The sequence below is a fragment of the Gemmatimonadota bacterium genome (assembly GCA_040388535.1).
Taxonomy (GTDB): domain Bacteria; phylum Gemmatimonadota; class Gemmatimonadetes; order Gemmatimonadales; family GWC2-71-9; genus Palsa-1233.
Genome location: JAZKBR010000009.1, coordinates 123079 through 180749 on the forward strand (window position 1 = coordinate 123079; position 57671 = coordinate 180749).

Below are 57671 nucleotides of genomic sequence, written 5' to 3' on the forward strand. Positions count from 1 at the left end.
TGCTCGTGCTGGATGGCACGGTGGGTCAGAACGCCGTGCAGCAGGGGAAGCAGTTCGCCGAAGTGGTTCGCCCGACCGGATTGATCGTGACCAAGCTGGATGGCACGGCGCGGGGTGGGGCAGTGGTCGCGCTGCGTCGGGAACTGGCTATTCCGATCCGGTTCGTCGGTGTGGGCGAACGCCCCGAAGACCTGACCCCGTTCGACGGTCGGGCCTGGTCGGAGGATCTGCTGGCGGAGGGGTGAGCGTGCACCGTGTCCGGAGTGCGGCACTCGCAGCAGTGGTGGCTGGAGTCCTCCTTGTCGGAGCTGCATACCTTGCGACCTGGGCTGGTCGCGCGCCGGCATTCGCGCTCTACGCGATGATCGCCGGCATTGCGCTCCAGGTGAGTGGGATCACCATCCTCGGCGGTGCGCGACCCGGGCGAACGAATCGACCTGTCCTGATTGCTGCAGGCTTCCTGGCCGGCGTCATCATTCTCGGATTCGGCGCGGCGGCGCTGCTGCCGCCCGAGAACATTGCCACAGGACCATACTTCCTCGGACTGCCTCGTCGCGCCGCGATCATCCTCCTCGGCGTCGGCGTACTGCCTTTCCTTGTGCTGCCGTTCCTCTATGCCGCCGATTTTGACGCCGGTGGGCTCGATGAGAGTTCGCTCGAGCGCCTGCGAGACGAGTGTCGGCGACTGCGCGAGACCCACACTGGCAAGTCCTCCTCGTGATCGGGGTCGAACTGTTGCTGCAGACGCGGGCACTCTCGGTAGCCGCGGATCCTGAAATCGTGTGGGTCGCGCTCTTCTACCTCATCGTCTGCGCAGCCATCGCGATCTGGGCCGTCCGCCGAACCCGCGATGCGCGCGACTACTTCGTGGCGGGCCGGGGCGTCGGGCTCTGGGCGCTCGCGATCGCCGCCATGGCCTCGGCCCTGTCGGGTTTCGGCTTCATCGGTGGCCCGGGGCTGGTCTATACCATCGGCCTCGGCGCGGTCTTCATTGTACTGCCGGCGTCCATCACTGGGGCGATGACGGCATGGGTGTTGGCCAAGCGGATGCGATTGCTCGGCGAAGTGCGTGGATTGATCACGATTCCTGACGCGCTTGGCGCGCGCTATCGCTCGCCTGCGCTGCAGGGACTCGCGGCGGTGGCAATTCTCATCGCGATCATCGGGTATGCCGCGACGAACTTCCTCGCCCTTGGATTCATTCTCGACGCGGTCTTCCACACCGGGCTCAGTCGCGGCATCTGGATCGGCGCGGCACTGATCCTGGCGTATACCGCGCCCGGCGGAATGCTGGCGGGGATCTACACCGATGTCTTTCAGGGGAGCGTGAAGGCGGTGGCGTCGGCTGCCGTCTTCATCACCGCACTTCGGAGCGGGGGCGGGATGCAGCGGCTCGCCGAGACCATCAGCGGCAGCGACCCGGCCTGGTTCGGGCCGTGGGGAAAGCTTGCGCCGGTTGCCGCGCTTTCGTTCTTCTTCGTCTTTGGGCTGGGTGCGTTGGGGCAGCCCCACGTGCTGCACAAGTTCTATATGCTGAAGGATGCGCGGCGGCTGAAGTGGTACCCGCTGGTGATGACGGGCGCGATGCTGCTGGCGCTGCTACTCTTGGTCGGCGTCGGCTTTGCCGTCAAGGCCGCGGTCGTGCGCGGAGACCTCGCGGCACTGGGGCGGCCGGATGATGCCACTCCGACGTTTCTGCTGCACTTCGCGACACCCCTCCTCGCCGGTGTGGTCTTCAGCGGGGTAACCGCCGCGATCATGAGCACCGTGAACTCCTTCCTGAATGTCGGGGCGGCTGCGGTCATGCACGACCTCCCGATCGCGTTCGGGCGGCGGGTGACGCGCGAGCTGTTTGTGGGGCGCGCGGTCACCGTCGTGATCACCCTCGCGGGAGTGGTCCTCGCCCTCAAGAGCGGGGTGCTGATCGCGCTGCTTGGGATCTTTGGCTGGGGACTCTTCGCATCCACGCTGGTCCCTTCACTTGCCCTCGGCCTTTGCTGGCCGGGTGCGACGCGGCGCGGCGCCATCGCATCGGTCTGGGTGGGGCTGGTGGTCACGCTGCTTGGGGAGACACTGGTCTGGTCGAAACGGCTCCTCCTCCCCGCGGGCATCACGGCGTCCGGGCTCGCGCTGCTGCTGTCGCTGCTCACGTTTTTCGTGGTCTCATGGCTGACACGAGCCGATGCCGCAGGCGATCTCGATCCGGATGTTCGACTGATCATGGAGGGGTAATGCGATTCGCGGAGCTGGAGATCGGAATGGCTGCGGAGGTCTCGAAGATGATCGGGATCGAAGAGATCGACGCGTTTGGGGCCCTCACCGGCGACCGGAACCCGCTGCATTTCGATCAGGACTTCGCCGAGCAGAGTCGCTTCGGGGGGATCATCTCGCACGGGATGCTGACCGCGAGCCTCCTCTCGACCGTGCTCGGAATGAAGCTTCCGGGGACGGGGGCGGTCTATGTCAGCCAGAGCCTGAACTTTCTGGCCCCAGTGCGGCTCGACGACACGGTGACTGCGAGCGTGGTGGTGGTCGAGTTGGTGCCGGGGCGGCGCCGGGTCCGGCTGCAGGCGCGCATTGCGAACCAGCGGGGCGAAACGGTGATCGATGGGGAAGCCTGGATGTTCCTGATGGAGTAGCTGGGGGATTCGCTCCGCTTACTTTCCACTGTGCCCCAGCTTCGCCCTGACACCCCCGTGCAGTTCCTCAAAGGAATCGGCGAGAAACGCGCCGAGGCGCTCGCGCGTCTGGGTGTGCTCAGCGCGCAGGACCTGCTGCTCCACCTGCCACATCGCTATCTCGATGCCTCTACCGTGACGCCACTCGCCAAAGCAAAGGTAGGCGAGGACGTTGCGTGTATCGGAACGGTGGTGAGCAAGGGGATTCTGCCGACCCGGAAGGGGCTACGGATTTTTCACGCGGTGCTCAAGGACGCCAGTGGGGTTCTCGAGTGCGCCTGGCCCGGTCAGAGCTTCCTCGACCGCACGATCAAGGAGGGGCAGCTTTTGTTGGTGGCCGGGCCTGTACGGTTCTACCACGGCCGACAGATGGCACCGCGCGAGATGGTCATTCTGGGCGATCCGGATGACCCGTCGGCCGCGGGCCGAGTGCTACCGGTCTATCCCGCGACCGAAGGTCTGTCGCACAAGCAGATCCGGGCGCTGATCGACACGCACCTTGAGTCGCTCATCCCGCTGGTGCCGGACATCCTCCCTGAAGAACTGCGACTCCGTTTCAAGCTGCCACCGTTGAGCGAGGCGCTGCGCGCGGTTCATCGCCCCACGACGGTGGCCGAGGCAGAGGCGGGGCGCCGGCGGCTGGCGGTGGATGAGCTCTTTGATCTGCAGCTCACGCTGGCACGAGCGAGGCACGTCGCGAAGACGGGCCAGCGGGGGACGCGGTTCACCGCGCACCGCACGCTCACGACGGCGCTGCGCGAGGCGCTGCCGTGGGAGCTCACGGGCGACCAGAAGCAGTCCATTCGCGAGATCTTTGATGACATGACCAGCGAAGAGCGGATGCACCGGTTGCTGATGGGTGATGTCGGCACCGGCAAGACCGTCGTGGCGCTCTTCGCGATGCTGCTGGCGCTCGAGAACGACTATCAGGCCGCGTTGATGGCTCCGACGGAGTTGCTGGTCGAGCAGCATTTCCGGACGCTGTCCTCCTTGCTGGCACCGCTCGGGCTGGTACCTGAGCTGCTCATCGGCCGCCTCGGCGCCGCCGACAAGCGCGCAGCCCGAGCCCGGCTCGCCTCGGGCGAGACGCGACTGGTGGTAGGAACGCATGCGCTGGTGCAGGAGTCGGTGACGTTTCACAAGCTCGGCCTGGTGGTGATCGACGAGCAGCATCGCTTCGGGGTGGAGCAGCGTGCCGCGCTGATGGGGAAGGGCGAGGCACCGGATGTGCTGCTGCTGACGGCGACGCCGATTCCGCGATCGCTGGCACTCACGCGGTACGGCGACCTCGATATGTCGGTGCTGCGCGCGAAGCCGCCGGGGCGGGGCACGATCAAGACGGCGATACGCACGCCGGCGCACCGCGCCAGAGTCCTTGACTTTGTGCATAACACGGTGCGCGAGGGTGGGCAGGCGTACATCGTCCTGCCGGTGATCGAGGAGAGCGAACGGGCCGACCTGCGGGCCGCCGAGACGATGGCGGCGACGCTCACGGCACAGTGGGATGATGTGAGCATCGGGCTAGTGCACGGGCGGGTGAAGCCACCGGCTCGCGAAGAGGTGATGCGCAACTTCCGCGATGGCAAGGTCGGCGTACTGGTGGCGACCACGGTGATTGAAGTGGGGATCGATGTCCCGAACGCCACCGTGATGGTGATCGAGCATCCCGAGCGCTTCGGCCTGGCCCAGTTGCATCAGCTGCGCGGACGAGTGGGGCGGGGGAGCAAGGAATCGCACTGCATCCTGCTCACGAATTCCGATTTCGTTCCGGAGCGGCTCCGTGCCTTTGCGCTCACCGATGATGGCTTCAAGATCGCGGAACTCGATCTGGAAGAGCGGAGCCACGGTGACCTGCTCGGCGCGCGACAGAGCGGGGGCGTCGATTTCAAGATCGCGCGCTTTCCCGATGATACGGATCTCCTCGGTGAAGCGCGGGCGCTCGCGCGCGCGGTGCTCGATGCCGACCCTGTGCTCGAAAAGCGGGAAAACCGGCCACTGCGCGAACGGGCGCTTGCCCGCTACCCCAGAGCCGAAGCGCTTTTCCGGGTGGGCTGATGTATTCCACCTGCCTCTTCTGCACCAAAGCTCTCGGCCGGAACGAGGTCATCGAGACGCTGCCGATTGGTCGACGGATCGCCTTTGACGCGGCTCAGGGACGGCTGTGGGTGGTGTGCCGACACTGCGCCAAGTGGAACCTGGTGCCGTTCGACACTCGGCTCGAGAGTATCGAGACGGCGGAGGGACTCTTCCGCAGTACCCGGGTGCGTTTTTCGACCGACAACATCGGCATTGCGCGTGTCCGGGAAGGTCTGGAACTGGTGCGCGTAGGGCCAGCGCTGCGACCCGAGTTTGCCGCGTGGCGTTACGGAGATCAGTTCGGGCGCCGGCGGAAGCAGAATCTCCTCATCGGCGCGGGGCTGGCGGCTGTGGGTGTCGGCCTGATCGCTGGTGGAGCAGCGGTTGGGATCGGTGCAGGCCTCGGACCACAGCTGGCACGCGCGGTGATCAAGTCGATTCGTGGCCGTCGCATCATCGTGCGTGTGCCACGCGAAGGGGCCGATCCGATCCAGCTGACGGCGGCCTCAGCCGACCGCGCTCGATTTCAGGCGTTGACTAGTGGCGGATGGGGGATCCGCACGCGGCTCGATGCGAACCGGATCTTTGGTGTGCGGACCTCCCGTAGTGGCGAGGATGATCAGGTGATCACCGGCCCCGACGCCGAGCGGGTGCTTGCCGGAATCCTGGGGCACACCAATCGGTGGATGGGGAAGAAGGCGGAGGTGCAGGAGGCCGTGGAACTGGTGGAATCGAAGGGCGACCTGCACGAACTGGTGACCGGGATCGACGAGTACTCCCGGTACTCGCGGCTCCGGCTGGTCAAGGATCTTCCCAAGACCTGGCGACTCGCCACCGAGATGGCGCTGCACGAGCAATCGGAGCGCGACGCGCTGTCCGGTGAACTCGCCCTGCTCGAGTGGCAGTGGAAGGAAGCTGAGCGGCTGGCGCACATCAGCGACTCGCTGGCCATCCAGGACTCGGTCAACGCGGATCTCGCCGAGCTCCAGAACGCTCGACGATCCTCGATCGACGATCAACGCGGCGTCTAAGTCGTGTACGCCACCTGTCTCTTCTGTAACGCCTCACTCGGCCAGAATGAAGTGCTCGAGTCGCTCCCCGTGGGGCGACGCCTCGCGTTCGACGGCGCCAATGGCCGGCTCTGGATCATCTGCCGGAGTTGTGCCCGCTGGAACCTGGTCCCATTCGAGTCGCGACTCGAAAGCATCGACGAGGCGGAGCGACTCTTTCACGACACGCGTACGCGTTACTCCACTGGCAACATCGGACTCGCGCGACTGCGCGAAGGGCTCGAGCTGGTGCGCATCGGCCCGGCGTTGCGACCGGAGTTTGCGGCGTGGCGGTATGGGGCGCGGTTCGCGTCGCGGCGGAGGCGGAACCTGCTGGTGAGCGGCAGCCTCGCAGTGGGCGTTCTCGCAGCGTATTTCGGAGCTCGTGCGGCACTAGGGGGAGGAACGGTATGGGTTCAGGGATTGATCCACGTTCCGAAACTCTGGCAGAAGCGGCGAATCCGGGTCCGGCACCGACTCGAGACTGGCCAGCAGCTCACACTGACGCACGCCGATATCAGCGGAGCCTGGCTGCGCCATTGTGACCGAGCCGGATTCACGCTTGAGGTGCCTTCGCGGCTCGATGTACCAGGGGCGTGGACGAAAGGAAGCCGGGTCCATGATAGTGTCGAATTCAAGGAGCAGGACGCCGAGGTGCTCCTGACCAGGATGCTCCCTGTCATCGCTGGTACTGCGGGCTCGGTCGCCGAGGTACAGGGTGCGACGGAACTCCTCGCTACTCATCGTTCGATCATTGCCCTGGCAAATGCCAACCATCACTCTGCTTGGGAATCCCACACGCTCGGTGGCACCAATTCTGTATCCCGCCTCGCAATGGAGATGGCGTCCAACGAAACCACGGAGCGAAGAATTCTCGAGGGCGAGCTCTCCCTGCTCGAGCGCCAGTGGGAAGAAGCCGATCGCCTCGCGAAGATCAGCGACGACCTCGCGCTTCCCGAGTCGATTGATGAGCAGCTGGTCATCCGACAGAACGCCCATCGCCCATCGCCCATCGATCAGCCATGATCCACCATCCATCATCCCGAATCCATCCCGGCCGACCCCGGGCGTCGTCGTAGATGTACTCCACCTGCCTCTACTGCACTCGCAGCCTTGGCACGAACGAGGTGATCGAGACGCTGCCCGTCGGGCGGCGCATTGCGTTCGACGCGGCGCAAGGTCGGCTTTGGGTCGTGTGCCGCCACTGTGCCAAGTGGAACCTGGTGCCGTTCGATACCCGACTCGAGAGCATCGACGCGGGTGAGCGTCTCTTCCGCGATACCCGAGTACGCTTCTCCACCGACAACATCGGGATCGCGCGGCTAAAGGAAGGGCTGGAACTTGTGCGCATTGGTCCCGCACTCCGACCCGAGTTCGCGGCGTGGCGGTACGGGGACCAATTCGGGAGGCGCCGGAAACGTGCGTTGGCCGTCGGCGCAGGTGCGGCTGTGTTGAGTGGCGGAATCTTCGCGGGCGGATTGGTTGCCGGCGCGTCGCTTGCCCTCGTGCCGATGCTCCTGTATGCCTCCAACAGTCTCGTGCGCGGGCGCCGGGTGGTACTCAGGGTGCCTCGCTCGGAAGGGGCGCCGATCGAGTTGACGCGGAATCAGGTGGATCAACTACGAATTCAGTGGCGTCCAGATCGGACCTGGGGGGTACGCACCCACTGGGGCGGGCGAGACGAGTTCGGTTATGCAAGCGCTCGTACTCCCTCTCCCAACCGGCTGATGACGGGGCGCGATGCCGAGGTACTCCTTGCAAGCGCCCTGGCCCACGCCAATCGATGGGTCGGTGATCGAAACGAGGTGAGAGGCGCGGTTGATCTTCTCGATGATCGTGGGACCTCTCGGCGGATCATCGAATTGCTGCCGGCCGAGTTCCGCTTCGCACATATTGTCGAACTGCGCCGAATTCCCGGTGAAATGAGGCTCGCGATGGAGATGGGGTTTCACGAGGAATCGGAACGCGAGGCGCTCGCGGGGGAACTGACGATGCTCGAATGGCAGTGGAAGGAAGCAGATCGGCTTGCGAAGATCAGTGACGGGCTGGCGATGCAGACAGAAGGGTGATGGGTGATGGGCGATGGGTGATGGGTGGAGGAGAGGCGCGGAGGGTCGCTCCTTCGACTGCGCTCGCCCGCGGCTCGCTTCGCTCAGGATGACAGTGGGAATCCATCACCCATCACCCTTCTCCCATCACCCTTCTCCCTTCTCCCTTCTCCCTTGACCCTTCTCCCTCACCCATCCGCTGCGCCCACCAGTTCCGCCGGCCCCGTGTGCATCGCGCGCCATGCACCAGGCAGCGCCGCCAGCAGCGCGACCGCGATCAGGATCCCGCCGTAGCGAATGATCAGTGTTGGTTCCCACGCCGGTAGCCCCGGTATCACTGTGGTGAAGATCTGCCAGGCACCCGGCCCGAACCAGAGGGCGCAGGCAACGCCACCGACACCGGCGAGCGCGGCGCGACCTGCTACCGTGATGAAGATGTGCCGCCGACGCGCACCCACGGCGCGACGAACGCCGAGTTCGGGGATCAGGGCGCCGATCCAGAGTCGCACCAGGACCAGCGTCCCGAGCGCCGCGATGAGCCACCCGGCCCAGCCCTCGATCGTGATCCATCGCGCAAACCAGCGGAGTGGAGCCAACTGCGCCGCGCGCATGGCCGCCTCGCTCATCGTGAGCGGCATCCCGGCGATGGAATGCAGTGTCGCCGCGATCACACCGCCGGCGTCGGAAAGTGTTGTCCCCGGGTTGGCGCGGACCATCACTTCGAGCTGCGGCGTGCGATGCTGCAAGACGCTGAGGTAGACCGCGTACCGGGGCAGCAACGACGCGCCGAAGCCGGCCGCGACCGGTTCATCGACGACGCCCACCACCGTGTACCATCCGTCGACTCCGTCGAGCTGCAGGCGCCGGCCGATTGGCTCGCCGTACTGGAAGTGCCGGCGCGCGAGGGCGCGATTCACAACGGCGACGCGTTGACTGCCGGCGACATCCGCGCTGGTGATACCGCGGCCGGCAACGACACTGGCACCGATCGAACGGAAGGAGTCGGCGCTTACCAGATGACGAACGGCAGTGGTGAGCCTAAACGGGAGGTGCATGTTCGCCTCCGAGCAATCGCCGCAGTCGGTGGTGAGTCCGCCGACCTCGCCGAGCCCGAGGGCGACGCCGGGCGTCGCAATGCTCGCAGACAGGACTCCGGGGGTCGCGCCGAGCGCGCCGAGGAGCGACTGATAGTCGGGCAGCTCCGCATGGCTGGCATCGACCCGATAAATCGCTGCCGAGCTGGTCGATATTGCCGGAGCCGTGAGCATCGCCTCAACATGCCGCGAGAGCAGTGCGCTCGCCGTGACGACCAGCAGGCCGATCGAGAGAAGTGCTGCCGCGAGGTAGAGTTCGAGCGGCGGCCCGCTGGCAACGCGCACGTAACTGCCCCGCGCCGGAACCATCACGAAGAGCGCGCCGAGGAGAAAAGTTGCGAGAAAGGCTGCGACCACCAGTGCGGCGGGGAGCCCCGGCAGCGCTGATGCACCAGGCCACTCCGCCCGCGCGAGCCGGAACGCCACCGTGGCGAAACCGCCACTCGCAAAGCAGGTCGCGCCGGCGAGCAGCGCGGCCTCGACCATCGCCATCAGGGTGAGCGCCCCGCGTGACGCACCAACCGCACGGCGCACGGCGATCTCGCCGGAGCGCTGACCGGCGCGTGCCGCACTGCCGACAAGAATCGTGATGGCAGCAAGCGCCAGGGCACCGGCAGCGGCCCCCAGGAGTGGAGCGAGAAGCGCAGCGAGGGCACGTTGCTGGAAGACCGCAATCGGTGTTGCCTGCGGCGACCAGGTTCCGTTCAACCCCCGGACCATCCCGCCGAGCTCGAGGCCGCCGGCCAGCGCCACGACCGGAGCCGCCGCGATGAGCGCCACAATCCCCGCGACCACGGCGAGGAGTGCACCGCGCCAGTACATCCGGAGCCCGTCGCCGGCGGTCGTATGCGCCACCCTGATTGCCGCTCTCGCTGTCGCTAGGGACATCGTCGCTCCGCTGATTGTCATCCGGCTGTTACGCCCGTGTAACCTCACTGCCAGCCCGCTGCCATCCCCCGGACGGAACTTCCTGAGGGAACGTGTCACTCCCGTTCGGGGGGCGCCGATGTACCGCACCTGTCTCTACTGTACCCACGATCTCGAAGAAAATACCGTACTCGGCAGCCAGGCGGTGGGTCGGCGCTTTGCCTTCGACGCCGCCCTCGGCCGCCTGTGGGTCGTCTGCCCCCATTGCGCCAAATGGAATCTGGTCCCGTTCGAAACGCGGCTTGAATCCATCGATGCCTGCGAACGGCTCTTCCGCGATACCCGTGCGCGCTACTCGACAGACAACATCGGACTCGCACGTCTCCCTGCCGGCCTCGACCTGATCCGCATTGGCACCGCACTCAAGCCCGAAATCGCGGCGTGGCGTTACGGGCGGGTCCTCGCCCGAAGGCAACGCAGTACTTCATCGCTGCCACTCGTCGAAATGTTTCGTGGCATCCGGCGGGCCTTCCACAATCAGCATGTGCTGCGTGATCCGTGGACCGATCAGCTGGTGCAGGTTCCCCTCGCGGCGCTCCTGCACGCCACCCTTGCCGCTGACGACAACGGTACCTGGCGCCTCGAGGTGCCGTACCGGACTGGTCTGGAACGGCTCTTCGGGCCGCGTGAGCCGGTCCTGCCGTCGATTCGGGACGTGCCCTCCCTCGGACTCTTCGACGGCCGGGAGCTCTTCCCGACCCTCGGTCGGCTGCTGCCGGCGCTCGATCCGGGGGCACAGGGGAGCGAACAGGTGGATGAGGCGCTGCGGCTGGTGGAATCGGCCCGCGACGGCAGTCACCTGCTGGAGTACGTCGTGGGGAAGCCACTCCGATTTGCCACGCAGCGGCGATACGTCGTGCGAGAAGTTCCGACCGAGATCCGGCTGGCGCTCGAAATGACGGCCCACGAGGAGACCGAGCGTCGGGCGCTGGAAGGGGAGCTAAAGCTGCTGGAGCGCGAGTGGAAGGCGGCCGAGCAGCTGGCGCGGATCGCGGACCGACTGGCGGTAGGGGAGGAGCCGGCCTAAAATGCGCGGATGACGCCAGACACTCGCTCCGCCACGCCCTTCGCCTCGATCAGCGATCTCCGCCAGCACGTTGGGCAGCAGGTCATTGTACGGGGGTGGGTCACCACCACGCGCTCCTCCGGCAAGATCGCTTTCCTCGTGATGCGCGATGGCTCCGGCTACCTGCAGACGGTCTTCCCCAAAAATGAAATCGTCGAAGGCGCCTGGGAGCGCTTTGCAACCCTGACTCAGGAAGCGACCGTGTCAGTCACGGGCACGGTGCGCGAAGACGCTCGTGCGCCTGGCGGCTATGAACTCACCGCAAGCGATGTGACGGTGCTGGCGCCGAGCGTCGATTTCCCGATCACGCCAAAGGAACACGGCACCGCCTTTCTCTTCGAGCACCGCCATCTCTGGCTCCGCTCGAAGAAGCAGGTGGCGATCGCGCGCGTGCGGAACGAGATCGAGCACGCGATCAGCGACTTCTTCTACGAGCGCGAATTCATTCGGGTCGACACGCCGATCCTGACCGGCTCGATCGGCGAGCAGGCCGGCGAGCTCTTCGCCACGGAATATTTCGACCTCGGTCAGGCCTATCTCGCTCAGACGGGACAGCTCTACGGTGAAGCCGCCGCTGCCGCGCACGGAAAGATCTACACCTTCGGTCCGACCTTCCGCGCCGAGAAGTCGAAGACGCGCCGCCACCTGACGGAGTTCTGGATGATTGAACCGGAAGTGGCGTTCGCCGATTCCAACGACAACATGAAGCTGCAGGAAGACTTCGTGTCGTACCTCGTGGCGCGCGTGCTGGAGAATCGTCAGGAAGAACTGAAGGAACTCGAGCGCGATACCTCCAAGCTCGCAAACATCACGGCGCCCTTCCCACGTATCAGCTACACCGACGCGATCGCCGCGCTGCAGGCCCAGGGGAGCGATATCCAGTGGGGCACCGACCTCGGTGCCGATGACGAGACCGCGCTCGCCAAGGCGTACGACAAGCCGCTCTTCGTGATGAACTATCCGAAGGCGTTCAAGGCGTTCTACATGAAGGAGAATCCCGACGATCCGCGCACGGTGCTCAGCAACGACTGCCTCGCGCCCGAAGGCTACGGCGAGATCATCGGCGGCTCACAGCGTGAGGACGATTACGACAAGCTCCTCGCCCGCATCGAGGCGCAAGGGCTCGATCCCAAGTCGTACGGCTGGTACCTCGACCTGCGGAAGTACGGTGGCTTTGTCCACTCCGGCTTCGGTCTCGGTCTCGAGCGCACCGTCGCCTGGATCTGCGGCATCCCGCATATTCGGGAGGCGATTGCGTTCCCGAGGCAGATCCACCGCCTTTACCCGTAACAAAGATCCCTGCAGGATGATGGATGGTGGATGATGGATGATGGAGAAGGGCTCCTCGGCGATGGCCCCTCGCCCATCTGTCATCCATCATCCATCATCCATCATCCCTTCCGTTTCACTTCATCCCAGATCAGATCCAGCTCCTCCAGCGACGCCTCGCCGAGTTTCACACTCCGTTCGGCGGCGATGCGTTCGACCTCGGCGAATCGTGCCCGGAATTTTGCGTTGCTGCGCTCGAGCGCAGCTCCGGGCGGCACGCCGGCCTTGCGTGCGACGTTAACCACCGCAAAGAGCAAGTCGCCGATCTCGTCGGTGAGCCGATCACGCGACGGGTCGCTGTGGTCGAGCTCGGCTTCGACCTCGGCGAGTTCCTCACGCACCTTGTCGAGCGGGCCGCGGACATCTGGCCAGTCGAAGCCGACACCTGCCGCGCGTTCCTGCAACCGGTAGGCAAGCAATAGCTCGGGGAGGGTGGCCGGGAGGCCGTCGAGGGTTCCGTGGCTGCGTTTCCGTTCGCGGTTCTTGAGTGCCTCCCACCCCTCCTGCTCACCGAGCTCGAAGAGATGGGGATGGCGCCGTCGCATCTTGGCGACCAGGTCGTCGGCCACCTCGTCGGGAGTGAATTCTCCCGATTCGGCGCCCAGCACCAGCTGCCAGGCGAGGTGGAGCATCAGGTCGGCCACTTCCTCGCGAATCTGGGCCTGATCGCCCGTGCCGAGGGCTGCCGCGAGCTCGTGGGCCTCCTCGATCAGGTAGGGCCGCAACGTCTCCCGGGTCTGGATCCGGTCCCAGCTGCATCGCTCGCGCAGGTCGGCGACCATTGCCACGGCCCGTCCCAGCGCTGATTCGTCTTGCATCCATCCCCCCGGGGTCCTAGTCTCCGACCGTGCGCAAACCCTTCACACCCGACACCGCCCGCGCCTGGGTCGATGTGGACCTCGACTCCCTGGTGCGGAACGCCCGCTCCTACGCCGCTCGGGTCGGCGTCCCGCTCCTGCCCATGGTCAAGGCCGATGGCTACGGCCTCGGGGCCGTGGCGGTGGCTCGCGCCCTCGCCGAGATCGAGCCCTGGGGCTACGGTGTCGCCACCGTCGACGAAGCCCGTGAACTCTACGTCAACGGCATCCTGCGGCCGATCGTGATCTTCTCACCGCTCGTCCCCGAGATGATCGAGTACGTCAACGCGGTGGCAGCACGACCGGTCATTGGTGACCTCGATTCGCTGCGCGCCTGGCTCGCACAGGGCAGCGGCCCATTCCACCTCGAGATCGATACCGGGATGGCGCGAGCGGGAATCCGCTGGGACGACGCTGCGATGCTCGGCGAAGCGCGCAATCTGCTCGCCGAGGCCTCAGGATGGGAGGGTGTCTTCACCCATTTCCATTCGGCGGAACGCAATTCGGCGGCGACCGGCCAGCAGTGGCTCCGCTTGCAGGGGTGCATTGACGCGCTCGGTCGCCGGCCCCCGCTGGTCCACGCGGCGAATTCGGCGGCAGGCGCCACGGGGAAGCCGTATAGCGGCGATCTCGCGCGCCCGGGAATCCACCTTTATGGCGGCAGAATCTCCGGCTTCGATTCGATCCGGGTGGCTGCGTTGCGTGCGCGGGTGGTGGCGGTCCGGCGGCTCGCGGCCGGGGACACCGTTTCCTACGAAGCGACCTGGGGCGTGCCGAATGCGACCACGATCGCCACACTGGCCATCGGCTATGCTGATGGGCTGAGTCGTCGACTCTCCAATGGCGGTGCCTGCGAACTCCTCGGTCACCGGCTGCGCATCGTCGGCCGGGTCACCATGGACCACGTAATGATCGATGCCGGCGACCTGCCGGTGGCGATCGGCGACGTGGCTACGATCTTTGGCGGCATCGTGACGCTTGACGAACAAGCGGCCCTTGCGGGAACAATCAGTTACGAACTCCTCACCGCGCTCGGGAGCCGTCTCCCGCGCCGCTACCTGCCCAGAGAATGAATCAGCATTTCGGATCGCTCATCCTCGGTCTCGCCGCTCAGGCGAATGCCGCTCTCGATGGTCAGCTCCCGCCGGGTGCCGAAGCCGCCGGTGCCGGAAACGCGCGGCAGCTCGCTCAGGCGCTCATCGACACCCTCAGTGCGCTGCAGGAGAAGACCAAGGGAAACCTTGATGCCGACGAGGCGCTGTTGATGGAGCAGGCCCTCACCGGGCTTCGTTTCCGCTTCGCGACGGGCAAGACGCAGTGATTCGTCGCGCCGGGCTCATCGTGCTTGATGGTCTTGGCGTCGGCACCGCGCATGACACGGCGGCCTACGGCGACCTCGGTTCGGCCACGCTCGGCAACGTGATGCGCTCGGCCGCTGGGCTGCAGCTCCCCAACCTCGAAGCGATGGGGCTCGGGCTCTGTGGCGATAGCGGACTCCCTCCCGTCACCGCGCCGACCGCAGCACATGGTGTCGCCGAGCCGGGGAGCCCGGGGAAGGACAGCACCACCGGCCACTGGGAACTCTGTGGCGTCATTCTCAAGGAACCCTTTCCCACCTACCCGAAGGGATTCCCGCAGCCTCTGCTCGACGAATTCGCCCGGCTGACCGGCCGTGGCGTCCTCGGCAACGTGGCGGCCTCCGGGACCGCGATCCTCGACCAACTCGGTGCGGAACATCTCGCGACGGGCAAGTGGATCGTCTACACGTCAGCGGATTCGGTTTTTCAGGTCGCGGCGCACGAGGATGTCGTCTCGCTGGCCGAACTCTATGCAGGCTGCCAGATCGCCCGCGATCTGCTGAAAGGCGAGCACGGAGTGTCACGAGTGATCGCGCGACCCTTCCGCGGAACTCGCGGCGCCTGGCAGCGTACGGCGAACCGGAAGGACTTCTCGTCGCAGCCGATCGGTGAGACCCTGCTCGATCGTCTCGCCGCGCAGCACATCCCCGTGGTCGGTGTCGGGAAGGTTGATGACCTTTTCGCCGGTCGAGGGGTCACCAGTATCCACACCCCGACGAATCGGGATGCCTACGAGTTGATCGAAGGAGCGATGCTGGCGATGCGGCGGGGCTTTCTCTTTGCCAACGTGATCGAGTTCGACCAGAGCTGGGGTCACCGCAACGATGTGACGGGTTTCCGGAGCGGGCTCGAGGAGCTGGATCGCTGGATGCCGCGGATCCTGCGGCAGGTTCGGGACGAGGACCTGATTATCTTCACGGCCGACCACGGCAACGATCCGACGACGCCGTCGACGGACCACGCCCGGGAACAGGTACCGATCCTGGTCGCGGGACCACGGGTCCGGCCGGTCAGCATCGGGGTCCGCCAGACCTTTGCCGATGTCGGGCAAACCATTGCGGAATTCCTCGGTCTGCCCCCGCTAGCGGCAGGAACCTCGTTTCTGAGCGAGGTCTGGACTGGATGACTGATCTGCGAACTGCGGCGGAAGCCGCTCGAGCACGCGCTTACGCCCCGTATTCCGGCTTTCACGTCGGTGCGGCGCTGGAGACTGAGGAGGGTACCATCGTCACCGGTTGCAACGTCGAAAATGCCTCATACGGGCTGACTATCTGCGCGGAGCGCAGTGCCGTGGTCGCGGCCGTGGCGGCGGGCCACCGTCGTTTCGTGCGCCTGGCACTGGTGAGTGACGCGCCTGAGCCCATCGCCCCGTGCGGGGCGTGTCGGCAGGTGCTCGCCGAGTTCGGGCTGCAGTTGCAGGTCGACTCATACGCCGGATCCGACCGGATCTCGTGGACCATGGCTGAGTTGCTCCCGGCCTCCTTCAACCGCGACGTGCTGCAGTGAAGCGATGGCCCCTGGTGGTGATGGCAGCGATGATGCTGGTGACTGCCTGTACCCAGAAGCTCACGACGCCGGCCGATTGTCCGGCGCTTTGTCCCGGCGGCCAGAGCGCCTTCCGCGACACCATTCTCGACGCCGAGATCGGGCTCGACTCGAGCTACTCGGGATACACGTCGACGCTCGACGCGACCGGGCTCCTCGCGTCCAATGGTGGCGGCTACGGTGAGTCACGCGCCATTGTGAAGTTCCTGCAGCGCGGGGACTCGATCCTCGTCCGCGATACCAATCGCACCTTCACGGTCGATTCCGCAGTCATCCAGGTGACGCTCCAGAAGCGGGATCTTGCCGTCGCTGATCTGGTGCTGGAGTTCTACCGATTGCCCCGTTCCGTGGACACACTCACGCCGTTCGAGACGGTCGATCCGTTGATGACACCGGCCAACAAGCTGGGAGAGATCGCTGTCGCGAACGCGGCAGCGTCGGGACTGCAGCAGCTGGTCCTCAAAGGTGATGATCTCGCGAAGCTTGCCTTCTCACCCGACGACACGACGCAACTGGTCATCGGCGTGAAATTCCGGTCGGCAGCACCAACGGGCCTGCGCTTCGGCTCGCTCCTCAGCGGCGCCGAATCGCCGCTGTACGCGACCTTCGTGCACGCGAACATTGCGGACACCACGGTTCAACGGCAGATCATCAACCGGAATCCGGCGCTGAATCTCACGCTGCGGCCGGTCGAGGCCCCTGCCAGTGCCGGGGTGCTGACTGTGGGTGGTTTCCCCGCATCGAGAGCGTTCCTCCGCTTCACACTGTCGCCCTACCTGCGCGACTCGGCACGGATCGTCCGGGCAACGCTCGAACTGACGACCTCAGAGCCGCTGTTCGGGATCCCGGGAGATTCGACATTTCTTGATGCCCGAGCGGTGCTCAGTGATTTCGGCCCCAAGTCGCCGGTCACTTCGAGCGCCTTCGGATTCGCAACGTTGCTCCCGGGAATGTCGGCCGTGCAGATCGAGATGGTCCCCGTGGTTCAGCTCTGGCAGGGATCGGCGCCGCTCCCCTCCATCGTGCGACTTGGGCTGGCGGCGGAAGGCGCAACCTTCCTCAAGCCACTGATCAACTCGACTCGCGCCGCGACGGGCCGACCCCGGCTGCGGCTGACGTATCGACTCCCCTTCGCGTTCGAGGGCTTCTGACAATGCGCCGCATCCTGATTGCGCTGGCGATTGTGGGAAGCGTCCCTGCACTGGCGCGAGCCCAGTCGTCGCAGTTCGGTGTTCGCGGCCTCGGCCTCCCGGGCCGGTCGGTCTCGGCCCACTCGCTGGGAATGGCCGGCGCGTTCGGTCTGTTCGATGGTGAGTCGAGTCTCAATCCAGCTGCGCTCGGTGCACTGACCCAGACCACGTCGCTCTTCACTTCGAGCGCATCGTGGCGGAACAGCAGCAATCCGGCAGGAACGGGGAAGGCGACTGACGCACGTTTCCCGCAGATCCTGATCGGAGGACCGATCCCGTCGTCAAAGTTCGCCGTCGGCGTCGGCTACTCCACCTATGCCGATCGTGACTTCACGCTGGTGTCGACCGGAGTCGCCTCGCCACGCGGCGAGCCGATCAATGTCACCGATACCCTCACATCGCTGGGCGGCATCAATGATCTCCGCCTCGGTGTCGCGTATGTGGCGTCGCCGCGGGTCCTCTTCGGCGCCGGCGTGCACTTTCTCACCGGCTCGAACCGGCTGCTGTCACGTCGCTCGTGGGCGGATACCAATTACCTGCCGATTGCCGAGAAGGCCGAACTTTCCTACAAGGGCTTCGGTTTTTCGGCCGGCGTCCTGTTGAATCCCGCCAACGGCATTGCGATCGCGGGTGCCATCCGCCAGGACGGCAATCTCGATGTCCAGCGTGACTCGTCGAGCAGCAGCGGGACGATCAAGCTGCCGCTGACGCTGAGTGGCGGCGTCCGAGTGCGCGTGCATCGGGGGGTGGAGTTCGCCGGGACCGTCATCCGTCGCAACTGGTCGAGTGCCGATGCGGGCCTCCGCGAAGAAGGGGCTATCGGCGCGGTGAATACTTTCGAAGCAAGTGGGGGGCTCGAGATCCTCAGCAACCTTCGTCGCCCGGCGCAGAAGCCGTTGCGACTCGGCGTGCGTTACGCGGAGCTGCCGTTCCTGCTGACGACCGCGGGTCGGCCGAAGGAAGTCGGGGTGTCGATCGGCTCCGGGCTGCGCTTTGCCGGTGACCGCGGTGGCATCGACCTGGCGCTCGAGCGCTTCCAGCGGAAGCAGGGCAGTGACTACCGCGAGACCGGCTGGATCTTCTCGGTAGGGATTTCGGTGCGGTCGGCCGGATTCCGGCCATAGCGCGCTGGATGGGTTGCAGATGAAGCGGATCTACATTGAGACGTATGGCTGCCAGATGAATGTGGCCGACACCGAACTGATGTTTGGTGTCCTCGGCCGGGACGGCTACGAACCCACCGAGTCGCCCGAAGGGGCCGACGTCATCCTCGTCAATACGTGTGCCGTCCGTGATAACGCCGAACAGCGGGTGATCGGTCGCGTCGGTGAATTGCAGCGTCACAAGTATCCCGGCAGTGTGCTCGGCGTCGTGGGCTGCATGGCGCAGCGCCTCGGTCCGATCCTGCTCGAGCGGGTACCGAAGGTCGATCTCGTCGTCGGCCCCGATGCCTATCGCAATCTCCCGGAACTGCTCCGCCACGCGGTCGGCGGCATTCGCGTTGCCGATGTGGAGTACCGCGGCTGGGAGCATTACGAAGATATCCCCCAATTGCGTGAACCGGGCCCTACCGCCTTCGTGACGGTGCAGCGGGGCTGCGACTATCGCTGCACCTTCTGTATCGTGCCGACGACCAGAGGTCCCGAGCGGAGTCGCGTGCTGGCCGATATCGTGCGTGAAGTCCGCGAGCTGGTCGAGACCGGAGTCAGCGAGGTCACGCTGCTCGGGCAGACAGTCAATTCATACCACGACGGGAGCGACGATTTTGCCGCGTTGCTTCGCGCCGTCGGTGCGGTGGATGGGGTGCGGCGAATTCGATTCACGTCCCCGTATCCGACCGACTTCACTCCTGGGGTGATCGAGGCGATGGCCACGACACCGGCGGTGTGCGAACACGTGCATCTCCCGGTTCAGAGCGGATCGAACGCGGTGCTGAAGCGGATGCTTCGTCGCTACACGCGCGAGCGCTATCTCGAAGTGGTGAACGACTTGCGCACGGCGATTCCGGGGATGACGATTTCGACCGACATCATCGTCGGGTTTCCCGGCGAGACCGACGCCGACTTTGCCGAGACGCTGGCGATGGTGCAGGACGCCTCCTTCGACGAGGCCTACACCTTCAAGTACTCGGTCCGCGACGGCACGCCGGCGGTCAAGATCCCGAACCACGTTCCGGATGACGTGGCGTCGGGGCGGCTGGAGCAGCTGATCGAGGCCGCCCGGGCCCAGTCGCGGCGTCGGAACGCGGATCGGGTCGGCGAGGTCCACGAGGCACTCGTGGAACGGCCGGCGAAACGGGGCGACCTGATGCTGGCCCGCACCCGCCAGAATTTTCTGGTGCTCCTTGATGTTCCTGCCGATGCTATCGGCGAGTACCGGCGCGTGCGCCTCACGGGCACGACCGGGTCCACCTTTACCGGCGTCCTGTACCAGCCAGCCCTGGCGGTCCTATGATCGTGAATGTGATGGAGCAGCACGTGAAAGACGCGTACGAACGGCTCAAGACGTCCGTCAAGGACTTCGAGGAGTCGCCGCGTCATCGCGATGATGTGGTGGTGTATGCCCTGAACCGGTTGCCGCCGAAGTACGTGGTCAGCAATGCCGGCAAGGCGGTCACCGAGGCCGCGCTCGATGCGCCGCAGCATCGGACCGCGATCGAGGTGCAGGTCTTCGAAGCACTTCGGCAGGTGGCGCGCGTGCCACGCAACGACCGCCCACCCGCAGATTGATGCGGGCGCCACCGGGCGCCATGATTCTGCTGGTGGCATATGGGGCCGGTCTCGTGACCGGCCTTTCGCGTTTCCTGGACCCAGTCATCCTGTTGCCGCTCCTGCTCGCGGCGGGGTGGGTCCTCCGTCGATCAACTTGGGCTGTAACTGCGATCGCCTGTGCGAGCGGGATCGCGGTGGGTTGCTGGAGCCGCACAACCATTACCGAGCGTTGCGTCGCCTCGCTCCGGCCGGGAGAGCAACAGCTCGTGCTCCGCACCGAGGAGCCCGGCAGTGCGACCGGCCGCGTGTCGTTGCCGACCCGGGGGTGCCGCGGCGACGTGGTCGCGCGCTGGCCGGTGAATGCGAACGTCGGGGCGGGGCACGATGTTGGCGTGGTCGCGCGGTGGATTCCGCGGCCGCCGCGCCTCGGACGACCCGACGGCCTGCTCGTGGTGACCCGGGTGTTGCGGGTTACGGGCGACCCCGGGCGCATCGATTCACTGCGCACAGTTCTGACGACAGCGAGCGTCCGACTCTATGGAGCGCAGTCCCCGCTGGTGGACGCGCTCATCACCGGCCGACGTGGCGCGATCGATCCCACGCTCAGCCGGGCCTTCGCTGCCGCTGGCCTGGTGCATCTTCTGGCCATTTCGGGTTCTCACATCGCCGTGATCGCGGGCTGGGTATTGCTGGTGTTGCGACTGCTGCGTGTGTCTCGTCATCGCGGCGAAGCGCTCGCGGTGGCGGCCGCAACCGGATACACGGCCTTCATCGGCTGGCCACCCTCCGCGGTTCGCGCAGCGGCACTGATGGCGCTGGTTGCCTGGTGTCGCTGGCGGCAGCGTCATGTGCGCGGAGTGGCCCTGCTCGGGGCCAGCGCATTGCTGGTGCTCTGGTGCGATGCCTGGGCGATCAGCGATGTGGGAGCGTGGTTGTCGGTGCTCGCACTCGCGGGTGTGAGTGCGGCGACCCGCTGGAGTGATCGCGCCATCAGTGCGTCGGTGTGGGTGCGCACCCTCAGCGGTTCGGTGGGGGCCACCCTCACCACGGCGCCACTGACGGCCTTCGCCTTCGGGCAGGTCGCCCCGATCGGAATCCTGTTGAACCTCGTGGCGGTCCCGCTCACGGCGCTGCTGGTACCGGTGCTGCTCGTCTCGCTGCTGTTGTGGCATCCCCTGCCGGTTGCCGCCTCGGCCTTCGCGACTTCGGCAGCGCTCCTGCTGCGACTCCTGGTTGGCGTGGCACGGGTCGGGGCGATGGCTCCAGGGGCGGCCACTGCAGGTGACTCGGGGTTCGCCGCCGCGTTGCCGTGGCTCGTCGCACTCGCAGCGGCAGGATGGGTGGTGTACGGGCAGACTGCGCCGCGCGAAGCAGCTCGACGACTCGGCTGGGTGGTCGCGGTCGTGCTCTGGCTCCTGCTCGCCCCACGTGGTCCCCGTGCGCCGGATCTCGGGAGCGGTGGGCTGGCGTTACTTTTCGCCGATGTTGGCCAAGGCGACGCGGCCCTGATCAGGACACCAGGGGGACACTGGTTCGCGGTGGACGCCGGGCCGATCGATCCTGGGGGTCGCGACGCCGGTCACAAGGTGCTGCTGCCGTTGCTGGCGCAGGAGCAGGTCGGGCGGCTCGAGGCGTTGATCCTGTCGCACGCGCATCGTGACCACGTGGGCGGTGCTGCCGCCCTGGTCAACGAGCTTGATATTGGCGTCGTGGTGGAGCCGGGCGAGGCGTTCAGTGATAGCGCCTACGATGACTGGCTCACCGCGGTGGCGCAGCGAGGCGTGCGTTGGCACCCGGCGCGGCGCGGGACTGAGTGGACGGTTGATGGGGTGCGGTTCGCCGTCCTGCATCCTCCCCTCGAGTGGCCACGACAGGGTGACGACCTCAATGAAGATTCGGTCGTGCTCTCTGTGTCGTACGGCAACTTTACTGCGTTGCTGATGGGCGACGCCGGCTTCGTGGCGGAGTCGTCACTCGCTGGATCGTTGCCCGAAGCTGACTTGCTCAAGGTGGGGCACCACGGCTCGCGGTGGGCCAGCGGAGTGCCCTTTCTTGCAATGACACGCCCTGTGGCAGGGATCATCAGTGTAGGCAGGAATCGGTACGGTCATCCTGCGCCCGAGACACTCGCGCGCCTGGCCGATGCCGGAACCCGGGTGTGGCGGACTGATCTGGAAGGAACCACCACGGTGCTCACCGATGGTGTCACGTTCACTGTTCACGGGGGCCGGACCTCGGCCACCTATGCTGCGAGGGCCCGTCGTGGGCCAAGGAGACGCCGTGCTGGAACGCCGCCTCGGACGGACCAAGGTGACTACGCTGGAGCGCTTCATCCTGGGTCAGGAGCGCGACCATCCCGGTGCCACGGGGGAGCTCACCAACCTCCTCTATGACGTGGCACTCGCGGCCAAGGTGATCGCCTCCCAGATCCGCCGTGCCGGCCTCGTGAACATCCTCGGCAGCGCCGGCACCAGCAACGTGCAGGATGAGGAGCAGCAGAAGCTCGATATCTTCGCCAACGAAACGATGAAGAACGCGCTCAACCACACCGGGCGCGTGTGCGCCATGGCGTCTGAGGAAGATGAGGAGCTGATCCCGATTCCCGACGGAGTGCCGGCCGGCAAGTACGCGGTGCTCTTCGATCCGCTCGATGGCTCCGCCAACATCGACGTCAATGCCGCGGTGGGCACCATCTTCTCGATCTATCATCGGGTCACCACCGAGGGCCCGGGGCAGCTCGCCGACGTGCTGCAGCCGGGCTCAGAGATCGTGGCGGCCGGCTATGTGATGTACGGCTCCAGCGTGATGATGGTCTATTCGGCGGGTCATGGGGTCCACGGCTTCACACTCGATCCGACCATCGGCGAGTTTCTCCTCTCGCACGAGGACATCACCACGCCGGGTACCGGCAAGTACTACAGCGTGAACGAATCGAACTTCGGGCGATGGTCTCGCGCGATGCAGCGTGCCGTGCGAGGATTCCACGGCGACGACCCGGCGCGGCTCAAGGGAAAGAACTCCCGCTACATCGGCTCGCTGGTGGCCGACTTCCATCGCAACCTGATCGGCGGCGGGGTCTTCCTCTATCCGGGCGACACCAAGAACACCAACGGCAAGCTGCGCCTGCTCTATGAGTGCGCGCCAATGGCGTTCCTGGCGGAGATGGCCGGCGGCGCGGCGACGGATGGCACTACACGCATCCTCGACATCGTTCCGACGGCGCTGCACCAGCGCACCCCGCTCGTGATTGGCGGCAAGGATGACGTCGCATACGTCGCAAAGGTGATTCGCGAAGTCGAGGGTGGCGCGTGACCAAGCCGCTGCGAGTGGACGGGCCGCAGGTGCCGCGCCCAGCCGACTGGGACGGCGACCCGGCACGAGACCTTGGTGAACCGGGACAGTTCCCATTCACGCGTGGCCCCTATGCCGAGATGTACACCCGGCGGCCGTGGACGATGCGCCAGTACGCCGGATTCGGCACAGCGACCGCGACGAATCTCCGTTTCCGTGCACTGCTCGCGGCGGGGCAGACGGGGCTCTCGACGGCATTCGACCTCCCCACGCAGATGGGGTATGACTCCGACCACCCGATGGCGGCCGGCGAAGTTGGTCGCGTCGGAGTGGCCATCGATACGGTCGACGACCTGCGCCTGCTCTTCGCCGAGATCCCGCTCGATCGCGTCAGTACCTCCATGACCATCAACGCGACGGCCGCAATTCTCCTGGCGATGTACATCGTCGTCGGCGAGGAGCAGGGCGTGGCGGCGAAGGCGCTCAGCGGCACCATTCAGAATGACATCCTCAAGGAATACATCGCGCGCGGGACGTATGTCTTTCCCGCGGCTCCTTCGCTGCGCCTGATCACGGACATTTTCCGCTTCGTGTCGGATGAGGAGATGAACTTCAATCCGATCTCGATCTCGGGCTACCATATGCGCGAGGCCGGGGCGACGGCGGTACAGGAGGTGGCCTTCACCCTCGCCAACGCGCTCGAATACGTCCGGCGCGGAATCGACGCCGGCGTGCCGCTCGCTTCCTTCGGCCCGCGACTTTCATTCTTCTTCGCGGCGCACAACGATCTCTTCGAGGAAGTCGCCAAGTTCCGGGCGGCCCGTCGGCTCTATGCCCGCCTGATGCGCGAGCGATTCGGGGCCGACGATTCTTCGGCGCGCCTGCGCTTCCACACGCAGACCGGCGGCGTGACCCTGCAGGCCCAGCAGCCGCTCAATAATGTGGTGCGGGTCACCGTGCAGGGTCTCGCGGCCGTGCTTGGTGGCACGCAGTCGTTGCATACCAACGGCTATGACGAGGCACTCGCGCTTCCGACCGAAGCGTCGGCGACGCTCGCGCTCCGCACCCAGCAGCTACTCGCTTTCGAGAGTGGCATGACGCGCGCCGTCGACCCGCTCGCCGGCAGCTGGTATGTCGAGGCACTCACCGATCGGATCGAGGCCGAGGCACGCGCCCTCATCGAAGAGGTCGACGCGCTCGGTGGCGCGGCCGCCGCGGTCGAACAGGAATTCTTCCAGCGGGCCATTGCCGAAAGCGCGTGGGCGATGCAGCAGGCGCAGGAGTCGGGCGAACTCACGGTGGTCGGTGTCAATCGCTTTACCGATGGCAGCACATCGCCGGTGATCCCGGCGCCTGACTTCAAGGAGCTCGAGCGCGAACAGCGGAGCCGGCTGGCCGCGACCCGGGCATCGCGAGATGCGAATGCGGTATCGGCCTCCCTCGCCGAAGTGCGTCGGGCGGCGGGAACCACCGATTCGATGATGCCGCCGATTATCGCGGCGGTACGAGTCCGGGCCTCACTCGGCGAAATCAGTGACGCGTTGCGCGGGGTCTGGGGTGTCTATCGCGGTGGGCACGCCGGGTGAACGCCTCGACCGAAGAGCTGCAGGCCGCGCTCGGCGAGGCGTACACGCTCGAGCGCGAGCTCGGTCGCGGTGGGATGGGAGCGGTCTTCCTCGCCCGCGACAATCGGCTACATCGGCCGGTGGCCATCAAACTGCTGCCGCCTGATCTCGCCACGAATGCCGATTTGCGGGAGCGCTTCCTTCGGGAAACCCGACTCGCGGCGTCGTTCTCGCACCCGAACATCGTGCCGGTTCATGACGTGATTGAGCGCGGCAACCTGCTCGCCTTCGTGATGGGGTACGTCGACGGCGAGACGCTGGGCGCCCGAGTGCGTCGCGGCGGGCCTCTGCCATTGCCCGACGCGGTGCGGGTGCTCCAGGAGGTTGCCTGGGCACTCTCGTACGCCCACGGACGCGGCATCGTGCACCGCGACATCAAGCCCGACAACATCCTGATCGAGCGCGCCACAGGTCGTGGCCTCGTCACCGATTTCGGCATCGCGCGAAGTGGTGTCGCGACGCCGGGGCAGGGACTGACACGCGTGGGTGAAGTTGTCGGAACGCCTGAGTTCATCAGCCCGGAACAGGCGTCGGGCGATGTGGTCGATGGGCGGAGTGATCTCTACTCGCTCGGCGTGGTGGCGTTCTACATTCTCGCTGGACAACTCCCGTTCGATGCACCGACACCGACCGGTTTGCTGGCGATGCATCTCACGCAGCCGCCGCCGTCACTCGCAGCGTTGCGCCCCGACCTGCCGCCCGAGATGGTGGCGGCGGTCGAGCGCTGCCTCGCGAAGAATCCGTCGGATCGATTCGCGACCGGTGAAGAACTGGCGAATGCGCTCGATGGACTTCGGCGCAGTGCGCCGGAAGTGGCGCCTGCCGTGCGCGTCTTTCTGCAGCGGATCGGGACATCGTTCTTTGCGTTGCTCTTTCTCGGTGGCTGTGCGTCGTATCTCGTGCGACGTGGCGCCAAGGCCGGCAGTGATGACTGGGTGATCGCGTTCCTGATGATCATTGCCGCGATCTGGGGGCTGATCGCGCAACTGTTCGGCCGTGTGCGACTGCTGCTGCGGCAGGGGTTCCGATATCGCGATGTTCATGCGGGCGCCGGCGCCATCCTGGCCGACGACGTCGCAGCACGTGATGCCATTCGTGCCTCGAGCGACGAGATGCGTCGTCGGCGTAAGCGGATTCGCATCGGGCTGCTCTCGTGCGTCTGGCCTTTTGGCGCATTCTGGTTCGTCAAGCACTACCTCCGCACCCCCATCCCCGGAGGAGAGCCAGGACAGTTCCACGTCGGCGCGGCGGGCGCCTTGATCGTGATCTCGGCCGCGATCTCGCTCGGCCTCGGTGTCACGCTCCTCGGATCGGATCCGCTCAAGGGGAATCCCTTTGCGTTCCTGCAGGCGAAGTTCTGGCAGGGGCCGTTCGGTCGACTGATCTTCCGGATTGGGGGCTGGCGGCTTCCCAACGTTTCCGATTCGGGGACCACGGTCACCCGTGCGATGCCGACCGCGCCGGGCGGCCCGCTCACCGTCCTGCTTGCGTTGCCGAACGAGCTCAGGCGTGATCTGCGAGGCGTCGACGTGCGGCTCACGGCGCTCGAACGCGAGATCGTGGCAGGTCGTGGTCGCGAGGCTCAGATCGCCGCGGCAATCGCAGACGCCGGACCGCCTCAGGCGGCCGCCTCGGAGCGCGCGACGGCGCTGGTGCAGGAACTCGGCGAAGCCGCGTCAGTCGCGCGCCGGGAGCGGGAAGCGAAGGAACTGCAGCTGGAGAACGTCCGACTCGAACTGATCCGGCTTCGTGCCGGCCTCGGCACGGCGGTAGCGGTTCGCCAGGCGCTCGAGGGCTAGGTGCCGCCACAGTACCGTTCCCTCGTGGTCGATCGCCACGCCCGCATCGGCATTGCCGGTGAACTCGAGACGGCCACCGAGGCGTGGCTGATTCTCCACGGCTACGGCATGCTCGCTCAGGGGATACTCCACTGGTTTCGCGCGGCCGAACGTCCCGGGCGTGTGCTCGTCGCGCCCGAGGGGCTCTCCCGGTTCTACGTCGAGGAGAAGGGCCACCGCCGCGTGGGCGCGTCCTGGCTCACCCGGGAAGACCGCGAACACGACCTCACCGACCAGCAAGCCTATCTCGACCGCGTGGTTGCCGACCTGGTCGGCGCCATCCCGCGGCTGGAAGTGCACGGCTTCTCCCAGGGAGTCGCGGCGGGGTCGCGCTGGGTGGTTCGTGGCGTTCGGCCTGTGGCCAGGCTGGTCTGTTGGGGTGGTACCATCCCGCCCGATGTGGAGCCTATGGCACTGCACCGGGCCGTGAACGCGACCCCGATCCATTTCACCGTGGGTGACCGGGACGTCTGGGTGGCTCCAGCCACCGTCGACGCTGACGCCGCCAGACTGGTCGAGGCCGGTTGCCCGGCAGTGGTCCACCACTTCGATGGCGGGCACCGTGTGGATAACGGCGTACTGGCCGAATTGGAGGCAGTGCCACGCTGAAGACCGCTTTTCTTGCTGGGTGAGGCGAGCGGTCTTAAACTTCGGCGCAGCTTTCAGTTAGCCAAGGTGGGGTATGCCGACGTACGAGTACGAATGCAGCAACGGACACCGGTTCGATCGGGTCCAGAAGATGTCTGACAAGCCGGTCGCCAAGTGTCCCGAATGCGGGGCGAGGGCGTCGCGGCGAATTTCTGGTGGCCAGGGCCTCATCTTCAAGGGATCGGGTTTCTACATCACCGACTATGGCAAGGATGGCAAGGGCGCGCGGAAGGACACCGATGCCGCTCCCAAGTCAGACCCCGCACCCACAGCTCCGGTCACACCGGCGGCTTCGACCACACCAGCGGCCACTCCGAAGTCCTCCGGCACGAAGGACCCTTCGTGAGCGAGGCGCTGCGGGCTGAACTGTCGCGCATCGCGATCCTACTTGGTGGCAGCGATATCGAGTTCACGCTCGAACGCCCTCGTGACCCAAGCCATGGCGATCTTTCAACCAACCTCGCGATGCAACTGGCCAAGCGTGAACGGAGCAATCCCCGCGCGATGGCTGAACGCGTGCTGGCGGAGCTGAACGCTCCTGCCACCACGGTACAGGAGAGTTCGATCGCCGGTCCGGGCTTCATCAATTTCCGCCTCACCGCCGACACCCTGACTGCCGATCACGCGCGCATCCTCGCGGAGGGCGCCAGCTATGGTCGCTCGACGACCGGCGCGGGGCAGCGGGTGAACGTGGAGTTCGTATCGGCGAATCCCACCGGCCCGCTCCACGTCGGTCACGGACGAGGCGCGGCCCAGGGCGATGGCATCGCCGCGCTGCTGGAGTGGACCGGCCATCAGGTGACCCGCGAGTTCTACATCAACGACGCCGGGGTGCAGATCACCCGGCTCGCCGAATCGCTCTGGGCCCGGGTACAGCAGGCAGTGGGGCGCGAGGCGAGTGTGCCGGAGGGTGGCTACCACGGTGAGTATCTCGTCGAGGCCGCAGCGACCCTGCTCGCCTCGGAAGGGAAGGCCTTTGCCGACCTGCCGGCGTCGAAAGGCGTCGCCCGCTGCCGTGCCGCCGCACTCGTGATGCAGCGTGCCGAGCAGGATGACACGCTTGCCACCTTCGGCGTGCGCTTCGATGTGATGTCGTCGGAAGAGGACATCTACGCCAGTGGCAAGATCGACGCGTTGCTGGTACGCCTTGCCGAGGCCGATCTTTCGTACGAGCAGGACGGCGCGCTCTGGTTACGCACCTCCTCGTACGGCGACGAGAAGGATCGCGTGCTCCGCAAGCAGGATGGCAGCTACACCTACTTCGTCCCCGACATCGCGTATCATCTCGACAAGGTGAAACGTGGCTTTACACACGCCATCGATGTCTGGGGCGCCGACCACCACGGCTACATCCCGCGCGTGCAGGGAGCGTTGACGGCGCTGGGCGTACCGGCCGACTGGCTCGAAGTGTCGCTGGTGCAGCTGGTGAAAGTCGTGCGAGGTGGCGAAGAGGTGAAGATGTCGAAGCGCTCGGGCGACTTCGTCACCTTGCGAGATCTGTACGAGGAAACTGGCGTCGATGCCGCGCGCTACTGGTTCCTGATGCGCCGGGGCGATACCCACCTCACCTTCGACATCGAGCTGGCCAAGTCGCGGACCGATGAGAACCCGGTGTTCTATGTCCAGATGGCGCATGCCAGGATGTGCGGCATCTTCCGTAATGCCGGTATCGAGTTGGCGTCTGTCAGTGGCGCACTCGATCTCACCGTGCTCACGGCGAGCGATGCCGATCTGCTGCGCGCGCTCACCGAATTCCCCGACATCGTGCGGCGCGCCGCCCGCGATCACGAGCCCCATCGGGTGACGACGTATCTCGAAGCCCTCGCGCGCGAAGCGCACGGCTGGTATCACGGCTGTCGGGTGCTCGGCGAACCGGAACCTGTCCAGCATGCTCGTTTGCTTCTTGCCCGCGCGGCCATTCAGGTGCTCGCGAATGGCCTGACCCTTCTCGGCATCACTGCCCCGGACCGGATCTGAACGCATGACTCTTCTCGTCGTCGGCAGTGTCGCGCTGGATTCGGTCGCTACTCCCTTCGGGCAGACCGCCGATGCACTCGGTGGGTCGGCCGTGCACTTCGCTGTTGCGGCCTCGCTGCTGCATCCGGTCCGCGTCGTCGGCGTGATCGGCGACGATTACCCGGTCCACGAACTCGAGCGTCTCGGGACCCGTGGGATCGACTGGAGCGGTGTCGAGCACGCGACCGGTGAGTCGTTCCGCTGGAAGGGGAAGTACTCCTACGATCTCCAGAGTCGCGAAACGCTCGAAACGCGACTCGGCGTCTTCGCCGATTTCCACCCGAAGCTCCCGCCCGGTGCCGAAGCTGCGCGGTATCTATTCCTCGGAAACATCGATCCGGAATTGCAGCTCAATGTGCTCGACCAGGTGACCGCACCAGCGCTGGTCGTCTGCGACACGATGAACTACTGGATCCAGTCCAAGCGCGACACGCTGATGCAACTGCTCAAGCGGGTCGACATGCTGATGGTGAATGACAGTGAAGCGCGGGAACTCTCCGGTGACTGGAACGTGCACCGCGCGGGGCGATGGATCCTGGAGCGAGGTCCCAAGCGTGTCGTCATCAAGCAGGGCGAGTTCGGTGCTCTGCTGCTGGAGCCGGGCCGGACTTTCCATATTCCTGCGCTGCCGCTCGAGGAGGTCTTCGATCCGACCGGCGCGGGCGACGCCTTCGCCGGCGGCTTCATGGGATATCTCGCGCACACCAACAGCACCAGCACGGAGCAGATGCGCCGGGCAATGGTCTATGGCTCGGTGATGGGTTCCTACTCCGTCTCCGGCTTTGATATCAAGGGATTCGAGGGCGTGACTCCGAAGGACGTCGATGCGCGCGTCCAGCAGTTCGCCGATCTGGTGCACATTCCGTCCGCGGAGCAGCTGCCGTGACCGAGTCGCAGTATGCTGCCGCTGGCGTTGACCTGAGTCAGGCCGAGCTCGCCAAGCAGCAGATCGGCAAGCTGGTCGCAGGCACTCGCACGCCGCTGTCAGTGGGTCACATTGGTGCCTTTGGCGGAATGGTGCGCGTCCCCAGCGGAATGCGCTCGCCGGTGCTGGTGATGAGCACCGATGGGGTTGGCACCAAGGTACTGGTGGCGCAACAGGCCGGTCGCTACGACACCGTGGGCGAAGACCTCGTGAATCATTCGGTCAATGACATCCTGGTGCACGGGGCGACGCCGATTGCTTTCATGGACTATGTGGCGGGGCATCGGCTGCCGGTCGAGATGATCGCCGGGGTTGTCGAAGGGATCGCGCGCGGCTGCCGGGCCCACAACATGGCGCTGGCTGGCGGCGAGACCGCCGCGATGCCGGGGCTCTATGCCGAGCGGACGTTCGACCTCGCGGGCACGATCATCGGCGTAGTGGAAGAGGACGAAGCGCTTCACGGCGACCGGATTGTTCCGGGCGATGTCGTGCTCGCGTACGCATCGACCGGACTCCACACCAACGGGTACACTCTCGCACGACGCGTGCTCCTCGAACGACTCGGTCTCGCGCTCACCAGCATGCTCCCCGGCACCAACACGTCAGTGGGCGATGCACTCCTCGCCGTTCACCAGAGCTATGTCGCCGCGATCCGGCCCGTGCTCGGCCAGCTCCACGGACTCGCGCACATCACGGGTGGCGGCATCGCCGGCAATCTCGTGCGGGTGATCCCCGAGCAGTGTGATGCGGTGCTCGACCCGCGATCGTGGCAGTGGCCCGCGCTCTTCACCGTCATCGCTGAGGGCGGGAATGTTTCCCTCGATGAAATGCGCGACGTATTCAATCTCGGGGTCGGGATGGTGGCCGTACTGCCGGCTGAGGCGGTCGCATCCGTTCGCGATGCGGCGACGCGTGCCGGCGTCAGCACCTGGGTGCTCGGCGGTGTCACACCGGGACGACAGCGCGTGAGCTTTGCCGACTGAACTGATCACCGATGCGGTCGCGATGTCGCGCGCCCTCACACTCGCCGAGCGGGGATGGGGGCGTGTGCATCCCAACCCATTGGTCGGAGCGGTCCTCGTGCGCGACGGGGTCGTTGTCGGCGAAGGATGGCACGCCGAATACGGCGATCGCCACGCCGAGACCATCGCGCTTGCTGCGGCGGGTGACTCGGCCCGCGGTGCGACACTTTATGTCACACTGGAGCCGTGCAATCACCACGGAAAGCAGCCACCGTGCGTCGATGCCATTCTCGCCGCCGGCGTGGCTCGTGTCGTGGTATCGCTGGCCGATCCGAATCCGGTGGCTCGCGGTGGGGTCGCGCGACTGCGCGCTGCGGGCGTCCCCGTCGAGGTCGGACTGCTCGGTGACCTCGCCCGCCGGCTCAATGCGCGCTTCCTCCATCGTTTCGCTGGTCGGGCGCGGCCATTCATCGCGGTCAAGCTGGCCGTTACCCTCGACGGCAAGATTGCCGACGCGGCGGGGCGCTCGCAGTGGATTTCGGGGCCTGAAGCGCGAGACTTTGTGCATCACCTGCGGGCCGGATTTGCCGGGATCGGCATCGGCGGTCGGACGCTGGTCGCAGACGATGCCCGCCTGACCGTTCGCGGTCGGCTGACGCCCCGCGAGGCGCCGATTCGTATCGTATTCGATCGCTCCGGCATGGTCCCGGCGACTCAGGGGATCTTCGATGGCGCGCCGGATGTTCCTGTGTGGCTGGTGACGGGCACCGCTACCCCCGCGACTCATACCGCCGGAATCTCGGCTCGGGGTGCTCAAGTGCTGGTGGAAGACTCGCTGCCGGTCGCGCTCGACCTGCTGGGCGCCCGCGATCTGGATTCGCTGCTCATTGAAGGGGGCGGCCGACTCGCTGGCGCTCTGCTCGCCGAGGGGCTGGTCGACCGGGTCTACCAGATCCAGAGTCCGGTATGGCTTGGAGCCGGGCGTGACGCCTGGAGCGGCCTGGGTGTGCATGACATTCGCGATGCAATTCGCTGGCATACGGTCGAGCGCCGTGCGCTGGGCGACGACACGTTGCTGGTGCTGGAGCGATAACGATGTTTACCGGGTTGGTGACGGCCGTCGGTCGAATCGAGAGTGCGGTGGCGGCTGATAGTGGCCTCGACCTCACGATCGCAGTGGCGTGGAGCGACCTCCAGCTGGGCGAGAGTGTCGCGGTCGATGGCGCGTGCCTCACGGTGAAGGGGCTGGGCGATGGCTGGTTTGCGGTCCACGTGATCACGACCTCGCTGGCACGCACCTCTTTCGCGAACTACACCGCTGGGCGTCGGGTCAATCTCGAGCGGGCGCTCGCCGTGGGTGACCGGCTCGGCGGCCATCTGGTGCAGGGCCACGTGGACGGGATCGGGACCATCGTGGCCACCCGTCATGAGGGGGACGCCTGGCTGGTCGATGTGGCGGTTCCGCCGCAGGTCGCCGAAGTCTCGATTCCGCTCGGTTCGATCACGGTCGATGGGGTCTCGCTCACGGTCAATGCCATCCCCGGTCCGGGCCTGATCCAGCTCTCGGTGATCCCGTTTACTTTGGGGCACACCACCCTTGGGGAACGCCGTGCCGGCGATGCCGTGCACGTGGAAGGAGATACAGTGGGGAAGTATGTTCGGCAGTTCACCGCGGCGCACCGCGCCGCGCCGGAGGCATGATGGGATTCGGCACGATTGAAACCGCGATCGCCGAACTCAAGGCCGGCCGGATGATTGTGGTCACGGACGACGAAGACCGCGAAAACGAGGGTGACCTCGTTTGCGCCGCTGCTGCTGTTACGCCGGAAATGATCAATTTCATGGCGCAGTATGGTCGTGGCTGGATCTGTCTCACCCTGACGCCCGAAGATTGCGATCGACTCGAGTTGAAGCAGATGGTCGAGCGCAATACTGAATCAATGCAGACGGCGTTCACGGTGACCATTGACGCCGAGCGTCGCTTCGGCGTGACCACCGGGATCTCTGCTTCCGACCGCGCCACGACAATTCGGGTTGCTCTCGACCCCGCCACACAGCCGGGCGATCTCCGGCGGCCGGGCCACATCAATCCGCTCCGCGCCAAGCCGGGCGGCGTGCTCCAGCGCGTTGGCCACACCGAAGCGAGTGTCGACCTCGCGCGGCTCGCCGGCTTCCAGCCCGCCGGCGTGATCTGCGAAATCATGAATCCCGACGGCACCATGGCGCGGCTGCCGCAGCTCGAGCAGTTTGCCTCGCTGCACGGACTGACGATGGTCAGCGTCGCCGATCTGGTTGCGTATCGACTGACCAAGGAACAACTCGTTCACCGCGTGGCCGATGCGCGCCTTCCGACTGATGCCGGCGAATTCCGCGTGATCGGCTATCGCAACGATGTCGATGGCGCCGAACACGTCGCGCTGGTCCACGGGAATGTCGAAGGGCAAGCGGGTGTGCTGGTGCGGATGCACTCGAAGTGCCTCACCGGCGACGTATTCCATTCGCTCCGGTGCGATTGCGGTGTGCAGCTGCACCGCGCGATGGATCGGATTGTCGCGGAGGGTCAGGGCGTCATCGTCTACCTCGATCAGGAAGGGCGCGGGATCGGGCTGCTCAACAAGTTGCGGGCGTATGCCCTTCAGGACTCCGGCGACGACACCGTCGAGGCCAACGAGCGGCTCGGGTTCAAGGCGGATCTGCGCGACTTCGGCATCGGGGCGCAGATTCTTCGCGACCTAGGGTTGTCCACCTTGCGCGTGATGACCAACAATCCGCGCAAGCTGGTGGGACTCGAAGGCTATGGCCTCGAGATTGTCGAGCGCGTCCCGCTCGTGGCCGATACCACCGAAGAGAATCGCAGCTACCTCGCAACCAAGCGTGACAAGCTTGGTCACCTGCTGGCGCACTGATGACCGCCGAGCGCGAAGGAAGACTCGCCGATGTCGGGCGCGTGGCCGTCATTGTTTCCCGCTACCACGAGCGGATCACGGGCCGGCTGCTCGACGGCGCCCGTGAAGCGTGTGCCGAGGCCGGCATTGCCGCAGATGCCGTGGATGTGCTCTGGGTCAGTGGGGCGTTCGAGCTGGGCGTCGTGACTACCGCTGCTGCTCGAAGCGGCCGCTACGCGGCGCTCGTGGCACTCGGCGTCGTGGTGCGTGGCGACACGCCGCACTTCGATTTCGTCGCCGGCGAGACATCGGCCGCGCTGCGGCGGGCCACCACCGAGACGCTGGTGCCGGTCGGCTTCGGCTTGCTGACCTGCGACACCATGGAGCAGGCAGTGGCCCGCGCAGGCGGCGAGGCCGGCAACAAGGGGCGGGAAGCAGCGGAGGCAGCGATCCGCACTGCCGACCTGCTGCGCCAGATGCGGGGAGCATAGATGCTGCGGATCGAATCGAAGCGACGGGCCCGGGCCCTTCAGGTCCTCTACGCGCTCGATACCACGGGCGACAGCGATGTGGATCTTGCCGCCACCGGCCTCGCACGGCTGACCGGGCCCGAGCCCGGCATCTTCGAGGAAGCGCAGGCGATTGTCGACGGCGTCCTGGCGCAGCGTGACACCCTCGACCGTTACGCGCAGGATGCCGCTGAGAACTGGCGCCTCGATCGCGTGGCGACGATCGAGCGCAATATCCTGCGCATCGGGATCCACGAACTGTTGCTGGGCGTCCTGCCGCCGCGCATCGTCATCGACGAGGCGATCTGGCTGGCACACCGCTTCGCCGGGCCCCGCGCGCCCGCGTTCATCAACGGCGTCCTCGACCGCGTCGCACGCGACCTCGGCCGTCTCTGAGCCAGCTCGCGTGAATATCCTCCTGGTCAACTGGCAGGATCTCCGCAATCCACAGGCTGGTGGGGCGGAGATTCATCTCTTTGAGCTCTTTTCGCGGCTGGCAGCGCGGGGACATCGCGTCCGGCTGGTCTGCTCAGGTTTTGCTGGCGCCCCCGCCGTCGAAGTTGTGGATGGAATCGAAGTGCACCGCGTGGGAGATCGCCACACCTTTGCGCTGCGTGGTCGGAATGCCGTGCGAGCGGCGCTCCAGGGCGAGCCGGCCGACGTGCTCGTCGACGATGTCAACAAGCTGCCGCTCTACACCGCATCGCTCACGAAGTTGCCCGTCTATGCCGTGATTCCGCACCTCTTCGGCACCACCGCGTTCCAGGAAGTGAGCTGGCCGATGGCCGCGACGGTCTGGCTGGCGGAGCGCGCGATTCCGAATGCCTATCGTCGGGCCTGGTTCCACGCCATCAGCGATTCGACGCGCGACGATCTCGTGCAGCGCGGCATTGCCCGTGAGCGGATCGCAGTGGTCTATCCGGGTGTCGATGGCGAGAAATACACTCCTGATCCGACCCTCGGTCGCTTCGCTCCGCCACGCTTCGTCTACCTCGGCCGCCTCAAGCGGTACAAAGGGGTGGAGGTGCTCATCGAAGCGCTGGCCATCGCGCGTCGGGAGCGGCCGGACCTCACGGTCGACATCGCCGGGAATGGCGATGACCGGCCTCGGCTCGAAGCCCTGGCTCGGGCAAGGGGGGTTGCGGAGAGTGTGCGCTTCCGCGGCTTTGTGGATGAGGCGACCAAACTCGAGTTGCTGCGGCGATCGGTGGCGAATGTCTTTCCCTCCCCGAAGGAGGGGTGGGGGATCACCGTGATGGAGGCCGCGGCTTGCGGGACGCCCTCCCTGGCCTCCGATTCACCCGGACTCCGCGATTCGGTCCGGGACGGTATCACCGGGGTGCTGGTGCCCCACGGTAACGCGGCGGCGCTGGCTCAGGGTATGCTTCGTCTGGCAGGAGATCCGGTGCTGGTCGAGCGGCTGGGGCAGGCGGCCCGCGCGCACGCGCTCACGCTGAGCTGGGCTGCCGCTGCCGACCAGGTCGAGGCCCATCTGCAGGATCTCGTGGCGGGGCGCATTCCTCCGCCGTCCTTTCAGGTCTGAGGGGGAGCAGTGCGCTTCCGTGATTTTCTTGGCTCAGCCGATCAGCTCCAGCTCGAGGCCCTCACCGGCGAACTCGGCCTCGACGGGCTCGTGCCGGATGCCGACATCGCCTCGCCGGGCCTGGCACTCGCCGGGTATCTCGGGCGCTTCATCCCTAATCGGTTGCACGTCCTCGGCGAGACCGAAATCACCTATCTCGCGTCACTCGATGCCGAGACGCGTCGGTCGACGCTCGAGGCGTTCTTCCATTACAACCTGCCGGCCGTCTTCATCACCAAGGGACTCGAGCCGCCGGAACCGCTCCTGACACTCGCCATCTCGCGGCAGATCCCGGTGCTGCGGAGCGCCCTCAAGACGGCAGAGTTCTACAAGCGGATCAAGCCGATCATCGAGGATGCGTTCGCCCCGCGCACCACACTGCACGGTTCGCTCGCCGATGTCTACGGTGTCGGCCTCCTCTTCATCGGCCGGTCGGGGATCGGCAAGAGCGAATGCGTGCTCGATCTCGTCGAGCGAGGTCACCGACTGGTTGCCGATGACGTCGTGAAGGTGACGCGCCGCGCCGGCGATGTCCTGATCGGACAGGGGCACGAGCTTGCTGGCCATCATATGGAAATCCGCGGGATCGGTCTGGTCGACATTCCAGTGCTCTTCGGCGTGCGCGCGGTGCGGCAGCAGAAGCGCATCGAGGTGGTGGTGCAGCTGGAAGACTGGGAGACGGCGCAGGATGCCGATCGCACCGGCCTGCAGCGCGACACGATGCCGATCCTCGATGTGCCGATTCCAAAGGTGATGGTCCCGCTGAATCCCGGGAAGAACATCACGGTGGTCGCGGAAGTGGTGGCGATGATGCACCTGCTGCGCTACACCGGCGTCGATACCGCCGGTGCCTTCAATGAACGACTGATCCGCAAGATGCGCGAGAAGCGCGGGGTGCGGGAATACCTGCGGGACGATATCGAATGAGTGCGATCAAGGGAGTAGTCGTCGGGCACGGCTCGCTGGCAGCGGCACTGATCGACGCGGTGCAGCGGATTGCCGGCGCCGATACGGGGCTGGTGGCGGTCTCCAACACCGACTGTGACCGCGGTTCGCTCGAGGAAAAGATCCTCGCGGCCGTCGGCGACGGGCCCGCCGTTGTCTTCATCGATATGCCGAGCGGCTCCTGCCTCTTTGCCGCGATGCGCCGGCTCGAAGGCAAGAGCGGAACCCGGGTGGTCACGGGCGTGAATCTCGCGATGCTGCTGGAGTTCGTGTTCAACCGTGACGGCGACGTCAACGAAGTCGCTGAGCACATGGTGCAGGTCGGGATTCGCGCGGTGGCCGCGCGCTGATGGGTCTCGTCCTCTGCCGGGTTGACGATCGATTGGTTCACGGACAGGTCGTGATCGGCTGGGGACGCCCGCTCGCCGTCAAGTTCATCGTGCTTGTTGATGATGGTGTGCGCGCGAGCAGCTGGGAGCAGGACCTCTACCGGATGGCCGTCCCCGAAGGGGTGGACGTGATCTTCGCCCGGACCGACGAGGCAATCAGCGCGCTTGAAGCGTGGGCTGCGGATTCCCGACCGGGGATTCTCCTCACCGGAGATCTGGCGACGATGGCCGCACTGCACCATGCGTCGCCGACAATTGTGCATCGCATCAATCTCGGCGGGATTCACCATCGGCCTGATCGTCACGAACGCCTCCGCTATCTCTACCTCTCGGGCGAGGAAGAAGTGTTGCTGGCCTCGATGCGCGGCAGCGGCGCCGACATCACGGCGCAGGATCTTCCCACCACGCCACCCATCGGCATCGAGGCGTTGCCGTGACCGCGCTTGTCGTCGTCGGCCTCGTTACCTGGGGCATCTTCGTCGCCGTGGACCTGGTCACCATGCCGCAAGGGCTCTTCTCGCGGCCGCTGGTGGCGGCGACGGTGGCCGGCGCCATCACCGGCAATCTCACCTCCGGGCTGGTGGCGGGGATGGTCCTCGAACTGTACGCCCTCGACGTGCTGCCGATCGGTGCATCGCGCTACCCCGACTACGGCCCGGCGGCCGTTGCGGCGGGTGCGGCCTCGGCGCTGGTGCCGCAGGAACTCGTGATCGGTGTCGCGGGTCTGGTCGGTCTCCCGCTCGCCGTCATCGGGGGATACACGCTCCACGTACATCGGCGCCGCAATGCGATCTCGGTGCAGCGACGGCTTGCTCGCGTCTCGGCGGGCGATGCCCGGGCGATCTGGGAGTTGCAGCGGAACGGCCTGGTGCGCGACGCCGGTCGCGGTCTGGTGCTGAGTGTGGCCGGCGTGTGCGTGGCACTGGTAATGGCACGAATGCCGTGGTCAGAATTCCCGCGCGCCTCACTGCTCAACTGGGCCGCCGCAGCGGGCGGGCTCTCGGCGGTGCTCGGTGGAGCGCTGCGCAGCGGCGGTCACGGAGCGCGTCGTCGCTGGCTCGGCGTGGGATTGGCCGCAGGCGTGCTCGTGGTGCTGCTGCAATGAAGCCGCGCGCAGAGGCGCTGGTCCGATTGCTCGCCGTCCAAGCCGCGTGGACCTATGAGCGGATGTCGGGAATCGGGGTCGGGCACGCCTCGGCCCCGCTGCTGCGGGATCTGTATGCCACGAGTTCGCCGGAAGAGCGCCGGGCAGCGGTGGCACGGTCGGCAGAGTTCTTCAACTCGCACCCATACCTCGCCGGTGTCGCGGTGGGCGCCGTGGTTCACGCCGAGCGCGAACGTGTGCCAGGCGCGGCGATCGTGCGGCTGCGCACGGCGCTCTCCGGCCCACTCGGAGCGCTGGGCGACCAGCTGATCTGGGCAGGCGAAGTCCCGGTGCTGATCGGACTCGCCCTCGCGGCGACACCGTGGCTCGGGGCATGGACGGTGGTCCTCGTGGTCGTGATCCACAACGTGTTGCGACTCTGGCTCACGGCGTGGGGACTCGATATCGGACTGCGCGAAGGGCTGGGCGTCGGCGCGGCGCTGCAACGTTCCTGGTTGCCCCAGGCCGCAGCGCGTGCCCAGAGTGCCGCGGCGTTTGCCGTCGGGCTCGCGATTCCGATTGTTGCATGGCAATTGCTCGCGGGGGCGAGTCGACAGCTGGTCGCCGGCGTGATCGGCTGCACGCTGCTGGGAGTGGCCCTCGCGCTCGGGCAGATGACCCGGGAACGGGTCACCGGCTTACGATTCGGGCTGGGACTCGTCCTCGTTGCACTCATCATCGTTGGAGGGTTCCGGTGATCGAACGTGATGCGACCATCGTCAACTCCCTCGGGATGCACGCGCGCCCCGCGGCGCAGATCGTGCGGCTCGCGGCGACGTTCAATGCGACGCTCGAACTTGAGTGTGACGGGCAGTCGGTCAACGGCAAGAGCATCATGGGGGTGATGATGCTCGCCGCGGAGCAGGGTGCTCAATTGCGCTTGCGAGCCGAAGGGCCCGATGCCGAGGCTGCACTCGAAGCGCTCGCGTCGCTGATCGCCTCCGGGTTTGGCGAGCCGTGAGCAGTCGCGAACTTCGCGGGGTGGGAGTCTCTCCCGGGGTCGCCTTTGCGCGGGCGATCACCGTGCGCTGGTCGTTCCCGGATATCCCGAATCGTACGGTTCCCGCAGGCGAGCAGGACGCGGAGGTTGCCCGGCTGCACGCGGCCGTGGCGGCCACGGTCGCGCAGCTCGAGACGCTTCGCGAGCGGACGCGAGTGAGGGCGGGCCCCGAAGAGGCGGGCATCTTCGACGCGCAGATCTTCATGGTGCAGGACGGCGAATTCCTGGCTGGGGTCGAGGGGTTGATCCGTAAGGGAAATCTCGCGGCCGAAACCGCATACGAGTTCTGCGCGCTTGAACTTCGCAATCAGTGGCAAGGGTCACGCAAGAGTTTCCTGCGCGATCGGCTCGCCGATCTGAACGCCATCCAGCTGCGGACGCTCGCGCATCTGCTCGGACGCCCGACCGAGGAGGCGTGGCTCGGGGAGATCACCGAACAGGTGGTGCTCGTGGTGCGCGAGCTTTCGCCGGGCCTCACCGTGCAGCTCGACCGCGAACATGTGGTTGGCTTCGTCACCGAAGAGGGCACCCGAACCTCCCACGCGGCGATCCTCGCGCATTCACTCGGCATTCCGGCGGTGATGGGCGTTGCAGGGGCGCTCTCGGCCATCGATGACGGCACCATCGTATTGCTCGATGGCCACGCCGGGACGGTGATTCTCGATCCAACGCCGGATGAACTCGAGACCGCCCGGCTGCAGAACTCGCGGCGTCACAAGCTCGAGATGCAGCTGGAGGGAATTGCTGGAGAGCCAGCGATCACGCCCGATGGCACCAGCATCATGTTGCAGGGAAACGTCGACCTCCCCGAGGAGATCGAGCCGGCCTTGCGGCACGGCGCGCAGGGCGTCGGTCTGCTGCGCACCGAATTCCTTGTCACGGGTCGTGCCACGCTGCCGAACGAAGACGAGCAGATGGAGTATTACCGCCGGGTCGGCGCCGCCTTCGCGGGCGAACCGGTAGTCATCCGGACCTTCGATCTTGGCGGCGACAAGTTCCCGGCGGCGTTCGATGCACCGCACGAGGCCAATCCGATGCTCGGCTGGCGCTCGGTACGGGTCTGCCTCGACGAGCCGGGGATCTTCCGGCCCCAGTTGCGCGCGATCCTGCGGGCGGCCGCGGATCGGGAGATCTCGATCATGCTGCCGATGGTGATCTCGCTGGACGAGGTCAGCCAGGCCAGGGCCATGCTCGCCGAGGAAGCGGAATCGCTCCGGCAGGCAGGGATTCGCGCGGCGAGCGATGTGCCGATGGGCGTCATGATCGAGACCCCGGCCGCCGTCCTCCTCGCCGACGAGTTCGCCCGGGTTGCCGCGTTTCTCAGTGTGGGCAGCAATGACCTGACCCAGTACACGCTGGCCGTCGACCGGGGCAATGCCCGGCTGGCCACGCGGTTCGAGCCGCTCCATCCGGCCGTGGTGCGACAGTTGCGGGATGTCCGCGATGCCGCCGGGCGAGCCGGCATCCCGGCCTCAGTCTGTGGCGAAATGGCCTCCGACCCGTTCAGCGCCGTGCTCCTGCTGGGCCTGGGATACGACCGTCTCAGCATCGGGCCGCCAGCTATCCCGCTGGTGAAGTGGGTCGTCCGGCACGTCCCGGTGGCGGCCGCGCGGGAAGCGGCGTTGTCGGCGATCAAGGCCACGACCACGACGGCGGTGAAGGCGATCCTGCGCGACACGCTGGGGCAGTATCTCGACCTGCGGCTGGTCGACCCGACGAACGCGTTGCCGCGCTCCACTGTGGCCGCTAGCTTGCCCCGGTTCACCTGATGATGACCTTCCAGCGCGCGAGTGGCGATGTCACTGGCTAATCGACATGTCTTCACCTCCGAGTCCGTCACCGAGGGTCACCCCGACAAGGTGGCCGACCAGATTTCGGATGCCGTTCTTGATGCAATCCTCGCCCGCGATGCCGCGGCCCGTGTTGCCTGCGAAACGCTGGTGACTACCGGCATGGCCGTGATTGCCGGTGAAATCACCACCACGGCCTACGTCAACATTCCCGACATCGTGCGCTCGACGATCCAGCGGATCGGCTACACGCACGCGTCGTTCGGATTTGACTATCGCACCTGTGCGGTCCTCACCTCGATCGACCGGCAGTCGCCCGACATCGCCATGGGCGTCGATGGCAAGACCGATGACGAACAGGGTGCCGGCGACCAGGGGATGATGTTCGGCTATGCCACCGACGAGACTGACGAGCTGATGCCGCTGCCGATCGTGCTGTCGCACCGACTGGCGGAACGGCTCGCCGCTGTGCGTCGCGGCGGTGGCCGGATGCCGCATCACGAGTGGCTGCGCCCCGACGGCAAGACCCAGGTCTCGGTGGAGTACGAGGGCGACCGCCCGGTTGCGGTTCGCACGGTAGTGCTCTCGACGCAGCACGACGACAAGGTGGGGAACAAGACCCTCTTGCAGCGCACCATTGAAGGCGCGATGACCGAGGATGTCATCCTCCCAGTGCTGCAGGAGTTCGGCTTCGATGGTGTGAAGACCAAGATCCACGTCAACCCGACCGGCCGATTCGTCATCGGTGGTCCGCAGGGCGATGCCGGACTCACCGGCCGCAAGATCATCGTGGACACCTACGGCGGGATGGCTCGCCATGGCGGCGGCGCGTTCAGCGGCAAGGATCCGACAAAGGTCGATCGCTCGGCGGCGTATGCCGTGCGTCACGTGGCCAAGAACATCGTGGCGGCCAAGCTGGCACGCCGTTGCGAAGTCCAGGTGGCCTATGCCATCGGCGTCGCGCGGCCGGTGTCGATTTACGTCAACACGTTCGGAACGGGCGTCGGCCCGGACAGCACGCTCGAGCGCGCGGTCAAGGACGTCTTCGACCTCCGCCCCGCACGGCTGATTGCCGACCTCAAGCTGCGTCAGCCGATCTACTCGGCAACGGCCGCCTACGGTCATTTCGGGCGCAGTTTCGAGAAAGGCACCTATCAGGACCACGAACTCGGCCCGAAGAAGGTCGAGCGATTCACCTGGGAGCGTACCGACAAGGTGCGCGAGCTCAAGACTGCCGCGAAGGCATGAGGATTCGATGACCAGTATTTCGATCGACGCATCACACGACATCCGCGACATCGCCCTCGCCGACGAGGGGAAACGCCGCACCGAGTGGGCGGAACGCTCGATGCCGGTGCTGCGCCAGATCCGCGCCCGGTTCGCCAAGGAGAAGCCGCTCGCGGGCCGCAAGCTTTCCTGCTGCCTGCACGTCACCACCGAGACGGCCAACCTGATGATCACGCTGCGGGCGGCCGGGGCGGAGATCGCGCTCTGCGCCTCGAATCCGCTTTCTACGCAGGATGAGGTCGCCGCGCACCTGGTACGCGACCACGGCGTGCACGTCTACGCCATCAAGGGCGAAGATCACGAGACCTACTACACCCACCTGGCGCAGGCGCTCGCGTTTGGCCCCGATCTGACCCAGGACGACGGCGCCGACCTCGTCAGTGCGCTGCACATGACGGCGCTCGGTCGTCTTGATGACCTCGCCGGCCCGATTCGCAAGATGGTCGAAGGGCTTTCGGCCGCGGAGCGGAAGGAACTCGTGAGCCGGGTGAAGGGTTCGACCGAGGAGACCACTACCGGTGTCATCCGCCTCAAGGCGATGGCCAAGGAAGGAATTCTCCAGTTCCCGATTCTCGCGGTCAATGACTCGCGCACCAAGCACATGTTCGACAATCGCTACGGCACCGGCCAGTCGACCCTCGACGGCATCGTGCGGGCAACCAACATGCTGCTCGCTGGCAGCACTGTGGTCACGGCGGGTTACGGTTGGTGCGGTCGCGGCTTCGCGATGCGTGCGCGCGGCGCCGGTGCGACCGTGATCGTCACCGAAATCGATCCGGTGGCGGCGCTCGAGGCGAAGATGGACGGCTTCGAGGTGATGCCGATGGAGCAGGCCGCGCCGCTGGGCGATCTTTTCTGCACCCTCACCGGCAACATGCATGTGATTCGCGGCGAACATTTCGCGAAGATGAAGGACGGCGCCATCGTCTGCAATTCGGGGCACTTCAATGTCGAGCTCGACCTCGATGCGCTCGCGAAGATGGCGACGGTACGCCGCCACGTGCGTGATTTCGTCGAGGAGTTCGAGGTGGCCGGGAAGCGGATTCTCGTCCTCGGTGAAGGTCGGCTCATCAACCTCGCCGCGGCCGAAGGCCATCCGGCGTCGGTGATGGACATGTCTTTCGCGAACCAGGCGCTCGCGGCCGAGTACCTCGTGAAGCAGGAAGGAAAGCTTGGCAAGGAAGTGCACAAGCTCCCGGCCTTCGTCGATGGCGAGATCGCCACGCTCAAGATGGCGGCGATGGGTGCGAAGTTCGATGTGCTCACGCCGGAGCAGGTGACGTATCTCGCCAGCTGGGATGCCGGCACCTGAGTGATGTGGGGCGCCGTCGTCGCCGTCCTGGCGCTGGCGGCGCCTCCGCAGGCCGACATCACCCTCACCGGTCGTGTCGTCCGGATTGTCGGTCACGACACCGTCGGTGTCTTCGGTGCGCGCGTGGTGCTGCACCGGGTCATGCCCTCGCGACAGGGGCCGGTTGACTCGACCCTTTCGCGCCAGGACGGCGCGTTCTCCTTTCGCTTCCACCCCGACAGCGGCGCCATTTTCCTGACCTCGGCCCGCTGGGCCGGGATCGAATATTTCGCGCCACCCGCCGTACTCCCTGTCGCACCTGCCAGGCCCGAGTCGATGCTGCTCGTGGTGGCCGACACGTCGAGCCGCGCTCCGGTGCGTGTTGCCGCTCGGCACGTTGTCGTCAGCGCGCCCGCTGCCGATGGTACGCGCGCGGTCCTCGAACTCATCGTGCTCGAGAACCCCGGCCCGCTCACCCGGGTCGCGCCGGATTCGTCCTCACCGTCGTGGGTCATTCACCTGCCGCCGGACGGCATCGGCTTCCAGCTCGGCGACAATGACTTCGCTTCCGATGCGCTGCTGCTCGCCAACAGCGGGTTGCAAATTCGCGCACCGCTGCCACCCGGGCAGCGAGAGATCACCGTGCAGTACCAGCTTCGCGCCGGTGTGCGGCAATGGTCGATTCCGGTGGCCGATTCAGTCGCCGCGATGAACGTGATGGCCGAGGAGCCCACGGCCCGCCTGACCGGAGGACTGGCAGCGGTCGAAGCACAGAGCGTCGAAGGGAAGCGCTTCTCGCGCTGGAAGGGCGCAGTGGTCCCAGGTGCTGAGGTCACCCTGGCGTTCGATTTTGTCGGAACGCCGACGTGGCTGTTGCCGTCGCTGGTCGGTGGGCTCGGTGTCGCCTTGCTGGTTGCGTTCGTGCTGGCCTGGCGTGCGGGACGGCGCGTGCCGTTGCCAGTGACGGCATCGGCTGGGCGTCAGCTGACACCGGAGGCGGAGGCATTGCTCAGCCAGATCGCGACGCTCGATGCGAGCCATCGTGGTGGCCAAGGGGCGCACGCGCCGGTCGTGTGGCAGCAATACCTCGCCGAGCGTGCGCGCTTGAAGCAGGAACTCCAGGCGCACTTGCCGCACTGACGGCAGCGCGATAGCTTCGCGGTACAACTGATTTGCAGACCAGCGAACAGGGACGCTCGGAAGACCGGTGCAATGCCGGCGCGGCCCCGCCACTGTAACGGGCGATTCACTTCCGTCACTCACTTTGCCACTGGGTTCATTCCCGGGAAGGCGAGCGACGGGCCCGGAGCCAGGAGACCTCTCCGTTCGCGCCACCAAGCAACCCTCGGGGGAGGGTACGGTGGCGTGGTCGTGGGGTCTCCGGCCATTCTGGCCTCTCCTCGCTGCCGCGCACTCGCCCGTCTCCCACTGTCGTCGGAGACGGGCTTTTTTCGTGAACTCACCCAGCACCGCACGTCGTCGCATCGCGCTGCCACTCCTGCTGCTTGCCGGGGTGGTGTCGCTCGTGGCCGGTGTGCTGCTGGGTCCCGTGTCATTCACGCCGGCGGATGTCTTCGCGGCCCTCGCGCGCCACGATGCACCGGCCTCGGCGATTGTTCGCCAGCTGCGGTTGCCGCGGGTGCTGCTCGCGTTCGGTGTGGGCGGGTCGCTCGCCGTCGCGGGCGCGGCGCTGCAGGCACTGGTCCGCAATCCGCTCGCCGAACCGTGGCTGCTTGGGGTGAGCGGTGGGGCATCGCTGGGAGCGGTCCTCGCGGTGATCCTCGGCCTTCCCGCCGGGATCAGTGTCGCCGGTTGTGCCACCGTTGGGGCGCTCGCTGCCGTTGCGCTCGTGTATCGCATCGGCGCCGTTGCCGGGCGTCGCCTCGACACGCGTGTCCTCCTGCTCGCCGGCGTCGTGGTGTCGTTCTTCGCTGGTGCCGTCACCACGGCAATGCTGGTTGTGGTTGATCCCTTCACCTTTCGCACCGCGACCGTCTGGCTCTTCGGCGGCTTCGGCGGTGCGTCGTGGGCAGCGTTGCGTCAGTTCACCCTCGTGGCCGCTCTGCCGCTGCTGTTGCTCTGGTGGCTCGCGCGTGCGCTCGATCTGCTCGCCCTGGGGGAGGAGACCGCGTCGACGCTGGGGATCGACGTCGACCGGACTCGCCGACTCGTGATCGTCGCTACCGCGATCCTGACCGCCGCCACTGTCGCCGTCGCCGGCATGATCGGCTTCGTCGGTCTCGTGGTTCCGCATGCGCTGCGCTGGGTCGTGGGGCCGATGCATCGACGACTTCTTCCGGCGGTCTTTCTCGCCGGCGGGGCGTTCACCGTGCTTGCGGATGCCGTTGCGCGCACTGTCCTGCGCCCGGCAGAACTCCCGGTGGGTGTCGTGACCGCGCTCGTCGGCGTGCCGCTCTTCGCTCTGCTGTTGCGACGGAGCGTCAAGTGAGTCTCCGTGCTACCGGAGTCACTGTGCGCTACGACGGTGCCGCGGTACCGGCCCTCGATGCGGTCTCGTTCGCGCTCGGCCGCGGTGAGCTGGTGGCCATCGGTGGCCCCAACGGCAGCGGCAAGACATCGCTGCTGCGCGCGCTGCTCGGACTCGTGCCACTTCGCGCCGGGTCCGTGACCCTCGATGACACCCCGGTTGCCGCGTGGCCACGGCGTGCGCTCGCCGGAGCGATCGCGGCCTTGCCACAACGCGAGGAGCCGGCGTTCCCGCTCACCGTGTACGACGCCGTGCTGCTTGGTCGCTGGGCTCACCTCGGTCCGGTGGCTCCCGTGCGCCCGGCCGATGAGGCTGCGATTGCGGACGCGATGTCGCGGTGTGACGTCGCAGGCCTGGGCCACCGCGGCATCGAGACGCTTTCCGGCGGTGAATGGCAACGCGTTCGTGTTGCCCGTGCGCTCGCGGCGTCGCCCAGACTCCTCCTGCTCGATGAGCCGACCGCCGCCCTCGATGTCGGTCACGAAATGGCGCTATTCGAATTGCTTCGCTCACTGGTTGCCGACGGACTCGGCGTCCTGGTGATCACCCATCAACTGAACCTTGCGGCACGCTTCGCCGATCGTGTCCTGTTGCTTGATGGCGGACGCGCCGTTGCCGAGGGCACGCCTCGCGACGTATTGCGTGCCGACCGGCTCAGCATGCTGTTCGGCTGGCCTGTCGCCGTGGAGCATTGGCACGACGGCTCACCCCTGATGGTCCCACTCCGCTCGGGCGAGTCGCCGCGCGGTCCACTCGCCCATTTGCCCCCTTCCGATGAGTTCGTTCCGTGACGCAATCGATTCGACTTCTGACACTCCTGCTGGCCGCCGCTCCGTTGACCCTTCACGCGCAAGTGGCGCGTGATACCACGCGGTTGCGCGACCTCGTGGTCACGGCGACCAGGGCACCAACGACGGTACATGTCACCCCGGCCGCAACCACGGTGATTCGTGGCGAAGACTTGCGCGCCCGCGGCATCACCTTTGTCAGTGACGCACTGCGAGAAGTGCCCGGGATGATGCTGGTTCAGACCGGCTCGTATGGCGCGGTGTCGGCCCTCTTTCTCCGCGGCGGGGAAGGTGACTACGTCAAGTTTCTCCTCGACGGCGTCACCCTGAACCAGCCGGGCGGGGGATTCAACCTGGCCAATCTCACGACCGACGATCTCGACCGGATCGAGATCGTCCGGGGACCAGCGTCGGTACTCTATGGCGCGGATGCGATGAGCGGCGTCGTGCAACTCTTTACCCGGAGCGGGAGTGGCAAGCTCCACGGCGATGTCGCGGCGCGCGGCGGGACGTTTGGCAATCGTGATGTGCAGGGTCACCTCGCGACGGCGATGGGAAAGGCATCGCTCAGTGCGGGAGGTTCTTCCTTTCGCAGCGATGGCCTCTACGATTTCAACAGTGGCTATCGTAACAACGTCGGCTCACTTCGCCTCGGACTCGACGGTGGGCGACAGGGAAGCGGCGCCTTCACCGTCCGTTACGGCGACGCCGAGGGGCATTACCCGACCGATGGCAATGGCCTCGCAGTTGATCACAACCAGTACACCATCGATCGCAGTACGGCGCTCGGTCTGGAGCTGCATCGCGAACTTGGCTCACGGGTCACGGCGACCGTGCAGGGATTTGCCTCGCGCCTCAACAGCAACGCTGTCAACCGGCCAGATTCGCCCGCCGATACGATCGGTTTCGGCTACGATGCCGACCGGACCGGGGTGACGTGGCGCAAGGGCGTCGATGCGCGCGCGGACATACGGACGGTGGGGACGTCGCTGCTCTCGATCGGCGCCGGTGTGGAATACGAAACCGACAATCAGCGATCGCATACCGTCTCGAATTTCGGCACGGGTGGCTTCGCTACCGATGACGCGTTTGCGGCCGACCGGAACACCCGCAACATCTTCGCCCAATTGCTGGCGGAGCCGGTGCGGTCCGTCACGCTGCAACTCGGGACTCGTCTCGACGATAATTCCGCCTTCGGAACCTTCGGGACGTGGCGAGTCGGTGCCTCGTGGCAGGTTGCTCGCGCGACGCGGTTGTTCGGGTCGGCGGGAACTGCGTTCAAGGCACCGACCTTTTCGGAACTCTTTGCGGCGAGTGCATTCGAAGTCGGGAATCGCGCGCTGCGGCCTGAGCGCAGTACTTCGGTCGAGGCGGGCATCGAGCAGCGGCTCGCCGACGGGAGATTCACGCTGGGAGTGACTGCGTTCTCCCAGCTGTTCCGGGACCTGATTCAGTACGTGGGCGCCGCGCCGGGGGAGCCAACCTACGTCAATCTCGGTGGCGCCGGTGCCAAAGGAGTTGAAGCCGCCGCATCGCTGCGCGCGTCTGGCTCGGTCACGGTCCGTGCACACTGGACCTGGCTTCGCACGGAGGTTACGGACACCGGGGTCGCCTCCTCGGTGGTCTTCCAGCAGGGCGAGCGGCTTCTCCGCCGCCCCGCGTCGAGCGGCGGGATCAACGCCGCCTGGCGGGTGAGGGGCGCGACCCTGAGCGCCGGTGTCAGCTACGTCGGGGAACGGGACGACGCTGACTTCCGGGATTTCCCAGCGACCCGGACCACGTTACCCTCCTACGTACTGGTAGATGTTTCCGTCGATGCTCCGATTCGGCGGGCCAACGGAACCCTCCCAGGACTCGACCTGACCCTGCGCGCCGAGAACCTCTTCGACGCGGCATGGCAGCAGGTCGTGGGTTATCCCGGCCGTGGCCGCACCCTGTTCGGGGGGGCCCGACTGCACTTCTGATCCGCTTGGAGGCTTTGCGATGCGTCTCGGCCCTGCGTGCCTGCTGCTGCTCAGCGCGCTCGGCGCCTGCGCCCCCACCACGGGGCCCACGGCGCTCCCGGTCGAGGCGCTCGTCGTCCTCGATCGAGAGGAACGCTCCATCCGGCTGATTGCGGTCGACAGCACCAATGTGGTGCGCACGATCGACTTGTCGGGTACTGCGGCGAAGCCCACAGTGATGGCGGTGCGGGGCACCGTCGCCGTGGTTGGGTTTGGAGATCTGGGTCAGGTGGCGGTAGTCGATCTCGCCACCCGTCGGGTGCTTTCGCTCGAGCCGATCCAGGGCACTGGCCCGGTCGCCGCGCTGGCCATCTCGGAAGCCGGTGAAGTCTTTGCCGCCGTGCCGACCACCAACGATGCCAACGTCAGTTTCTTCAACCTTCAGACCCGCGAAGGCGGCGGCATTCGGGTTGAGGGCGGCCCGCAGGGATTCGGGGTAATCCGGGGCTCGGTGTTCGTCGTGCTCGGGAACCGGCAACTCTGCTATCCAGCGGTCCCTTCCTGTCTCGACCTGCCGAGCTGGCTGCGATCCGATCCGCGCTTCGCCACCGATTCGATCGCGCTGTTCGGCCCCGGCAACGCCTCCGCAACGGCCGCCGGCTCCGATGGCCTGCTCTACGTTCTTAACTCTGGCAATGGTGGCAGCGCCGAGGGTCGCCTCTCGGCGGTTGATCCGGTCACGCGCAAGGAGTCGGCGTCCTTCGCCGGTTTTGGCTTGTCGCCGCTCTACCTGGCGTCCGATGGGGCAGATCGCCTCCTGATCGCCAGCCCGCGCGAGCTGATGGTGTTCAATGTCCGCGAACATCGAGTGGAAAAGGGCGCCGGCGCCGGGATTCCGTTTGCGCAGGCGCCGCGGGCGCTGGTCACCGATGCCTTCGGCCGGGTCTACGTCCCGGTGGGCGGGAGTTGTGTGGCTGGAGGGGCGCCCGGCGCGGTGCGGGTGTTCGGGACCGACCTGGTCGAGCGGAGCACGATTCCCATCGGCGTCTGCCCAGTGTCGGCGGCAGTTACCGAGATCCCCGCCGAATACTTCCACGCCGATCTCTAGCCGGTGGCCGGCAGCGCGCTCCTCACGCCGGCGTTGGTGCTCGGCTCCCTGCGGTATGGGGAGACCTCGCGAATTGTTCGTCTCGCCACGCGGGACATCGGTGTCGTAAGCGCCATCGCCAAGGGGGCACTGCGGCCCCGTAGCCGATTCGGTGCCGCCCTCCAGCTACTGAGCGAAGGACAGGCTCACCTGCTGCCGTCACGCAGCAGCGAACTGCACACGCTCATCGCCTTCGACCTCACCGCGATCCACACCGGACTCGCCGCTTCGCTCGACCGGTTCGCCTCGGCCAACGCCTTGGCCGAGCTCGCCACCCGGTTTGTTCCCTCCGCCCCCAATCCGATGCTTTACGACTGGCTGCTGGGCGCCATCGGCTTGCTCGAACTGGCCCCCCCGGAGGCGGTCAGCGTGGTCGGACTGCGGGCGATGTGGGGCGTCATGGCTCAGCTGGGGCTCGGTCCCACTTTGGCTGAATGCTCGCGCGATGGACAGCCGCTCGAGGAGGGCGCGGTTGCCTTTTCGCTTCGCGACGGCGGGTTCCTCTGCCATCGTTGTGCGGTGAGCGGCGCCACCACGCGTCTAGCTGCGGAGGATCGGGAAGCGCTGGTGGCCCTGATCGAGCCTGGGAGGGAGCTGCCACTGCTCAGCCCGGCTCAGGCGACTGCGCACCGCCGCCTGCTGGTGCGGTGGGTCAGGGAGCATCTCGGGGGCGATGGGGCCTTTCCGGCGCTCGAAGCGTGGCAACGGGGAACCCCGAGCCCGCGATCCGCTTGACACACCGGTCCGGGGACCGGCAACTTGCCGCCAGCCCAATCGGGCTGACGCGCGTATCACCTGTCGGGGAGGTAACCAACCCGAACCACTGATTTGTCTGACAATCGAAGGAGTCTCCATGCGCCGGCTCGTCAGGCCGGTTCTGGGGTTGCTGTTCGTCGCGGGGCTGGCCAGTTCGGCCAACGCCCAGCAGCGGGCACCGGGGAGGGCTCCCGGGCCGCGCATCGAGGAGCTTCGCCCGAATCCGGTCCTCCCGGCCGCGCTGGTACCGTTCGTTATTCCTGAGGAGATGTGCCAGAACAACAACACTCCCCTGGTCGCGCTGAAGGTGTACGACGCACTTGCGGTACCGGTGGCCATCTTGCGGCTCCGGAGCCGGCGCGCCGAGCTGATTGATTCCATTCGGATGCGTTGCGGGAAGTATGTGGCGATCTGGGATGGCACGATCGCGGGGGGGACGAGGGTGCCGCCGTCCGGGGTGTACTATGTGAACCTGGCAGTCGATGACCGACTGTCGACCAGAAAAGTCGTTATCACCAACCCGTGAGGGACGCCAGCCGCGTCCCTCGCGGCGTTTCACCTCCCGGTCAGCCCTCCACTGCCGAAACGGCAGCGCCGATACGGTACACTCCGTGCCATATTCCATGGGTATCCCCGGAGGAATGAATGCTGCGACCCGATCGTCTGACCTTGAAGGCCCAGGAGGCCGTCCGCGCGGCTATCGAGCATGCGCGCGCCCGCGGCAATCCGGTCGTCAACGATGCCCACCTGTTGGCCACCCTGCTCGCGCAGGACGATGGCATCGTCGGCCCGTTGCTGCGGAAGGCCGGCGTCGTGATCGCCAAGCTCAGCAATGTCACCGAGGCAGAGATCGCCTCATTCCCTTCGCAGAAGGGGACCGAGGTCACTCCCACCCTCGACCGCACGCTGTCGAAGGTGTTCGAGCGCGCCGAGAAGATTTCCAAGGAACTCGACGACGCGTTCATCTCGACCGAGCATCTCCTGCTCGCGCTCGGGGAGGAGAAGGGCACCAGCGCGCGTCGACTGCTCGAGGCGCAGGGGCTCTCCGCCAAGGAATTGCGCGCGGCACTCGCGGACGTGCGCGGGTCGCATCGGGTGCAGGACCAGACGCCGGAAGAACAGTATCAGGCGCTCGAACGATTCACGCGCAACCTCACTGACCAGGCCCGTGAGGGAAAGCTCGACCCCGTCATCGGCCGCGATGAAGAAGTGCGCCGGGTAATGCAGGTGCTCTCGCGCCGGACCAAGAACAACCCCGTCCTCATTGGCGAACCTGGTGTCGGCAAGACCGCGATTGTCGAGGGTCTCGCGCAGCGGATCGTCAACGGCGACGTTCCGGATTCACTCAAGGGGAAGGAGATCATTGCCCTCGACATCGGACAGCTGCTCGCGGGCGCCAAGTATCGTGGCGAATTCGAGGAGCGGCTCAAGTCGGTGGTGAAGGAGCTCACCGACGCCGAGGGCCGCTTCATCGTCTTCATCGATGAATTGCACACGCTGGTCGGGGCGGGCAAGGCCGAAGGCGCCGTCGACGCCTCCAACCTGCTGAAGCCGGCGCTCGCGCGCGGCGAGTTGCATGTGGTCGGTGCGACCACGCTCGACGAGTACCGCAAGAATATCGAAAAGGATGCCGCGCTCGAGCGCCGGTTCCAGCCAGTAAATGTTGGCGAGCCGAGTGTCGAGGATACCATCGCGATCCTGCGCGGCCTCAAGGAGAAGTACGAGGTGCACCACGGCGTCAGGATTACCGACAACGCGCTGGTGTCGGCGGCGACGCTCTCGGATCGCTATATCGGCGACCGCTTCCTGCCGGACAAGGCCATCGACCTGATGGACGAGGCGGCCTCACGACTCCGCATGGAAATCGATTCGCTGCCACAGGAGATCGACGAGGTCGAACGCCGGATCCTTCAGCTCGAGATCGAGCGCCAGTCGCTTCTGCGCGAGAAGGACAAGGCATCGGTCGAGCGCCGCAACGCCCTCGAAGCCGAGCTCGCCGAGTTGCGCGAGAAGAGCGCCGGGATGAAGGCGCAGTGGCAGTCGGAGAAGGGGGCGATCGAGAAGATGCAGGGGAAGAAGGCCGAGGTCGAGCAGCTCCGCGCCGAAGTGGAGCAGGCGACGCGCAGTGGTGATCTCCAGAAGGCCGCGGAGCTGCGGTATGGCAGGATTCCGGAACTCGAACGCCAGCTCGCGGTCGAGGAGCAGAAACTTGGCGTCGCCCAGGGGACGACCCGCTACCTCCGCGAGGAAGTCGACTCGGAAGACATCGCGATGGTCGTGGCGAAATGGACCGGGATTCCTGTGTCCAAGATGATGGAGTCGGAGCGCGAACGACTCACCCGGCTCGAGGAAGAACTCAGCCGTCGTGTCGTGGGGCAGCCCGAGGCGATCGCGGCGGTGGCCAATGCGGTGAGGCGCTCGCGCGCCGGGCTGCAGGATCGCTCGCGGCCGACCGGCTCGTTCATCTTCCTGGGTCCCACCGGGGTGGGGAAGACCGAGACCGCGCGCGCACTGGCCGAGTTCCTCTTCGATGACGAACGGGCGCTGGTCCGGCTCGACATGTCGGAGTACATGGAGAAGCACGCAGTGTCACGGATGATCGGCGCGCCTCCCGGGTATGTCGGCTACGAGGAAGGTGGTCAGCTCACCGAGGCGGTGCGCCGACGGCCGTATAGCGTCATCCTCTTTGATGAAATCGAGAAGGCGCATCCCGATGTCTTCAACTTGCTGCTGCAGGTCCTTGATGACGGTCGGTTGACTGACTCACAGGGTCGCGTGGTCGACTTCCGCAACACCGTGATCATCATGACCAGCAACCTCGGATCGCTGCACATCGTGGCCGGCGGCGACTACGACCCGGTCGGCTGGCGGAGCACCGAAGCGAAGGTGCTCGACGAGCTGCGCAAGCACTTCCGCCCGGAGTTCCTCAACCGCGTCGATGACGTGGTGGTGTTCCGCCTGTTGAGTCGGGTCGACCTCGATCGCATCGTGACGCTGCAGCTCGATCGGATGCGTGAGTTGGTCGCGGCCAAGGGACTGACCCTCGACGTCACTCCGGAGGCGACGCAGTGGCTCGCAGAGGCAGGCTACGATCCGCTCTATGGCGCCCGCCCATTGAAGCGGGTCATCCAGCGCGAGTTGCAGAATCCGATCGCGATGGCATTGCTGCAGGGTGGCTACAACGAGGGCGATACCATTCGGGTGATCCGGAAGGGCGAAGCCCTGGCGTTCACCCGACTCACCGGCAAGGCGTGAGCGAGCTGGCGCACCCGCCGCTGAGCAGCACCGATCGCCTCGGCATGCAGCTCGCCCTGGCGGAAGCCGAACGGGCCCGTGCCATCGGCGAGGTCCCCATCGGCGCCGTGATCCTGCGTGGCGAGGAAGTGGTGGCGTTGGGCCACAACGAGACTGTGGCATCCAACGACCCGACCGCCCATGCGGAACTGATCGCCATTCGTCGTGCCCTGACGGCCACCGGAACCGACCGCCTTCCAAATGCCACGCTGTACGTCACGCTGGAGCCGTGCGCCCAGTGCGCGGGGGCTATCGTGCTGGCGAAGGTTGGTCGGGTGGTGTTCGGGGCGTGGGACACCAAGGCCGGGATGGCCGGGTCAATCCACGACCTGTTGCGGCACCCCCAGCTCAACCATCGCCCCGAGGTGCTGGCCGGAGCGCTCGAGTTGGAATGCCAGGCGCTCCTGCGGGGGTTTTTCCGGGAACGCCGCTGAGCACGGATTACCTATTTGAGGCGAACGCGGTACCATACAGGCTGTATTCGTTCCAAGACCCGTTCCAACCTCACCTCAGAAAAGACAACCCATGACGAAGATCCGTCCGACGCTGCTCGTGCTGGCGTTCGCGGCTGCGGCCTGCCATCCGGCGCCCAAGCCCGCGACTGCCCCGGCTCCTCTCCCGACCGCCGCGCGTCCTGCCGGCGCCCCCACCACCACAGGCGATTCGACTGCAGGCGCGCGTCCGGGTGGCGGGGCGCCAGGGGCTGGTGGCGCCAACGCCGAACCGAATCCGCGGCCGTACGGACGGGTGATCACTCCCGAGGCCAAGAGCAAGTCGGGGCTGTTCAAGGTGCACCGTATCGCGTCCAAGCTCTATTTCGAGATTCCGCGGAACGAGCTTGGTCGGGATATGCTGCTCACCACCGAGATCGCCAAGACGACGGCTGGTGCGGGCTACGGCGGTCAGTCGCTGGGTGAGGACGTGATCCGCTGGGAGCGTCGTGACAACCGGATCCTGCTCCGGCTCCAGAACTACTCGATCGTCTCGTCCGACACGACGAATCCGATCACCACGGCAGTCAACAACGCCAACTACGCGCCGATCGTGAAGGCGTTCAACGTCGAAAGCTGGGGCCCGGATTCGTCCGCCGTCATCGACGTCACCTCGCTCTTCGTCTCGCCACCGGTGGAAATGTCGCCGACGGCAGCGTATCGCGGGACCATCGACGCGAGCCGGTCATTCCTTGCGAACGTGGCCGCCTACCCGGAGAACATCAAGGTCACGGCCGATCTCACGGTGAACACGCCGCCGGCCGCCGGTGGCGCCGCTCCGGGTGGCCGTGGGCTGCCGCCGAGCGCCACGCTGCAGATGGCGTGGTCGATCGTGCAGCTGCCGGTGGTGCCGATGATGCCGCGTCTGTTCGACAGCCGCGTGGGCTACTTCAGCAATCGCACCACCGACTTTGGTCGCGCAGTGCAGAAGTCGGAATCACGGACCTTCATCACCCGCTACCGGCTGGAGTGTTCGGACCAGAAGGTGGGCAATCTTTGCGTGCCGAAGAAGCCGATCGTGTACTACGTCGATCCGGCAACGCCGAGCTGGCTGGTGCCGTGGGTCGTGAAGGCGATCGAGAGCTGGCAGCCGGCGTTCGAGGCGGCGGGCTTCTCCAAGGGCATCATTGCGAAGATGGCGCCGACCAGGGCCGAGGATCCGGACTGGTCGGTGGAAGATGCCCGCTATTCCGTGATCGACTGGTTGCCGTCGACCACCGAGAATGCCGTCGGCCCCCACACGGCCGATCCGCGCTCGGGTGAAATCATCAGCGCGCACCTGCAGATCTACCACAACGTGATGAACCTGAATCGCGACTGGTACTGGACCCAGGCCGGCGCCATCGACCCGCGCGCCCGCAAGCTGCCGTTTCCCGACTCGCTCGCCGGTCGCCTGATGCAGTATGTCATCGCGCACGAGATCGGCCACTCGATCGGCTTCCAGCACAACATGAAGGCGAGCGCCATGTATCCGGCCGACTCGATTCGCAACCGCGACTTCGTGCACCGGATGGGCCACACGCCGACGCTGATGGACTACTCGCGCTTCAACTACGTGGCGCAGCCGGAAGACAACATCGCGCTGGAAGACCTGATCCCGCGAATCGGGCCGTACGACATCTGGGCGACCAAGTGGGGCTACATGCCGATTCCTGGCGCCCGCACGCCGGATGACGAGCGCGCAACGCTCGACGCGATGGCGCGCGAGCAGGATACCAAGCCGTGGCTGCGCTTCAGCACCAGCGACGCTGGCAGCTCTGATCCGCGCAACAACACCGAGGCGGTCGGCGACGACGACGCGGTGAAGTCGACGGGGCAGGGGCTCAAGAACATCAAGCGCCTGGTGCCGATGCTCATTCCCGCGTCAACCGGCACGGTCACCGATGACTACGCCGATCTCGAGGAGCTCTTCGGGCGGCTGGTCGGGCAGTGGGCCACCGAACTTCGTCACGTGGCTGTCATTCCGGGCAGCCGCGAGACGCAGGAGAAGTACATCTCGCAGTCGGGAGTGCGGTATACCGCCGTACCGATGCAGCATCAGCGTGACGCCGTCCGGTTCCTGAACGAGAACGCGTTCCAGACGCCGACCTTCTTCCTGCGCCCGGAAATTCTCGACCGGATCCAGCCCGACGGCGCGATCACCCGGATCAACGGATCGCAGGCCGGTATCCTCAGCACGCTGCTCAGCGATGCGCGGCTGTCGCGGATGATCGAGATGGAAGCGCTCAGCGGCGGAACCGAGGTGTACACCGCACCTGCCATGCTCGCCGATGTGCGCCAGGGTGTCTGGAGCGAGCTCAGCGCCGGGGCAGTGAAGATCGACGCGTTCCGCCGCGCGTTGCAGCAGAGTTACATCGATCTCTTCAAGAACAAGGTCAATCCGCCGCCGCCGCCGACGGGGCTGCCCGCTGGCTTCGTCATCACACCGCCGTCGAAGGATGTGCGCTCGCTGGCGCGTGCGGAACTGCGCGCGCTCGATGCGCAGGTGACTGCGGCGACGGGGAAGGCCGGGAACGCGGAAACCCGCGCGCACCTTCAGGATGTGCATAACAGCATCGACCACATCCTGAATCCGAAGAACTGACTGACCCCGGGGGGCGGCGGACTCCGGTCCGTCGCCCCGACGGGAACCTCTCAAGTCGCGGTGATTCCGGCCGATAACGACATTGGGCCACCCCTTGCCCACGGTGCACGACTTCGGGAGGCGTG

Annotated in this window: 54 protein-coding genes and 1 riboswitch (1 of these 55 running past the window's edge); of the genes, 52 read left to right on the plus strand and 2 right to left on the minus strand. The window is 66.2% G+C overall.

Going from position 1 to position 57671, the window contains the following annotated elements; all coding sequences use genetic code 11:
* The 8 genes in view from ftsY to V4558_16525 are tightly spaced (at most 53 nt apart) and all read left to right on the plus strand, a layout consistent with a single transcriptional unit that may run on beyond the window.
* A protein-coding gene (gene ftsY, locus V4558_16490) for a signal recognition particle-docking protein FtsY (protein MES2307101.1) crosses the window boundary here: on the plus strand, nucleotides 1–245 show its final stretch. It extends 673 nt beyond the left edge of the window; the window shows 245 of its 918 coding nt (coding positions 674–918); its start codon lies beyond the left edge, outside the window; its stop codon occupies nucleotides 243–245.
* Between the two features lie 2 nt (nucleotides 246–247).
* The gene (locus V4558_16495; GenBank protein ID MES2307102.1) at nucleotides 248–721 is read left to right on the plus strand and encodes a hypothetical protein; all 474 of its coding nucleotides are present in this window, start codon (nucleotides 248–250) and stop codon (nucleotides 719–721) included.
* Nucleotides 718–2232, plus strand: coding sequence for a hypothetical protein (locus V4558_16500; GenBank protein MES2307103.1), 1515 nt, complete (start codon nucleotides 718–720; stop codon nucleotides 2230–2232). Before V4558_16495 ends, V4558_16500 begins: the two co-directional genes overlap by 4 nt.
* The gene (locus V4558_16505) at nucleotides 2232–2639 is read left to right on the plus strand and encodes a MaoC family dehydratase (GenBank protein MES2307104.1); all 408 of its coding nucleotides are present in this window, start codon (nucleotides 2232–2234) and stop codon (nucleotides 2637–2639) included. Before V4558_16500 ends, V4558_16505 begins: the two co-directional genes overlap by 1 nt.
* Nucleotides 2640–2669: 30 nt before the next feature.
* Nucleotides 2670–4733, plus strand: coding sequence for an ATP-dependent DNA helicase RecG (gene recG / locus V4558_16510; protein ID MES2307105.1), 2064 nt, complete (start codon nucleotides 2670–2672; stop codon nucleotides 4731–4733).
* On the plus strand, nucleotides 4733–5785 hold the full coding sequence (locus V4558_16515; GenBank protein MES2307106.1) for a hypothetical protein: 1053 nt from the start codon (nucleotides 4733–4735) through the stop codon (nucleotides 5783–5785). Before recG ends, V4558_16515 begins: the two co-directional genes overlap by 1 nt.
* A gap of 3 nt (nucleotides 5786–5788) precedes the next feature.
* Nucleotides 5789–6829: a hypothetical protein gene (locus V4558_16520; protein ID MES2307107.1), complete on the plus strand. Its 1041-nt coding sequence runs from the start codon at nucleotides 5789–5791 to the stop codon at nucleotides 6827–6829.
* A gap of 53 nt (nucleotides 6830–6882) precedes the next feature.
* Complete coding sequence (locus tag V4558_16525) at nucleotides 6883–7872, plus strand: hypothetical protein (protein ID MES2307108.1); 990 nt, start codon at nucleotides 6883–6885, stop codon at nucleotides 7870–7872.
* Between the two features lie 167 nt (nucleotides 7873–8039).
* On the opposite strand, the gene V4558_16530 is transcribed toward V4558_16525, so the two are convergent.
* The gene (locus V4558_16530) at nucleotides 8040–9833 is read right to left on the minus strand and encodes an ABC transporter permease (protein ID MES2307109.1); all 1794 of its coding nucleotides are present in this window, start codon (nucleotides 9831–9833) and stop codon (nucleotides 8040–8042) included.
* Between the two features lie 118 nt (nucleotides 9834–9951).
* On the opposite strand from V4558_16530, the gene V4558_16535 reads away from it, so the two are divergent.
* Entirely contained in the window at nucleotides 9952–10899 is a 948-nt protein-coding gene (locus tag V4558_16535; protein ID MES2307110.1) for a hypothetical protein, read from the plus strand.
* Nucleotides 10900–10908: 9 nt separating this feature from the next.
* Nucleotides 10909–12228: an asparagine--tRNA ligase gene (gene asnS / locus V4558_16540; protein ID MES2307111.1), complete on the plus strand. Its 1320-nt coding sequence runs from the start codon at nucleotides 10909–10911 to the stop codon at nucleotides 12226–12228.
* A gap of 101 nt (nucleotides 12229–12329) precedes the next feature.
* Here the strand turns inward: asnS and mazG are convergent, their stop codons facing one another.
* On the minus strand, nucleotides 12330–13085 hold the full coding sequence (gene mazG / locus V4558_16545; protein ID MES2307112.1) for a nucleoside triphosphate pyrophosphohydrolase: 756 nt from the start codon (nucleotides 13083–13085) through the stop codon (nucleotides 12330–12332).
* 29 nt (nucleotides 13086–13114) lie between these two features.
* Between mazG and alr the strand changes: the two genes are divergently transcribed.
* The 42 genes from alr (at nucleotide 13115) to V4558_16755 (ending at nucleotide 57546) form a co-directional block, all read left to right on the plus strand.
* On the plus strand, nucleotides 13115–14197 hold the full coding sequence (gene alr / locus V4558_16550; GenBank protein MES2307113.1) for an alanine racemase: 1083 nt from the start codon (nucleotides 13115–13117) through the stop codon (nucleotides 14195–14197).
* Nucleotides 14194–14445, plus strand: coding sequence for a DUF1844 domain-containing protein (locus V4558_16555; GenBank protein ID MES2307114.1), 252 nt, complete (start codon nucleotides 14194–14196; stop codon nucleotides 14443–14445). Before alr ends, V4558_16555 begins: the two co-directional genes overlap by 4 nt.
* The gene (locus tag V4558_16560) at nucleotides 14442–15608 is read left to right on the plus strand and encodes a phosphopentomutase (protein ID MES2307115.1); all 1167 of its coding nucleotides are present in this window, start codon (nucleotides 14442–14444) and stop codon (nucleotides 15606–15608) included. Before V4558_16555 ends, V4558_16560 begins: the two co-directional genes overlap by 4 nt.
* Nucleotides 15605–15988, plus strand: coding sequence for a cytidine deaminase (locus tag V4558_16565; protein MES2307116.1), 384 nt, complete (start codon nucleotides 15605–15607; stop codon nucleotides 15986–15988). Before V4558_16560 ends, V4558_16565 begins: the two co-directional genes overlap by 4 nt.
* Complete coding sequence (locus tag V4558_16570; protein ID MES2307117.1) at nucleotides 15985–17178, plus strand: hypothetical protein; 1194 nt, start codon at nucleotides 15985–15987, stop codon at nucleotides 17176–17178. The genes V4558_16565 and V4558_16570 overlap by 4 nt, the downstream gene beginning before the upstream one ends.
* Before the next feature lie 2 nt (nucleotides 17179–17180).
* Nucleotides 17181–18341: a hypothetical protein gene (locus V4558_16575; protein ID MES2307118.1), complete on the plus strand. Its 1161-nt coding sequence runs from the start codon at nucleotides 17181–17183 to the stop codon at nucleotides 18339–18341.
* A 19-nt stretch (nucleotides 18342–18360) separates the two neighbouring features.
* Nucleotides 18361–19671 (plus strand): tRNA (N6-isopentenyl adenosine(37)-C2)-methylthiotransferase MiaB, encoded by a 1311-nt coding sequence (miaB, locus tag V4558_16580; protein MES2307119.1) that lies wholly within the window; start codon nucleotides 18361–18363, stop codon nucleotides 19669–19671.
* 11 nt (nucleotides 19672–19682) lie between these two features.
* A complete protein-coding gene (locus V4558_16585) occupies nucleotides 19683–19946 on the plus strand; it encodes a late competence development ComFB family protein (GenBank protein MES2307120.1) in 264 nt (87 codons plus the stop codon).
* On the plus strand, nucleotides 19946–22321 hold the full coding sequence (locus V4558_16590; protein MES2307121.1) for a DNA internalization-related competence protein ComEC/Rec2: 2376 nt from the start codon (nucleotides 19946–19948) through the stop codon (nucleotides 22319–22321). The genes V4558_16585 and V4558_16590 overlap by 1 nt, the downstream gene beginning before the upstream one ends.
* Complete coding sequence (fbp, locus tag V4558_16595; protein MES2307122.1) at nucleotides 22209–23240, plus strand: class 1 fructose-bisphosphatase; 1032 nt, start codon at nucleotides 22209–22211, stop codon at nucleotides 23238–23240. Before V4558_16590 ends, fbp begins: the two co-directional genes overlap by 113 nt.
* 29 nt (nucleotides 23241–23269) lie before the next feature.
* Nucleotides 23270–24805, plus strand: a complete 1536-nt coding sequence (locus tag V4558_16600; protein MES2307123.1) for a methylmalonyl-CoA mutase family protein — start codon at nucleotides 23270–23272, stop codon at nucleotides 24803–24805.
* On the plus strand, nucleotides 24802–26643 hold the full coding sequence (locus V4558_16605; GenBank protein ID MES2307124.1) for a serine/threonine-protein kinase: 1842 nt from the start codon (nucleotides 24802–24804) through the stop codon (nucleotides 26641–26643). Before V4558_16600 ends, V4558_16605 begins: the two co-directional genes overlap by 4 nt.
* Nucleotides 26644–27291 carry a hypothetical protein gene (locus V4558_16610; GenBank protein MES2307125.1) on the plus strand — a complete coding sequence of 216 codons (648 nt, stop codon included), beginning with the start codon at nucleotides 26644–26646 and terminating at the stop codon, nucleotides 27289–27291.
* A 73-nt stretch (nucleotides 27292–27364) separates the two neighbouring features.
* Nucleotides 27365–27676 carry an FmdB family zinc ribbon protein gene (locus V4558_16615; protein MES2307126.1) on the plus strand — a complete coding sequence of 104 codons (312 nt, stop codon included), beginning with the start codon at nucleotides 27365–27367 and terminating at the stop codon, nucleotides 27674–27676.
* A complete protein-coding gene (gene argS / locus V4558_16620) occupies nucleotides 27673–29307 on the plus strand; it encodes an arginine--tRNA ligase (protein MES2307127.1) in 1635 nt (544 codons plus the stop codon). Before V4558_16615 ends, argS begins: the two co-directional genes overlap by 4 nt.
* Before the next feature lie 4 nt (nucleotides 29308–29311).
* Nucleotides 29312–30232, plus strand: coding sequence for a PfkB family carbohydrate kinase (locus tag V4558_16625; GenBank protein MES2307128.1), 921 nt, complete (start codon nucleotides 29312–29314; stop codon nucleotides 30230–30232).
* Nucleotides 30229–31254 (plus strand): phosphoribosylformylglycinamidine cyclo-ligase, encoded by a 1026-nt coding sequence (gene purM / locus V4558_16630; protein ID MES2307129.1) that lies wholly within the window; start codon nucleotides 30229–30231, stop codon nucleotides 31252–31254. The genes V4558_16625 and purM overlap by 4 nt, the downstream gene beginning before the upstream one ends.
* Nucleotides 31244–32326, plus strand: coding sequence for a bifunctional diaminohydroxyphosphoribosylaminopyrimidine deaminase/5-amino-6-(5-phosphoribosylamino)uracil reductase RibD (gene ribD / locus V4558_16635; GenBank protein ID MES2307130.1), 1083 nt, complete (start codon nucleotides 31244–31246; stop codon nucleotides 32324–32326). The genes purM and ribD overlap by 11 nt, the downstream gene beginning before the upstream one ends.
* Nucleotides 32327–32328: 2 nt before the next feature.
* Nucleotides 32329–32934 carry a riboflavin synthase gene (locus V4558_16640; protein ID MES2307131.1) on the plus strand — a complete coding sequence of 202 codons (606 nt, stop codon included), beginning with the start codon at nucleotides 32329–32331 and terminating at the stop codon, nucleotides 32932–32934.
* Nucleotides 32934–34139 carry a bifunctional 3,4-dihydroxy-2-butanone-4-phosphate synthase/GTP cyclohydrolase II gene (locus V4558_16645; GenBank protein ID MES2307132.1) on the plus strand — a complete coding sequence of 402 codons (1206 nt, stop codon included), beginning with the start codon at nucleotides 32934–32936 and terminating at the stop codon, nucleotides 34137–34139. Before V4558_16640 ends, V4558_16645 begins: the two co-directional genes overlap by 1 nt.
* Nucleotides 34139–34609, plus strand: a complete 471-nt coding sequence (gene ribH, locus V4558_16650; protein ID MES2307133.1) for a 6,7-dimethyl-8-ribityllumazine synthase — start codon at nucleotides 34139–34141, stop codon at nucleotides 34607–34609. The genes V4558_16645 and ribH overlap by 1 nt, the downstream gene beginning before the upstream one ends.
* Nucleotides 34610–35023, plus strand: coding sequence for a transcription antitermination factor NusB (gene nusB, locus V4558_16655; protein MES2307134.1), 414 nt, complete (start codon nucleotides 34610–34612; stop codon nucleotides 35021–35023). It begins immediately after the preceding gene.
* A gap of 10 nt (nucleotides 35024–35033) precedes the next feature.
* Nucleotides 35034–36170 carry a glycosyltransferase family 4 protein gene (locus V4558_16660; protein MES2307135.1) on the plus strand — a complete coding sequence of 379 codons (1137 nt, stop codon included), beginning with the start codon at nucleotides 35034–35036 and terminating at the stop codon, nucleotides 36168–36170.
* Between the two features lie 9 nt (nucleotides 36171–36179).
* A complete protein-coding gene (hprK, locus tag V4558_16665; protein MES2307136.1) occupies nucleotides 36180–37136 on the plus strand; it encodes an HPr(Ser) kinase/phosphatase in 957 nt (318 codons plus the stop codon).
* Entirely contained in the window at nucleotides 37133–37504 is a 372-nt protein-coding gene (locus tag V4558_16670; GenBank protein ID MES2307137.1) for a hypothetical protein, read from the plus strand. The genes hprK and V4558_16670 overlap by 4 nt, the downstream gene beginning before the upstream one ends.
* Nucleotides 37504–37980: a PTS sugar transporter subunit IIB gene (locus tag V4558_16675; protein ID MES2307138.1), complete on the plus strand. Its 477-nt coding sequence runs from the start codon at nucleotides 37504–37506 to the stop codon at nucleotides 37978–37980. The genes V4558_16670 and V4558_16675 overlap by 1 nt, the downstream gene beginning before the upstream one ends.
* Nucleotides 37977–38648 (plus strand): PTS sugar transporter subunit IIC, encoded by a 672-nt coding sequence (locus V4558_16680; protein MES2307139.1) that lies wholly within the window; start codon nucleotides 37977–37979, stop codon nucleotides 38646–38648. Before V4558_16675 ends, V4558_16680 begins: the two co-directional genes overlap by 4 nt.
* Nucleotides 38645–39385 carry a PTS system mannose/fructose/sorbose family transporter subunit IID gene (locus V4558_16685; protein ID MES2307140.1) on the plus strand — a complete coding sequence of 247 codons (741 nt, stop codon included), beginning with the start codon at nucleotides 38645–38647 and terminating at the stop codon, nucleotides 39383–39385. The genes V4558_16680 and V4558_16685 overlap by 4 nt, the downstream gene beginning before the upstream one ends.
* Nucleotides 39382–39648 carry an HPr family phosphocarrier protein gene (locus V4558_16690; GenBank protein ID MES2307141.1) on the plus strand — a complete coding sequence of 89 codons (267 nt, stop codon included), beginning with the start codon at nucleotides 39382–39384 and terminating at the stop codon, nucleotides 39646–39648. Before V4558_16685 ends, V4558_16690 begins: the two co-directional genes overlap by 4 nt.
* A 20-nt stretch (nucleotides 39649–39668) precedes the next feature.
* Entirely contained in the window at nucleotides 39669–41456 is a 1788-nt protein-coding gene (ptsP, locus tag V4558_16695) for a phosphoenolpyruvate--protein phosphotransferase (GenBank protein MES2307142.1), read from the plus strand.
* 27 nt (nucleotides 41457–41483) lie between these two features.
* Nucleotides 41484–42725 (plus strand): methionine adenosyltransferase, encoded by a 1242-nt coding sequence (gene metK / locus V4558_16700; GenBank protein ID MES2307143.1) that lies wholly within the window; start codon nucleotides 41484–41486, stop codon nucleotides 42723–42725.
* Between the two features lie 7 nt (nucleotides 42726–42732).
* Nucleotides 42733–44076, plus strand: a complete 1344-nt coding sequence (ahcY, locus tag V4558_16705) for an adenosylhomocysteinase (GenBank protein ID MES2307144.1) — start codon at nucleotides 42733–42735, stop codon at nucleotides 44074–44076.
* A 3-nt stretch (nucleotides 44077–44079) separates the two neighbouring features.
* On the plus strand, nucleotides 44080–45195 hold the full coding sequence (locus tag V4558_16710) for a hypothetical protein (GenBank protein ID MES2307145.1): 1116 nt from the start codon (nucleotides 44080–44082) through the stop codon (nucleotides 45193–45195).
* A 58-nt stretch (nucleotides 45196–45253) separates the two neighbouring features.
* Nucleotides 45254–45373: riboswitch (cobalamin riboswitch) on the plus strand.
* 135 nt (nucleotides 45374–45508) lie between these two features.
* Entirely contained in the window at nucleotides 45509–46504 is a 996-nt protein-coding gene (locus V4558_16715; GenBank protein ID MES2307146.1) for an iron ABC transporter permease, read from the plus strand.
* Entirely contained in the window at nucleotides 46501–47334 is an 834-nt protein-coding gene (locus V4558_16720; GenBank protein MES2307147.1) for an ABC transporter ATP-binding protein, read from the plus strand. Before V4558_16715 ends, V4558_16720 begins: the two co-directional genes overlap by 4 nt.
* The gene (locus tag V4558_16725; protein MES2307148.1) at nucleotides 47331–49295 is read left to right on the plus strand and encodes a TonB-dependent receptor; all 1965 of its coding nucleotides are present in this window, start codon (nucleotides 47331–47333) and stop codon (nucleotides 49293–49295) included. The genes V4558_16720 and V4558_16725 overlap by 4 nt, the downstream gene beginning before the upstream one ends.
* Nucleotides 49296–49314: 19 nt before the next feature.
* Entirely contained in the window at nucleotides 49315–50382 is a 1068-nt protein-coding gene (locus tag V4558_16730) for a hypothetical protein (protein ID MES2307149.1), read from the plus strand.
* A gap of 3 nt (nucleotides 50383–50385) precedes the next feature.
* Nucleotides 50386–51156: a DNA repair protein RecO gene (recO, locus tag V4558_16735; GenBank protein MES2307150.1), complete on the plus strand. Its 771-nt coding sequence runs from the start codon at nucleotides 50386–50388 to the stop codon at nucleotides 51154–51156.
* A 118-nt stretch (nucleotides 51157–51274) separates the two neighbouring features.
* A complete protein-coding gene (locus V4558_16740) occupies nucleotides 51275–51703 on the plus strand; it encodes a hypothetical protein (protein ID MES2307151.1) in 429 nt (142 codons plus the stop codon).
* Nucleotides 51704–51822: 119 nt separating this feature from the next.
* Nucleotides 51823–54432, plus strand: a complete 2610-nt coding sequence (gene clpB, locus V4558_16745) for an ATP-dependent chaperone ClpB (protein MES2307152.1) — start codon at nucleotides 51823–51825, stop codon at nucleotides 54430–54432.
* A complete protein-coding gene (tadA, locus tag V4558_16750) occupies nucleotides 54429–54905 on the plus strand; it encodes a tRNA adenosine(34) deaminase TadA (GenBank protein ID MES2307153.1) in 477 nt (158 codons plus the stop codon). Before clpB ends, tadA begins: the two co-directional genes overlap by 4 nt.
* 91 nt (nucleotides 54906–54996) lie before the next feature.
* Nucleotides 54997–57546: a zinc-dependent metalloprotease gene (locus V4558_16755; protein ID MES2307154.1), complete on the plus strand. Its 2550-nt coding sequence runs from the start codon at nucleotides 54997–54999 to the stop codon at nucleotides 57544–57546.
* The last annotated feature ends 125 nt before the right edge of the window (nucleotides 57547–57671 follow it).

Excerpts from the sequence above, each read along its gene's own strand:
- V4558_16505 (MES2307104.1), top strand. The coding sequence starts at position 2,232 with ATGCGATTCGCGGAGCTGGAGATCGGAATGGCTGCGGAGGTCTCGAAG.
- V4558_16515 (MES2307106.1), top strand. The coding sequence starts at position 4,733 with ATGTATTCCACCTGCCTCTTCTGCACCAAAGCTCTCGGCCGGAACGAG.
- V4558_16525 (MES2307108.1), top strand. The coding sequence starts at position 6,883 with ATGTACTCCACCTGCCTCTACTGCACTCGCAGCCTTGGCACGAACGAG.
- V4558_16530 (MES2307109.1), bottom strand. The coding sequence starts at position 9,833 with ATGTCCCTAGCGACAGCGAGAGCGGCAATCAGGGTGGCGCATACGACC.
- V4558_16535 (MES2307110.1), top strand. The coding sequence starts at position 9,952 with ATGTACCGCACCTGTCTCTACTGTACCCACGATCTCGAAGAAAATACC.
- asnS (MES2307111.1), top strand. The coding sequence starts at position 10,909 with ATGACGCCAGACACTCGCTCCGCCACGCCCTTCGCCTCGATCAGCGAT.
- mazG (MES2307112.1), bottom strand. The coding sequence starts at position 13,085 with ATGCAAGACGAATCAGCGCTGGGACGGGCCGTGGCAATGGTCGCCGAC.
- V4558_16555 (MES2307114.1), top strand. The coding sequence starts at position 14,194 with ATGAATCAGCATTTCGGATCGCTCATCCTCGGTCTCGCCGCTCAGGCG.
- V4558_16565 (MES2307116.1), top strand. The coding sequence starts at position 15,605 with ATGACTGATCTGCGAACTGCGGCGGAAGCCGCTCGAGCACGCGCTTAC.
- V4558_16575 (MES2307118.1), top strand. The coding sequence starts at position 17,181 with ATGCGCCGCATCCTGATTGCGCTGGCGATTGTGGGAAGCGTCCCTGCA.
- miaB (MES2307119.1), top strand. The coding sequence starts at position 18,361 with ATGAAGCGGATCTACATTGAGACGTATGGCTGCCAGATGAATGTGGCC.
- V4558_16585 (MES2307120.1), top strand. The coding sequence starts at position 19,683 with ATGGAGCAGCACGTGAAAGACGCGTACGAACGGCTCAAGACGTCCGTC.
- V4558_16590 (MES2307121.1), top strand. The coding sequence starts at position 19,946 with ATGCGGGCGCCACCGGGCGCCATGATTCTGCTGGTGGCATATGGGGCC.
- V4558_16615 (MES2307126.1), top strand. The coding sequence starts at position 27,365 with ATGCCGACGTACGAGTACGAATGCAGCAACGGACACCGGTTCGATCGG.
- V4558_16625 (MES2307128.1), top strand. The coding sequence starts at position 29,312 with ATGACTCTTCTCGTCGTCGGCAGTGTCGCGCTGGATTCGGTCGCTACT.
- V4558_16640 (MES2307131.1), top strand. The coding sequence starts at position 32,329 with ATGTTTACCGGGTTGGTGACGGCCGTCGGTCGAATCGAGAGTGCGGTG.
- V4558_16645 (MES2307132.1), top strand. The coding sequence starts at position 32,934 with ATGGGATTCGGCACGATTGAAACCGCGATCGCCGAACTCAAGGCCGGC.
- ribH (MES2307133.1), top strand. The coding sequence starts at position 34,139 with ATGACCGCCGAGCGCGAAGGAAGACTCGCCGATGTCGGGCGCGTGGCC.
- nusB (MES2307134.1), top strand. The coding sequence starts at position 34,610 with ATGCTGCGGATCGAATCGAAGCGACGGGCCCGGGCCCTTCAGGTCCTC.
- V4558_16670 (MES2307137.1), top strand. The coding sequence starts at position 37,133 with ATGAGTGCGATCAAGGGAGTAGTCGTCGGGCACGGCTCGCTGGCAGCG.
- V4558_16675 (MES2307138.1), top strand. The coding sequence starts at position 37,504 with ATGGGTCTCGTCCTCTGCCGGGTTGACGATCGATTGGTTCACGGACAG.
- V4558_16685 (MES2307140.1), top strand. The coding sequence starts at position 38,645 with ATGAAGCCGCGCGCAGAGGCGCTGGTCCGATTGCTCGCCGTCCAAGCC.
- metK (MES2307143.1), top strand. The coding sequence starts at position 41,484 with ATGTCACTGGCTAATCGACATGTCTTCACCTCCGAGTCCGTCACCGAG.
- ahcY (MES2307144.1), top strand. The coding sequence starts at position 42,733 with ATGACCAGTATTTCGATCGACGCATCACACGACATCCGCGACATCGCC.
- V4558_16710 (MES2307145.1), top strand. The coding sequence starts at position 44,080 with ATGTGGGGCGCCGTCGTCGCCGTCCTGGCGCTGGCGGCGCCTCCGCAG.
- V4558_16730 (MES2307149.1), top strand. The coding sequence starts at position 49,315 with ATGCGTCTCGGCCCTGCGTGCCTGCTGCTGCTCAGCGCGCTCGGCGCC.
- V4558_16740 (MES2307151.1), top strand. The coding sequence starts at position 51,275 with ATGCGCCGGCTCGTCAGGCCGGTTCTGGGGTTGCTGTTCGTCGCGGGG.
- clpB (MES2307152.1), top strand. The coding sequence starts at position 51,823 with ATGCTGCGACCCGATCGTCTGACCTTGAAGGCCCAGGAGGCCGTCCGC.
- V4558_16755 (MES2307154.1), top strand. The coding sequence starts at position 54,997 with ATGACGAAGATCCGTCCGACGCTGCTCGTGCTGGCGTTCGCGGCTGCG.